Here is a 57,671-nt window from a genome sequence, read left to right as displayed (position 1 = left end):
CGTAAACGTTCATACACTAATTTTCACTCAAGAAGGGGGCGGCATTCTAACAACCGCAACCTCGGTACAAGCTATTTCGCCATACACACTTGTGGTTTTGCCTGCGGAAACACCATTTCGCTTTGAGCTTGATCCTCAATACAACTATTGGAAAATGGCGTGGATGCTGACGCCTGATACCCCGCAATGGCAGCATATTGCGAGTTTAGGTCAGAGCATTGTGCCTTTTGGACAGTGCGAACAAATCTGGTCGTTGATGAACTTGGTTCACTTTGAAATTGGCGGCCGTGCAAGTTACAGAAAACTACTCATGAGCGAGATCATTCGAACCTTAACGGGCTTTGAGCCTAAATCGACCAGCACTACGGCACGTGTTCAGGCGCTATACAACGAAATCGAGAGCAGTCTCCATTTAGCGTGGACAGTCGCGGGGATGGCCGAGCGTGTTTTCATTAGCGAAGAGCAGTTAAATCGAGTCACAAAGTCGTTGTTTAACGTTTCTCCTCGCAGCAAATTGATTCAGCTGAGAATGGACAAAGCGACCAGTTTGTTGAAGCAGCAAGATTGGTCAGTGTCGATGATTGCTAACCGCTTAGGCTACAAAGATCCTTATAACTTTTCACATCGTTTTAAAAAGCACTTTGGTTTATCGCCGAGCCAATATCGCAAAAGCCAACGAGTTTCTAACTAGTTCGACAAGAAATGACAACCACAAACGCTGTTTCAAATGGTGTCAGTGAGTGTGATTGATTATCAAGACTGTTAGTTGGGTGTTGAATGATTTGGTGTGGTTTTTATTCGTTGTCGTAAGATCAAATTTTACAGTAATAATACTGTATTCGGTTAACTTGTGATTTAGTATCTTTACACTATTCGATATTATTGGAAATATATCCAAAAGATAGTGATGATAGATGAGGAACCAATGCAACAATTAGCTAATGATGTAGACGATGTTACATTTCCATCCAAGCTCATTATAAATAATAAAGAGTTTCAATTAACGACAAAAATAGTACGAAAACAGGATTGTGGTTCAATCATTGGCACACTCTCTGAGCCACATAGAAGAGTGCTTTTTTATCTGTATCAAAATAAAGGTAATGTGATCAACAAGCAGCTTCTCAAGCGTGTTGGTTGGGCGGGGAAGGCGGTCACATCGGCTTCGGTGCTTGTCGCAGTGTGTGAAATTCGTAGGATATTAGGATGTAAATGTATACATACCATATCTAACGAAGGTTATTTGTTAAATGTTGACTCACGCTGTTGATAATCTATTCATATAATAATAATAAAAATTTAATCTCTTTACCGTATGTGTTCCTTTGATTATCTTCGAATTTAAGCGTCCATTTATAAGTGACGTTATTAAACACATCTCTTAATAAAGTTGTGTCGTTAGTTGCTCTGTTAGGGAATATTATATGAATACGGACACTTACCCTGTGATCGAAGGTAAACAGAAAGAACAGAATGAGATTTTAGAGGTAAACGGAAAGGTTATTGAGCTAAATACGAAGCTTATACGCAACCTTGAAAATGGTTATATTGTTGGAACCATGCCATTAGCTTATCGAAAGATGATTCTCTCTATGAATCGTCAACGTGGACAACTCTTCAGTGTTCGTCAGCTTAAAAATATTGGCTGGGAAGGTGAGAAGGTGACTAACTCTTCGGTCATCGTTGCTATTTCTGAAATACGCTCAATTTTAGGTGATAGTTTGATCTTAACGATCACAGGTGAAGGCTATGTTTTCCAGCCTTAATTCGCTTGAATCACTTGGTGTCGTTCGAATCAGTAGTGTAGTTTTAATAAATAGCACTATTTCAACGAATTGATCGTTAACCCCAGCCGTATCAAAGACACATCAAAAAGGGCGCTTCCTTCCGGCCAATAGCCTTTAGTGAAGAGCCCCTAGATTACAACTGCGATTCGATCACTCGCCTGCGATCTGCAGAGGAGAGCGTTTTAGACTTGCGATTAACATGTAAATCGTTGTCGCTAGTAGAGACGCAAACAGGTAAGTGAATAGTCCTGCTTGTGAATCCATAAAGCTATCCGCTACCAATGGTCCTGCGACTGAACCTACGCTGTAACACAACAACATAACCTGGGTCACTGACACTAGGTAGCTCGGATCCAAGTTACGACAACCCAAGTTAATCGCAATTGGGTAAAGTGCAAACGTCGCCATGCCTAATACAAACAAGCTCATACCAAGAACGTAAAAATCATGGTTGATAGTGAGCACGCCAATGCTTGCAACCCCTAGCAGGCAGAATAGAGCCATTAATAACACTTGTCCTATGTGGTGAGATAACCATGTCACCATTGGCTGAACAGCCATACCACCCATAATCACTAACGCCATCAAACCACCAATATCTTGATGTGCGATGTTACGTTGAGCCAGTTCTACAGGCATCAAGCCATAAATAGAACCAAGCGTTAGCCCTGAAACAATGCAACCAATCAAAGCGCTGTGACTTAGCTTGCTGATTTGCTTCAGTGATAGAGACTGCGCATCGTGAATTTGTGGTGCTGTTGCTTGTCCGTACATCAATACAATGATTGCCCCAAACAGCAGGGTGAACATTGCGATGAAAGGCACGCCGCCTGTAATTCCAAGGTATCCAATGCCAAGCTGACCAACGGCAGAGCCGCCGTATAGCGAACACATATAAACCCCTAAACGTTTCGCACGCTGAGATTCGTCACCGCTCATTAGCCAAGACTCAACAATCACAAAAATACCAGCGACAGACACACCCGCCACGAAACGAGCCAACAGCCAAACGGATTGATGTGGTGCCAACGGTAATACAAGGATCGTTGCGATAAAAATGGTCAGTGCGATAACGAACGCATCTCTGTGACCAACACGCGCGATTGCACGCTCAATCAATAACGTACCCGCTAAAAGACCTGCATAAAAGGCACTCGCCAACCAACTCGATAGGTTACTGTCTAAGCCATACTCAGACAGCATTAATGGTAATGAACTCATTAAGTAGCCTGAAGCGATCGCGTAAAAAGACAATACAATAACAGGAACAGTTATGCGAGTTGTTGGTTGGATGTTGTCCAATGCAGGAGCCTCTAAATAGTGAAAGAAACGATGAATTTTCCGCGACTATGGGGGAGAAACTGAATTGGGTAAAACGAATAAAAATGGTCGTGAAGATAAAAGAAATTTATCGCCAATCTAAACTAAAATACCATTGCGATATTTTACGATTTGGCAAAATTTTATGCGGTCAAAAAGCCGTTAAACCCTTGTTCATCGGCTATTTAATTGAGAAAGCGATCGGATAGTCATTGGCGTTATCTGATTTTAATTTAGTGCGTGATTTAGTGTTAGACGACCTCTTTACGGTATTGCCTTGGTGAACTGCCACTCCACTTACGAAACGCATGTCGAAAGTTAGCACTGTCAGAAAAACCGACGCGTTCGGATATCTCTTCAATGCTCATTTGAGTTGAAGAAAGATAGTGTCGAGAAAGATGAAAACGAACATGATCAAGAATCTTCTGATAACTCGTATCAACCGCTTTGAGGTGCCGGCGCAGCGTGCGAGAAGACATCCCCAATTCTGAAGAGATAGATTCTATGGAAGGGTAACACCCAGGTCGCTCAATCAACATCTGAGAGACTTTCTCTTTCAGACTGGTGGGCGCACTGACTTTCGCCAGCATGTCATCACACGATTTCAAACACATCTGCAGCGTAATGGTATTGGCGGTCGGAAGAGGCGAATACAAACTTGTCGCGTCGAACTGCCATTCAAGACGATCACTGTTGAATTCGACTGGACAACGGAAAATCTCACTGTACAGATCGCCATATTCTGGCTTGGGATAAGGGAACCGAATGACTTGTGAGGGGAAGGGTTGTTGCAGCACTTCTTCACACAGGCTTTGAATCGCAGTGAACCAGTATTCACAGCAAAAAGGCAGCAGCGAATCCAAATCGATAAGTTGTTCTGCGCGAAAATGCCCCACGTTGTGTTCAACAGACATAGTTTTTCTTAGCACTGGCCCTGCAAGTTGTAGATATTTAAATCCAATCAACAAGGCATCCAATAGTGTTTCACTACTGAACACCGCATACCCTAAAACACCGAAATCACTGAAACGCGCTTGTTGGCCGACTCTGAGCCCAAGACCTTCTTCGTTGGTATTTGCCAGCGCATTACTAAACACCGCCAACTTTTGCGCCAAGGTAATGTGCGTGTCTGGCGTGTTGAGTTGAAGATCATCGATGTTACTGCCTTCAAGCAGTTCTTCGATGCTGAGAGCGGGCGACATGTAACGATGCAGCAATTGAAGGTCAAGAATACCGAATGCTTGCATATCGGGTTCATAGACTGCGGTGTATTCCATAGGATGCCTCTTGTTGAATATCGTCATCTTACCCGAACTTCTAACATTTGTGCGTCAGACCTGTTCTCACTTTCCTAAGCTTGTTCAAACTTTTATCTGCTTCGTTGATGATGTGTCCGAATATCACCGGTTTTTGTCTTTTTGAAACCTGTTCGATATGTTATCAAAATGTTGTAATTTAACAAGTTGCACATTGGGTCGTACCCGTCACTTTGCGAATTAACTCGCTGCATTGTGTTCGCTACACATCAACGTACAAGCTCGTGATTAGAAGAAAGACACTTATAACGATTACAACTATTAGAACGTCTACGGTGACCGTGACTAACAAGTCTAAGCCGAATAAGGAGATCATGGATGCACAATCTTGCTGTTAACTTGGAGCGTAGCGCTTCGCTTTTTCCAACTAAAGCTGCTCTGCGTATGGGATCGGATGAAGTCAGCTTTTCTCAGTTAGAACAACTTTCTGGAAACGTGGCCGCGAATCTAAAAAGGCTCGGGTTAAAGAAAGGAGACAAGGTCGCGTTGTCGTGTCCGAACGTCACGTATTTCCCAATCGCTTATTACGGGATTCTAAAAGCGGGCTGTGTGGTGGTGCCTTTGAATGTGTTATTCAAGGCCAGAGAGATCGCTTATCACCTTAATGATTCAGATGCGAAAGCTTATTTATGCTTTGAGGGTAGTGAAGATCTGCCAATTGGACGCTATGGATTACAAGGCTTCGAACAGGCAAATCAGTGTGAACATTTTATTGAGATGCCAATCCCAATAAACTCAGGAACTCCTTCAGAAGCAAATCAGCAGCATGAATCGATTACCGACTGGATGGCACAACCTTTTACTCGTTTTGAATCCGTGGCTTGCCATGGCGATGATACCGCGGTGATCCTTTATACCTCTGGCACAACAGGTCAGCCAAAAGGCGCTGAGCTTTCTCACACCAACATGCAAACCAATGCGATGGCATCTCAGTATTTAATGAGATTGGAATACAGTGACACGACAATGGCCACACTGCCTCTGTTCCACAGTTTCGGCCAGACAGTGATGATGAACGCGAGTGTGTTAACGGGTTCGACTATGGTGTTGATTCCACGTTTTGAACCGTCACTGGTGATCGAACAGATCATTAGCCACAAAGTTAGCGTGTTTGCGGGTGTTCCAACCATGTATATCGCGCTGCTAAAGGCGGGAGAAGAGTCCTCTAGTAGTTTAGAAAACGTAAGCAAGCGCTCTGAGCAGGTTAAACACAGCTTAAGGCTTGGTGTGTCTGGTGGTGCATCTATGCCTCTTGAGGTTATCCGACAATTTGAATCTCGATTCGAACTTCCGGTATTGGAAGGTTATGGACTGTCTGAAACTGCGCCTGTTGCTACTTTTAACCATATTGATGGTGATCGCTTGTCGGGCAGTGTTGGCCAACCCTTGTGTGGTCATCTTATTAAGATTACAGACATACAAGGTAATTCAGTCGCCATGGGTGAATTGGGCGAAGTCTGCATCAAAAGTCCAAGTGTCATGAAAGGCTACTATCAAAGGCCAGAGGCAACGGCAGAAGCTATAAGAGACGGTTGGTTCCTGACGGGAGATATTGGACGCACCGATGAGCACGGCAACTTGTTCATTGTCGATCGCGTTAAAGACATGATCATCCGTGGTGGTTACAACGTGTATCCGCGTGAAATCGAAGAAGTATTGATGTGTCATCCTGATGTAGAAATGGTCGCGGTTGTGGGTGAACATCATGATCGTCTAGGCGAAGAAATTCATGCGCATGTTGTACTTCATGAACATACACAATGTGATAGCGCAGCGCTGATAGCGTGGTGTCGCGAGCAATTGGCGGATTATAAATACCCTCGTAAGGTGTTTATTCGTAAAGCGTTACCGATGACGGCGACAGGCAAGATTTTGAAGCGAGAGTTACACCCACTAGAAATCGGGGAGACAACCAATGGATAGCTATGATTTTATAATTGTTGGCGGTGGTTCTGCGGGTTGTGTCATGGCTTCACGACTGTCTGAAGACCCGAATATCACCGTTTGTTTATTGGAAGCGGGTGGTAAAGACAGCAGCCCATTTATCCATACTCCGGTTGGCGTGGTGGCTATGATGCCGACCAAACTCAACAACTGGGCCTTTGAAACCGTTGAACAACCGGGTTTGAATGGCCGTAAAGGCTATCAGCCTAGGGGAAAGACACTCGGCGGTTCTAGCTCGATCAATGCCATGATGTATGCTCGTGGGCATCGTTACGACTACGACACATGGGAAAGCTTGGGTAACTCTGGGTGGAATTATGAATCGTGTTTGCCTTACTTTAAGAAAGCGGAAAATAACGAAGTTCACCAAGATGAGTATCATGGCCAAGGTGGTCCATTGAATGTGGCTAACCTTCGATCGCCAAGTCCGATGTTGGAACGTTACTTAACAGCGTGTGAGTCGATAGGGGTTCCTCGTAATGAGGACATCAATGGTGCCGCTCAATTTGGGGCGATGCCGACTCAGGTGACTCAAATTAATGGTGAACGATGCAGTGCTGCCAAGGCTTATTTAACGCCAAACCTTTCGAGGGAAAATCTAACGGTCGTGACCAAGGCAACCACGCATAAGGTCTTGTTTGAAGGCAAGAACGCGGTTGGAGTCGAGTATGGCGCTAACGGCAAGCGTTATCAGATCCGATGCAATAAAGAAGTGATTCTCTCTGCTGGCGCCTTTGGTTCCCCTCAGTTGCTGTTACTGTCTGGTGTCGGTGCTAAAGGTGAATTAGAGATGCATGGCATCGAACAGATTCATGAATTGCCTGGAGTGGGTAAGAACCTTCAAGACCATATCGACTTAGTGCATTCGTACAAATGCAGTGAAAAGCGTGAAACTTTTGGTATTTCGCTGCAAATGGCCTCTGAAATGACCAAAGCTTTACCGCTCTGGCACAAAGAGCGACGCGGCAAGATGAGCAGTAATTTTGCAGAAGGGATAGGCTTTCTCTGCTCAGAAGATCATATCGCAGTGCCGGACTTAGAGTTTGTATTTGTCGTCGCAGTGGTTGATGACCACGCCCGAAAAATACATACCAGTCATGGTTTTACCTCGCATGTCACCTTGCTACGACCTAAAAGCATAGGCACCGTGAGACTGAATAGCTCTGATCCTTACGATCCGCCTAAGATCGACCCTGCGTTTTTCAGTCACCCTGAAGATATGGAGATCATGATTAAAGGATGGAAAAAGCAGTATCAAATGCTAGAAAGCGAAGCGTTCGATGATATCCGTGGTAATGCTTTTTATCCGGTCGATGCCAATTGTGATAAGGCTATCGAGCAAGATATTCGAAATCGTGCAGATACTCAGTATCACCCAGTCGGAACCTGTAAAATGGGACCTATTAGTGATTCATTAGCCGTGGTGGATAACGATCTTAAAGTTTATGGATTGAATAACTTGAGGGTCATTGATGCTTCTGTGATGCCAACATTAGTGGGGGCAAATACCAATGCGCCAACCATTATGATTGCCGAAAAAGTAGCAGTTCAGATCAAAGTTCAATACGGGTTTAGCAAGCAACAAACCAATGAACAGGCAGAAGACGAGATGGTTGTATAATTAAAAGAAACAGATATAACTGATTGTTTTACAGTAGGTTAGAGAGTCTTATTTTGGTAAGGATCTCTAACCTATTTTTTGTACGCTTCTTCAAGCACAAGCTAAATCAAATGCGATATAAAATACGGTCTATTTGGTCAGAGCTTGATTAAGCCATTGATCAAATTGGCCTTTTGGTAACGCACCGTTAATCGTATCGACACGTTTACCATCTTTAAACACCATTACCGTTGGAATACTTCTGATTTGATACATTGCGGCAAGTTGTTGCTGAGCTTCAGTATCAATCTTAACGAATCGAACATCTCCTGAACGCTCTTTAGCAACGTCACTGAACACTGGCGCAAAGCCAACACATGGGTTACACCATGTCGCCCAGAAATCGACAACCACAGGCTGTGAACTGTTCAAGATAGATTGGAAATTAAGTGACGTTCCCTCGATAGGAGCGCCATCGAGCAATGCTGTTTTGCATTTACCGCAGGTTGGGCTTTCTGAAATTCTTTTTGAAGGAACTCGGTTTACGCCATTACAAGAAGGGCAACGTGTGTTGAATGTAGACATAACTTTCTCTTTTTATTGCAACTCCGTGTCTAACGCGATTTACGAATCGCGCACGGAACGCTTATACTGTTTAAAACAAGAATACGATACTTAAATAAAAACAAACAATAAACAGGTAAATGATGACAAAATTTTACGCCGAAATTACTGGCTGGGGAAAGTGTCTACCACCAGCCGTGCTGTCCAATGATGATTTAAGCACTTTCATTGATACGTCTGACGAGTGGATTCGAACTCGAACTGGTATCGAAAACCGTCGTATCAGTCATGTAAATACCTCTGAACTTGCGACTGTCGCAGCAAAACATGCAATGGCGTGTGCTGGCCTAACAGCTGAAGATATCGATCTTATTATCATCGCGACGTGCAGCCCAGATTCACTTATCCCAAATACTGCATCGAAGGTTCAACAGAACCTAGGCATTAAAAGCGCAGCGGCTTTCGACCTAAACGCAGCGTGTACTGGCTTCATTTATGGTGTTGAAACGGCGACTCGACTGATTCAAGCGGGTAACTATCGTAATGCTATCGTGGTAGGTGCGGAGCGTCTGTCATTCTTCATTGATTGGACCAAGCGTGATACTGCGGTTCTGTTCGGTGATGGCGCTGGCGCAGTGGTTCTATCTCGCACAGAAGAACAAGTTGGCTTACAAGAAGCTCAGATCGGTTGTGATGCTGAAGGTCGTGATATTCTAGCAGTACCAAAATTCGGTACTTCTATGGACCGCTTTGCGGCTGATAATGGTTACTGGGACTTTGATTTCGTTGGTAAAGAGATCTTCAAACGTGCAGTGAAAGGTATGGGCGCAGCGGCACACACAGTATTGAGCCGCACAGGTATCTCAACCGACAACATTGACGTTGTGATTCCGCACCAAGCCAACATCCGAATTATTCAAACTCTGTGTGATATGGCGGGTATTGATCGCGAAAAAGCGTTTGTAAATATCCAAAACTACGGCAACACATCCGCAGCGACTGTGCCAATAGCATTGTGTGAATCGCTAGAACAAGGTTTCGTTAAGCCGAACGACAACATTCTTGTTGCGGCATTTGGTGCGGGTTTAACGTGGGGTGCTGGCCACATCAAATGGGGTAGCCGTGTTGAACCGTTAGGTCAATCAGATGCTAAGCTTCCAGAAGCCGACAAATCTGCTTTAGAGCTTCTAGAAAGAGCCATTTTACACTGTAAAACACACCCAAATTCAGCGAGCGAATAACGCTGGTGGGTACAGTAAGCAAAGTACGTCTTATGACGAAAGCCGACCTTGATGGGGCGGCTTTAGTCCACCAAGCTACGTTTGTTCGACAACAGAACTCAAGAGGTTGGTTACAATGTAACTTAAATGCCGCGCCGCGCTTTCTTAACTTTGTTGCAGAGAGTGAAGGTGAGATCGTGGGTTACATCATCTGGGTTCAGAAAAGCGGCTTTAGACCTGAAGCTGTATTGGAGTTAGAACAACTTGCGGTATTACCAAGCGCACAGGGTAAAGGATTGGGCAAAAAGCTGATTCTAGATTCTTTGCCGCAGGTAAAACAGCATTTGGCGGAGCAAGGCTCGACACTAAAGCATGTTTTAGTGACCACCAGAGCGGATAACTTTGCACAGAAACTGTATCAGTCGACATTGGGTGCAGAGGTCGAAACCACGATTTCAAACCTGTACTCTGCGGATGAAGTGCTTATGATAGCTCGCAATGTGGGTGAACGAATCTGATCGCTGAGTTCTTAGAACCAATTATAATCAGCGATAAATATTTGACTAGGGACTTGTAGAGTCCCTTTTGTTATTTCTTAGGAAGTGTTTTGAAGAAAGTTTTAGCAATTGGCTACGTTTGGCCAGAACCGAACTCATCGGCGGCAGGTAGCCATATGATGTCTCTTTTACGCCTGTTCAAGAGACAAGGTTGGTCCGTTGAATTTGCAACGCCAGCTCAAGAAACCGAGCACATGATTGATCTCTCCGAAGAGGGCATCACGAGCCAATCTATACAGTTAAATTGCGATAGCTTTGACCAGTACATTGAAAAGCTTGAACCCGATGTCGTGATGTTTGACCGTTTCATGATGGAAGAGCAGTTTGGTTGGCGTGTTGAGAAGGTATGTCCGAACGCGTTTAAGCTGTTGGATACTGAAGACTTACAGTTTCTGCGTAATGCGCGCCATGAAGCGGTTAAGAAAGAGGCTGAACTGACCAAAGCGCACTTGTACAGTGACTTAGCTAAACGTGAAATTGCCGCTATTCTGCGCTGTGATCTTTCGTTGATCATTTCAAGTTTCGAGATTGAATTACTGCAATCTGAATTCAATATCGATCCCAAACTGCTTCATCATCTGCCTTTCATGGTTGATCTCAATACGCTTCCTGAAAGCACGAAAAGCTTTGAAGAACGTAAGCATTTCATGACGATAGGTAACTTTAGACACGCTCCGAACTGGGATGCAGTGCTTCAGTTACAGAAGATTTGGCCGAAGATCCGCAAGCAGTTGCCTGACACGGAACTTCATATTTATGGATCGTACCCGCCGCCGAAAGCGACGGCTTTGCATAACCCTAAAACTGGCTTTCATATCAAAGGTTGGGCTAAAGACGCTCAAGAAGTGATGGAACAGGCTCGTGTGTGTGTAGCACCTCTACGATTTGGCGCAGGCATTAAAGGTAAGCTGCTAGATGCGATGAAGCTACAGACTCCGAACGTGACCAGTGAAATCGGCAGCGAAGGCATGTTGCCGCAAGGTGAACTGCAATGGCCGGGCGCAGTTACTGATGATATCGATGAGTTTGTCGAAGCTGCGGTTACACTCTATAAAGATGAAGAGAAGTGGCTTAAGGCTAAAAGCCAGTGTCACTCAATCCTTGAAGCGCACTATGAACAGAATCAACTGGGCGACACCTTGATTGAGCGATTAACTACGTTAGAGTCTGAACTTGAATCTCATCGACTGGATAACTTCTTTGGTTCGATGCTCAAGCACCACAGCATGGCAAGCACCAAGTACATGTCGCAGTGGATAGCCGAAAAGAACAAGACTAAGTAACTGACAATACTGCCGAATTAAATCACAAGCCCTTAGGTTAACGCCTAGGGGCTTTTTTCATGTGGGAAGCTTTTCAATTCCAGACTTACAAACCGAAACATAGTGGTATTGTATTAGCATTGACTAATTTACATTTATTAGTAAACTCTAATTTATCTTGTGGCGAGTTAAATTTAAGTTTGTGGATAGGAGAGGTCGGTGATGAGTTTAATACCTTGGGATGCATTGTTCGGTGGCATGTTGTTAGGTGCGTCGGCAATTATTCTTATGTTAGGAATAGGGCGAGTAGCCGGAATCAGCGGTATTGTTAGCCGACTATTGCCATTAGGTTCGCACAATAGTGCAAGCAAGGATTCTCAATCAGGTTTGGACAAGAACATTGAGAAGACCGAAAAATGCTGGCGCATTGCCTTTGTTGTGGGAATGAGCGTAAGCGGTTGGCTATTGATTCCGACGGGTTACCAACTTCCACAGTTAGAAGAGATGAATTTCATTTTAGTCATTATTGCTGGCCTTTTGGTTGGCTTCGGTACTAAAACAGCGAACGGTTGTACTAGCGGCCACGGCATTGTGGGAATGGCTCGTTTATCTAAACGTTCTATTGTTGCGACCTGTGTATTTATGGGTGTGGCAATCGTAACCGTGTTTATCAAGAATCTAATTGGCTTGGGGGCATAATGAAAAACGCTTCATTTACTATCGTTATTGGTTTGGTCGCAGGTATTCTGTTTGGGTCTGGAATGATCATCTCAGGCATGGTTGATCCTGAGAAAGTGCTCGGCTTCTTAGACATTACCGGTAACTGGGACATGAGCTTGGCATTTGTGATGGGCGGTGCGCTACTGGTGTTCGCTCCATTTTATCACCTAGTTATTAAAAAGCGCGCTAAAGCGTTTAATGGTGAGCTGTTAGATAGTCGTAACAATCCGTTAATAGACAGAAAGCTGATTCTTGGTTCTACAGCATTTGGATTAGGTTGGGGGCTGGCAGGCTTTTGTCCGGGACCTGCGGTGACGAGTCTCAGTGGCGGTAACCCGACGGTGTGGGTGTTTATGGTCAGCATGCTGGTGGGAATGTGGCTAGCGGGTCGTACGAATAAAACTTGCTAGCGTTAAACCTCTCGCTTATCGAATAGGCTTTATATGAGCATTTGAGAGGCTGACGCGCTTTAATTTGAAAGCCAGTCAGCCTCTTTTTACATCTGTATTTAATAGTTGATGGTCGTTGACACTGGGCAATGGTCGCTGAGTTTGTAGTCCAACACATCTTGCGTTTCAAATACCTTTTGCTTCGCAGGTGATGCATTCAATGAATTGCTAACGACAATGTGATCAATCACTGAGCGGAATTGGTGTGTACGGTGGTTATTACGATTTGAGCGGACCTTACAATCTGCTCGAGTTTCTCTTGTTGCCAACTGAGCATCGGTATTTTGCGTCATATCTTTCCACATCCAATCTCTTGAATAGGAGAGGTTGTGGTTAAAGTCGCCCAGAATCGCGAAGTCTTCACCTTTGCGTTCTCTTTGTTGTATCCATTTATTCAGTTGTTGAGCTTGTTCTTTGAGCCTTGAACAGTCGCGGTTAGACTTATACGCGCCGCTGCAACCCGCCTTTAAATGCACTGACAACATGTGAATTGGTTTTGTGTCCGTTTCTACAACCATATAGCTGGCAAACCTAAGCTTGCTGTTAGCACTCGTTTCCAGAGGAAAGTCAGCGTAGTCAGTGAGAGCGATTCCTTTACGAACCGCGAAGCCCGTATATTGGTTCACTTCTTTGAATTGTCGGTTACTGTTTTTGGGCAATGCTCGGTCAGACATTAAGATCTCATATTGATCGCCAGCGATGCGTTGAATGGCATTTACGTCATCGACTTCTTGAAAAGCAACCACATCCGCATCTAAGGATTGGAAATACTGTTTGAGTTTATCGAAATCCGCTTGATCACGTTGATCAGAAAACTTATTCACAGCCACATTGGTTGATAACCATTCGATATTCCAACTGGATATGGTCAAAGGTTCAGCAAATGTGTGGCTACTGAGTAAGCAACCTAGCATTACCCACTTTTGAAGTCGTTTCATCCCAAATATCCCTAATTTTGTCATCCAATATAGTTGAGCCGTTATCCTACAACACTTACCAAAAATTCAACTCTTTTTAGCAGTTTTTTTATTGTTACATTGTTTCTTTTCGACTTGAGAACTCACGTAATAATATTGGATTTATCTTGTTCAGCGTGCGCGTTTTATTGATCCAAATCAATACTCAAAGTTGGTGGTTCTCGTTAAATACGCCACAATATCTAGTGTTAGTTAAACGATAAATCGCTCTATATAGTGTGTTTGTGGATAAGTCTGTGAATACCTCAAGAGTAAGGAGAAGTGGTGAAATCAATCGTAATCAAGCGTGATGGCTCAAGAGCTCCATTCAGTAGAGATCGCATCCAAGCTGCAGTGGAAGCAGCATCAGACAAAGCCGATAAGGAAATTGCTATTTATGCTCTGAATGTGGCATTGGCAGTTGAGTTGAAGCTCGAAGACTACGATGAAGTTCATATCTCTGAAATTCAAACTATGGTCGAGAACGAGCTAATGCAGGGACCTTATAAGTCTCTGGCTCGTGCCTACATTGAATATCGTCATGACCGCGACATCGCACGTGAAAAGCAAAGCGCTTTAACGCGTGAAATCGAAGGCCTGATCGAAGAAAGCAATGTTGATCTGATCAATGAGAATGCCAATAAAGATGGCAAAGTTATCCCAACTCAGCGTGATTTGCTGGCGGGTATCGTGGCTAAACACTATGCGAAAACTCACATTTTGCCGCGTGACATCGTACAAGCTCACGAGTGTGGCGACATCCACTACCACGATCTAGACTACGCACCGTTCTTCCCAATGTTTAACTGTATGCTTATCGATCTGAAAGGCATGTTAACGCATGGCTTCAAGATGGGTAACGCGGAAATCGACACACCTAAGTCTATTTCTACGGCAACAGCGGTAACCGCGCAAATCATCGCGCAAGTAGCGAGCCACATTTACGGCGGCACGACGATTAACCGCATCGATGAGGTTCTTGAACCTTACGTTATGGCGAGCTACGAGAAGCACCTATCGCTAGCAAAAGAGTGGGACATTCATAGCCCAGAAGCTTTTGCTATCTCTCGTACTGAGAAAGAGTGTTACGACGCGTTCCAATCTCTGGAATACGAAGTAAACACGCTGCATACAGCTAACGGTCAAACACCATTCGTTACGTTTGGTTTTGGTCTAGGCGAAAGCTGGGGTTCAAAACTTATCCAGCAATCTATCTTGAAGAACCGCATTGCAGGTTTAGGTAAGAATCGCAAAACAGCCGTGTTCCCTAAACTGGTCTTTGCAATCAAAGATGGCTTGAATCACCAGAAGCAAGATCCAAACTACGACATCAAGCAATTGGCGCTTGAGTGTGCATCTAAGCGTATGTACCCAGACATTCTTAACTACGACAAAGTAGTAGAAGTGACAGGGTCATTTAAAACGCCTATGGGTTGCCGTAGCTTCTTGAATACTTACGAAGAAAACGGTGAGCTGATTCATGAAGGACGTAACAACCTAGGTGTTGTTAGCTTGAACTTGCCACGCATTGCAATTAACGCAAAACAAAATATGGCTAAGTTCTACGAACTGCTTGATGAAAAACTCAAGCTAGCTCGTCGTGCGTTAGAAACTCGTATTTCGCGTCTAGAAAACGTGAAAGCGCGTGTTGCTCCAATCCTATACATGGAAGGCGCGTGTGGCGTTCGCTTGAAAGCAGACGACTCTATTGCCGATATCTTCAAGAATGGTCGTGCATCTGTTTCTCTTGGTTACATTGGTATCCACGAAGCAATGACTGCACTTTACGGCACTGACGTTCACCTTTACGACGACGGCGAAATGCGTACAAAAGCGCTTGAGCTGGTGGAATACATGAAGCGTGAAGTGGAATCTTGGACCAAAGAAACTGGTTACGCGTTCAGCCTATACGGCACTCCAAGTGAAAACCTATGTAGCCGTTTTTGCAGCATCGATACCAAAGAGTTCGGTGTGATTGATGGCGTAACAGACCGTGGTTACTACACCAACAGCTTTCACCTAGACGTACAGAAGAAAGTGAACCCATATGACAAGATCGATTTCGAGATGCCTTATCCTGAAATCTCTAGCGGTGGTTTTATCTGTTACGGCGAATTCCCGAACATGCAGAAGAACATCGAAGCACTAGAAAACGTATGGGACTACAGCTACACACGTGTTCCTTACTATGGCACCAACACGCCAATTGATGAGTGCTACGAATGTGGCTACAACGGTGAGTTCGACTGTACAAGTAAAGGCTTTACGTGTCCTAAGTGTGGCAACCATGACTCAACGAAAGTATCGGTAACACGCCGTGTTTGTGGTTACCTTGGTAGCCCTGATGCACGACCATTTAACTTCGGCAAGCAAGAAGAAGTTAAACGTCGCGTGAAGCACCTTTAGTCAGGCCTAAGATCATTAGTTAGTTTACTTAGAAGATCTACGTTTCACGAAACAAGATTGGTATCGGCTCAATGTCGATACCAATTCATTTGTTTTACTTCTCGCTACTTTCAAGTTAAACCATTAAGCAATCACGAGTTTTCAATACTGCCTTATGAATTATCACCAATATCACCCAATCGACGTTGTAAACGGCCCAGGAACACGCTGCACCTTGTTTGTGTCGGGTTGTGTGCACCAGTGCCGTGGGTGTTATAACCAATCGACACAAAGGTTGGACTCTGGGCATCTGTTTACTCAAGAACTACAAGACCAAATTATCGCTGATCTCAATGATCCTCGAATAAAGCGTCGTGGTTTATCGCTTTCTGGTGGTGACCCTCTGCATCCGGCAAACGTGTCTGAAGTGCTTAAGCTTGTTCAGCGTGTAAAAGCGGAGTGCGAAGGTAAAGACATTTGGATGTGGACTGGCTACGAGCTAGATGAGCTGGATGAAAAGCAGAAGCAAGTATTGGAATACGTTGATACCCTGATTGACGGTCGTTTCGAACAAGATAAAGCGGATCCAATGTTAGATTGGCGTGGTAGCTCGAACCAAATCATCCATCGATTTACTGACTTATAAGTCTTGCCTGATTCAGAACTCTCGTAAACAGGAATAGAAATAGAAAAAAGGGCTTCATCTTTAGCGCAATGCCACAAATCAGCCCTTGGGTGTGAGTTCTTTTGAATTTATCGCCCGATCATAAATGTCAGTTAAAGCGTCTGTTTAAATAGGAATGTGCTCAGGTTCTTCTATTAGGTTGTTAATCCACTTCTTAGACTGAATTCGTTGGCTGGTTAAAATTATCTTGGCCAGTTCTTCTAATAGCACAATCATTAATACCCACTCTAAAGACCAACCCAACACCAAAGCGGTAAAATAGGCGAGGGGAATTCCAATTGCCCACTGGCCAAATAGGTCGATGAAGATGCTGTAGTTGATGTCTCCACCGCTTTTCAACACACCACCAATGCCAACCATATTGAAGACTCTTAGTATCATGCCGAGTGCCATTACTAAGGTAACGTTAACTGCTGTGTCTTTAAGCTCTAAGTGAGTAAGACCAATCATGTATATGATCGCGGGTTTAGAAAACCAGCACAACAAGGCTAACAGAGCCGCAAGCCCACAGCTGACCAAGACATACCCCCAAGCGGTGTTTTCAACACGTTGATAGTTCTTCGCGCCGATCTCGTTGCCTAAAATGATCGAAGCCGCGACTGCAAACCCTATGAACGCCGAGATCAAGATGCTTTCTACCGGCGATAATAATGAGATTATCGCAAGCTCGCCAACGCCCATCTGACCAACAATAACGTTATAAATCAGTATTCCACCCGCCCAAGCCGTGTCATGAACCAACATAGGTATGGCTATCGTAAAGTACTTCTTTCTATGCTTCGGTAATATCGCATCTCGCCAATTGCTTAATGTTGGGAATAGATGCGTATAGTGTTTCTTCGCCATGATAAGCAGGGCAATCGTTTGAAAGAATCGAGAAATTGTGGTGCCAATCGCCGCGCCAACAACACCTAGCTCTGGAAAGCCGAATAAGCCGAAGATAAGCAATGCATTGAGAATCGCATTGACGACGATCGCCCAAATACTGATTTTGGTTGGTAGCTTAGCTTCGCCGACCGATCGCAGTGCACTTTCTAGCGGCACAACTACGGCGGTACCAATAAGGCTGGCTCCTGTTATCCAAAGGTAATCCGTTGCCAATCGGACGTAATCAGGGTCTGAGGCCACCACAGACACCACTGATTCAGGAACCAATGTATAGATGAATACAAAGGGGATGATGGCAAAGATCGACAGTGCCCATGATTGCGCTAGTGTGCGTCGAATTCCGTTGAAATCTCCCGCGCCAAAATATTGCGAAGCTAGCACGCTCACGGCTCCACTAATCCCCGACACCATGATCAAGTTGAAGAAGAAGATACGGTTGCCAACGCCAACCGCGGCGGTTGCAGAATCACCAAGCTGATTGACCATAAAAATATCGACCACGCCAAGCAGTGAAAACAACATGGTTTGCAATGAGACTGGTAAACCAATGTGCAATAATTTTTGCCAAAATTCTTTGTCTAAATGACGATATGTCGAGAGCATCGCATTTCCCCTCTAGTGAATATGCGAGAAGTTTATCGGCATTTGTTTTGTCTGTATTGTTCCTGTTCATCACAAACTTTTGCCAAACTATCTACTTTAATGGTCTGGCAACCTGAATGAGCTAACAGTGGAATGGTTGAGAAACAAGAACGGTATGAGATTTCAGACAAGACGCATCAAGAGTTTGTCGATCAAACCCATGTCTTGGCATTTGAAGAGCTCGGTATCGTTCAGTGTGGGACGGCATCGTGTCGAGACTTTTTTTCTGTCTATCGCAAGAACCAACAGAAACACATGCTGTTGTATACCGTGAGAGGCAAGGGTTGGCTCGAAAGCGAAGGATGTCGCTATATTCTAGAACCGGGCTCGTGCATTACCGTTCCAGCAGGTATTGAGAATGGCTTTGGTATTGAAGAAGAAACATGGCAGATCGCGTGGATCTTTCTCTCGCCCGATAAACAATGGGAAAATGTCGTCAGTGATGAAGTGAGTTACACGCTGTCTCCGGCAGCAGAAGTCGTCTCGTCGTGCATTCACACTCTATTGAGAAGCATTGCCTTACCCATCGATTTGGGTGGAGCAATTGCGATTCACAGCGTGGCCCAAATCGAATTCATGATTAATGCGCCGGTCCCGCAGCAGCAGTCACGAAATTTGATTCGCTTAAAACGCGTGTTCGACAACGTACAAAAGCAGCTTCACAAAGAGTGGAACGTTCATGAACTCGCGAACTTATTCCCTTGTTCAGAGCCACACTTCCATCGCTTGTGCCAACGTTATTATTCTCATAGCCCTATGACTCACATTATGCGCATGAGAATGGAGTACGCGGCGCGATTGCTTAGGTCGAGTGATTGGTCGATTCAACATATCGGTGAGATAGTTGGCTACCCCAATGCTGCCAACTTCAGTACTCGGTTTAAGGCGTGGTCAGGAATGACACCAAGACAATTCAAACAAAGTGCCCAATAACAATCTTAATCTGGCACATGGAAGCATAAGAATATGGAAACATAAGACACATAGAAATAAAGCGCTTTAAATTGTGAAATAGGTCATTAGGTGTTTGAAATTTGCACTATTTATCCGTTTGAAACGACCAATCTCTGATTACTTATGGTAACTAAGAGCTTCTATTAAAAAATGTTTCTGATTTTAGTACGAAAATGTTAACGTGAAATCCATTACTTGAATTTCAAAGGGTTGTGACTTTCATGTTTTCACATCTACCAAAACCAACTTTAGATCCAATTTTATCTCTTTCTGTCGCTTACCGTGGCGACCCTCGTACTGACAAAGTCGATTTAGGCATTGGCGTTTACAAAAACGACCAAGGCGAAACACCTATCATGAAAGCCGTTTCTATGGCTCAAGATATTGTTGTCGAGACTCAGAAAACCAAAGCTTACGTTGGCCTAGCAGGCTGTGAAGAGTTTAACCAGAGCATGGTTGATCTGCTGCTTAAAGGGACTTCAGCAATAGGTCGTGTAGCCGCGATTCAAACACCAGGTGCAAGTGGTGCACTTCGTATGTTGGGTGACTTAATGAAAGTTTCTCAACCAGACACCACGGTTTGGATTTCAAACCCAAGCTACGTAAACCATAAACCGGTGATGGAAGCGGCAGGCTTAAAGGTTCGATACTACAATTACTTCAGTCCTGAAACTAAGCAAGTTGATGTTGCAAGAATGATGGAAGACCTATCAACAGCGGGTCCATCAGACGTGGTACTACTTCACGGTTGCTGCCATAACCCAACGGGTGCTGATATCAATTTTGAAGCGTGGCAGGAAATTACTAAGTTATCGCAAAAAAATGGTTTCTTACCGTTCGTTGATATTGCCTACCAAGGCTTTGGCGATGGCCTAGAAGAAGATGCGAAAGGTCTTCAACACATGGCTAACAACGTAGAAGAAATGCTGATCACAACATCTTGCTCGAAGAACTTCGGTTTGTATCGTGAAAGAACGGGTGCTGCGATCGTTATTGGCAAGAATAGCGAACACGTTGGCAACGCAAGAGGTAAGCTTCTTACGCTGGCTCGTTCAACTTACACGATGCCGCCTGATCACGGTGCTGCTCTGGTTAAAACAATTCTTCAGAATCAAGAGCTAACGAAGATTTGGAAGCAAGAGTTGAGTGAAATGCAGCAACGTTTGTTAAATCTGCGCCAAAGTTTATGTGATGAATTGCGAAATACTTATAACACGTCACAATTTGACTTCATTGAAAGCCATAAAGGTATGTTTAGTGTACTAGGCTTTAAAGAAACTCAAATGAATCAATTACGTGAAGAATATGGAGTCTATGGTGTTGGTGATGGACGCATCAATATTGCAGGCCTTTCCGAATCTCATATTCCTTACGTAGCAAAGGCGATAGCCAACGTATCAAAATAAAAGGTGACTGAATGTACAATTGGAAAGCGATTATAACCCTGATGTTAAGTGGTGGCCTGTTTGCTTGTTCGACGACGACTCAAGTTCCTGTCGAGCCAGAGCAAAAGCCTCAAATCGAACAACCTGTTGTTGATGATTCTTCAAAGGGTGAGACTGAAGCAACGGAAGGCGAGAAAGTAACGGAACCTACAGAAAAGCCTGAAGAAGTAAAACCAGTAGAGCCTGCTGAACCTGAGGTAAAACCTGCCCCTGTTGAAAAGCCAGTAGAGAAGGCTAGAAAAACAAGTGATGGCAAATTGATCCTTGGTGAAGAAGAGTGGGTGTTTGTTCCTGGTCTTAAAGAAGCATTTAAAGCTCGTGTCGATACAGGTGCGACGACGTCATCAATCAGTGCAGTCGATATTGTCGATTTCGAACGTGACGGCAAAGATTGGGTCAAATTTAAAATTGAACATGATGGCATCACAACGGAAGAGGTGAGCTTACCTGTAGAACGTTGGGTGAAGATCAAGCAATCAAGTGCTGAAGGCACACAGCGACGTGCTGTTGTTGTCGCTTCAATTCAAATCGGTGATCTAAAAGACAAGACTGAGTTTACGTTAGCAGACCGAACGCATCTTTCTTTCCCACTTCTTTTGGGTAGAAGCTTCTTTAGAGATGTTGCGGTAGTAGATGTAAGCCAAAAGTACGTTCAAAAGAAAATTACTAAATAACGGTTCATCTTGTCATCAAGGCTTTTATTCTTGAAGAGAGATAGTTTTAAAAGCGATTAGTTTCAAGAACAAGACGAGCTTTAAGATCGATTAGATTCAAGAGCAAATAGCTTTAATTGCAATAAGCTTAGAACACTTGTTAGTGTCGATAAACAGAATCCCTGTCAGTTCAACTGGCGGGGATTTTTCTATTTACACGTTAATAACGTATGAAAAGCATCTAAATGGTCTATGTTTACCATTCGTTTACTGTTTAGCCTCGACAACGTGATCGAGATCTCTATATAATCCGCGCTTCGATTTTTGTTTAATCCATACTTTCGTACTTCTTATTTAGGTTATAGAAATAGTCTAATAATTATCTGTCAGTACACGCTTAGGAATTAGTTCTTTGATATCTACCGCGAACATCACAATGCAATTTGGCGCAGAGCCGCTGTTTGAAAACATCTCTGCTAAATTTGGTAACGGCAACCGCTACGGTTTGATCGGCGCCAATGGTTGCGGAAAATCAACGTTCATGAAAATCCTAAGTGGTGCATTAACGCCAAGCTCGGGTAACGTTTCTATCACTCCAGGTGAAAAACTGGGTGTCTTGAGCCAAGATCAGTTCGCATTCGAACAGTACAGCGTTATCGATGTTGTGATCATGGGCGACAGAAAGTTGTGGGAAGTAAAACAAGAACGTGACCGCATTTACTCTTTGCCAGAAATGAGCGAAGACGATGGCATGAAAGTCGCTGAACTTGAAAGCGAATTCGCGGAAATGGATGGCTACACAGCAGAAAGCCGTGCAGGTGACATCCTAATTCAAGCGGGTATCGAAGAAGAGTTTCACTTCGGCCTGATGCAACAAGTTGCTCCGGGTTGGAAGCTGCGTGTGCTATTGGCACAGGCACTGTTCGCAAACCCAGATATCTTGCTTCTTGATGAACCAACCAACAACTTGGACATTCACACGATTAACTGGCTTGCTGAAGAGCTAAACCAGCGTAAATGTACAATGATCATCATTTCGCACGATAGACACTTCCTGAACTCTGTATGTACGCACATGGCGGATATCGACTATGGCGAACTTCGTGTTTACCCAGGTAACTACGAGTACTTCCTAGAAGCATCTGGGTTGATTCGTGACCAACTTTTAGCGAACAATGCTAAGAAAGCGGCTGAGATCAGCGAACTTCAAGACTTCGTAAACCGTTTTGGTGCAAACGCATCTAAAGCGAAACAAGCAAGTTCTCGTGCGAAGAAAATGGACAAAATCACGCTTGATGAAGTGAAGTCATCGAGCCGTATGAGCCCATCAATTGATTTTGGTGAAGGTAAGAAACTACACCGTCAAGCGCTTGAACTTAAAGAGCTTGGTCACGGCTTCGATGGCGAAACACTGTTTGCTGGTGGCAACTTGCTGCTTGAAGCGGGTACACGTCTTGCCGTTATCGGTGAGAACGGTGTGGGTAAAACCACGCTGCTACGTTGTCTAGTTCAAGAGCTAGAGCAAAACGAAGGCATCGTTAAATGGTCTGAAAACGCGTCTGTAGGCTACTGCCCACAAGACAGCACAACAGACTTCGACAATGATTTGAGCATCTTCGATTGGATCTCACAATGGCGTACTGCGAAGCACGATGACCTTATGGTACGTGGCATTTTGGGCCGTCTATTGTTTACTGCTGATGATGCAAACAAGAAAGCACGTAACTGTTCTGGTGGTGAGAAAAACCGTCTGTTATTTGGCAAGCTAATGATGCAAGACATCAACGTACTTGTTATGGACGAACCAACGAACCACATGGACATGGAAGCAATCCAAGCTCTTAATGATGCGTTAAAGGTTTACACTGGCACGCTTATCTTCGTAAGCCATGACCGTGAGTTTGTTTCTTCACTAGCAAATCACATCATTGATGTGAAAGACCAACAGCTAGTAAGCTTCCAAGGTACTTATGAAGAGTACTTAGACCACCAGAAAAAGATGCTGATGGTTAACTTATAGTCGTGTTGATTAGCGGCTAGGTAACTCTGTATACAAACTAAGTCACGTACAGCTAATTTGATACGAACATAAAGAAAGCCCCCGAACACAACAGTGGTCGGGGGCTTTTTGTTTGGGCTACGTTTTATAAGCAACGACAGCTAGAATCTAATCACTACAATTAGTATTTGAACAACTGAACTTGTGTATTCAATTGTTGAGCGATACCGCGCAGCTCTTCAGATAAATGGCGAGAGTTGTCGGCCTCAGTTGACATGTTATCTGACACGTCATTAACCAACTGAATATTCTTACTCACTTCACCGGTTACGGTTCTTTGCTCGGAAGCCGCATTTGAGATTTGTGACGCCATATCGGAGATCTGTTGAATCGACGTCGCAATCTCTTCTAGTGCAGTCGTGGCGTTGTTTGCATCATCAACACTAGACTGCGCCAAGTCTTGACTGCGTTGCATTGACTCCACTGCACTGACGCTGTTTTTCTGAAGAGTCTCAATCATTTCACGAATCTCATCAGTAGAGCTGTGAGTACGTTGAGAAAGAACTCGAACTTCGTCTGCGACAACGGCAAAACCACGACCTTGTTCACCCGCACGTGCCGCTTCAATGGCCGCATTCAGAGCGAGTAGGTTGGTTTGTTCCGCGATATCTGAAATTGTTGCCAGTATCGCATTGATATCCAACGCATTCTTCTCAACTTCTTGAATGATTCCTGAAGCATTTTCTACTTGTTGAGCAAGGTTAGTGATCGAATCTTGGTTACGAATAATCACTTGTTTGCCCTGTTCGCAGTTTTCGGTCGATCCAATCGCTGAATCTGCTGTCATTTGTGCGTTGTTTGCCACTTCTTCTGCCGTTGCCGACATCTCGTGTACTGCTGTGGCAATTTGTGAAATCTCATGAAGTTGAACCGACAGGCCTTCACTCGTCTGACGTGCAACATTGGTACTGACTTCAGATTGCTGATTGAGCTGATGAGAAGAATCAGCAATATCACGCACGATCTCTTGTAGCTTAGCGATAAACGCGTTGACGTGGTGCGCAAGCGTGCCGATCTCGTCTTTGCTATTCACGGTGATACGCTGTGTTAAGTCGCCATCGCCTTTAGACAATGCTTCCATAGCTGAGCTTAACGTCGTTAATGGCGCAAGTGCTTTCTTGATGATGAACATCGCAACAAATGCGATAACGGCAAGCTGTATTAGGCCAAAGATCGCCGATTGGCGCAGTAATGAGCGGTAAGAGGCAAAAGATTTGGTTTTATCGATAACGACCGTGAAATACCAATCGGTGTGTGGGACTTTCTTTGCCGAGAGTAGAGATTCAGCGCCATCAATCGTCAGCTCTTCAAATGCTGGGTCTCGTGCAAGCGATTGGATCTTTTGAGCTGAAAGGTTACTTGAAATGTTAGAAACCGACTTAAGCGTTAGGTTGCGGTCTCTATGGGCAACGATATTACCTTTGCCGTCGACAAGAAATGCATAAACCCCAGGTTGCTCTATGTTCACCACATCTTTGATTAAGGTGGTGAGGTTAAGATCTGCGCCGATGACACCAGAGTAACCGTTGGTGCTAAAAGGGCTCGCGATGGTTACCACAAGGTCATTGGTTGCCACATCAATGTAAGGTTCAGTGACCACAGTTTGCCCTGTCGCCATCGGCTTTTTGTACCAATCACGTGTGCGAGGGTCGTAGCCTTGAGGAACCGGCAAGTCAACGCCTTGTAGAAAGCGGCCATCAGAAAGACCAGCATAAGCAATTTGGAATTGACCTGCGTTGGTGCTTTGCGTGAAGTAACTTGTTGGGTCGTCTGTGTATTTAAACGCGTCTTTGGCTGCGTTTACCACGTTGATGCGTCCTGTAACCCATTTCTCAATACCGGAAACATTGGCATTAGTAAGAGTTGTCGAATACTGCTGGATAGAGCGGTAAGTTTCGTTAAGAAGTTGCTTCCCTGTTATGTATGTCTGAATCATTGTCATCGCGAAAATAACGACAACAAACATCAATGTTAATTTGTTCTTGATTGAAATGTTGCTAACACCCATTTACGGTACTTCACTCTATTTGAATTTTTAGAGAGGGTATCAGTACGACATACTATCGTAAAGTGGTTTTATCAATCGGGATCTATTAAGAAATTTATTATATGGAAAGAGCTCTAAAACAGAGAGTTAGAGAGGTTGTTGATCGCGAAGACCTTTGGTTTTTGTATCAAACAGTGAGGTGCAAAACAGGGCATAACGAAAGGTTTTTCTAAGGCTAACCAGTGTTAGAACCGATTAGCCTAGAGGTATCGCATAGTAAATTAATACCGATCTATCAATTATTTACTGTGCTTTAAGCATCGAACGGTTTATTAGAAACCGAATCGAGCCGACATTAAGATTTGGTGGCCGTAAGTGCCGTTGTTTCGCATATCAAGGCCAACAGAAAGTTGATCCGTAGAGTGGAAACGTGCACCAACACCAACTATTGAATGCGTGTCGTCGTTGTCGATCAGTTGGCCTAGGCGTGCGTTAACTTCAACGTTTGCCATTAACCATGCTCTCAAGCCAATATTGACTTCAGTTTTGATGTGGTTGTCGTCATTACGCTCAATGTTGTGCAGTAGCATTTGACCCGTTACGTCAGCAAATTGACTAATTGGACCATTAAATCCCATACCTACAGCCGCATCCCAATCACTTTCAAATTCAGAATCGATACGTGCAACGAGGTGTGAGTTCTGGGTGAACATTGTCGTGACTTCACCACCGAAAGTACTCGGGCTCGTACCCATGCGCAGCTCGAATGTGTTGTAGTTAAAGTTGTTTGCAGACGCAGAGAATGAACACAGTGCAGCTAACCCCAGAAGGACAGTCTTGTTTGTGCGACCTAGCATGGTGACTCCATATAAATTGTATTTTTCGGCAGTATATACAAAAAAGCATGCAATATGCAGGCCAATTTATTGAAGCTCGTTATTTAAAGCGAGATCTTTGAGTTTTGAAGTTTACAACACTTGGATGTGGTCAACTTCGATCTCTGGTGTTTTACCACCTTCGTACTCGCCGAAGATACGCACTTTAGTCTCTGCCGTTAGTGGTTGTGCTAGGTGAATATCGTCATCCAGTTCAATTTGAATTTCACTCTGTCCGTCAGAGAAGATAAATGTGTCATTCTTAAGCTGGCGAACAATCTTGCCATCTATAATCGCGTCCTGCTCTGAAAACATGCTTGTGTCTGCAAGTAGTGTTGCAACAGAAACGGTCTCAATTGGCCCTGTGTAAGCGATAGGGCTTTCGTGCTTGCTGTTGGCACTATTGTTGTTGTGGTCACCAGCCATTGCGAAAGTAGGAGCAAGAATAATAGTGGTTGCGATAGCTAATACAGTTTTTTTCATGATGAATTCCTTAATGTTGTTTTTAGTAGAAACGTTGTTCTTAATTTGAAACGTTTCTTTTCGTTGATACGCTTATTTTGTTTGTAAGCTTCGTTTCGATGGAGCTATTAAACAACACTAGGGTTGAATCCAGAGTGAGTAAGGTATTCATTTTCCATTCATTTTATTGAGCATCTACTCGGCAATGACGTTAAGATGGAGGCAGAGAAATATTGCCCACAGCTATAAATTGAATATTAAAAATTAAAACATTAAGGATTGAAGTACAGATGCGAGCACCATTAAGCGCCCTTATGGTTCAAGGGACAACGTCAGATGCCGGGAAAAGTGTTTTGGTGGCAGGTTTATGCCGTGTATTGGCCAGAAAAGGCATCAAAGTGGCACCGTTTAAGCCACAAAACATGGCTTTAAACAGTGCTGTGACAAAAGATGGTGGCGAAATTGGTCGCGCGCAAGCGGTTCAGGCGCAAGCTTGTAATATTGAGCCGTCTGTTCACATGAACCCTGTATTGTTGAAACCGAACTCAGACACGGGCGCTCAAGTGATACTTCAAGGCCGAGCGATCAGTAATATGGAAGCGACGGGATACCATGATTATAAGAAAATCGCGATGAATACAGTTATTGATTCATTCGACCGACTTTCTGCAGAATATGAAAGTGTCATGATTGAAGGTGCGGGTAGCCCAGCTGAAATCAACCTACGTGAAAATGACATCGCTAACATGGGATTTGCTGAGAAAGCAGACATCCCTGTGATTATCGTGGCTGATATCGACCGTGGCGGCGTGTTTGCGCACCTCTACGGCACATTGGCACTATTATCTGAGTCTGAACAAGATCGCGTAAAAGGTTTTGTGATTAACCGCTTTAGAGGCGATATCGCGTTGCTCCAATCAGGCCTTGATTGGCTAGAAGAGAAAACCGGTAAGCCAGTGATTGGTGTTCTACCATATCTTCATGGTTTCAACCTTGAAGCGGAAGATGCCATCACTTCAGCCCAAGAGTCTGACGGAGAAGCTAAACTTAAAGTCGTGGTGCCTGTTCTAACCCGAATTAGCAATCACACAGACTTTGATGCGCTGCGACTCAATCCTTCCATTGATTTACGTTACGTAGGCAAAGGTGAGCGTGTAAACAACGCGGATTTGATTATCTTGCCGGGCACAAAATCAGTAAGAGCCGATTTGGATTACCTAAAAGAGCAAGGGTGGGATAAAGATATTCAGCGCCACCTACGTTTAGGTGGCAAGGTGATGGGTATTTGTGGTGGTTACCAGATGCTAGGAAAGATCATCCACGATCCGGATGGTGTTGAGGGTGAACCAGGTAGCAGTGAAGGGTTAGGGTATCTCGATACTGAAACGACCTTAACGCAGCAGAAAACCTTAACTAACGTGCGCGGCACCATGACGCTAGATGGAAAATCAGCACAAGTAAAAGGTTATGAAATTCACGTAGGTAGGACTGATGTCAATGAAACAGCCTTACCGGTTCAGTTAGAATCAGGCAGCCTAGACGGCGCTGTAAATCAAGACAACTCCATTTTTGGTACTTACCTGCATGGCGTATTCGATAACAGTGATGCATTATCGCTTATTTGCGAATGGGCAGGAGCCAATGATGTAACCGCGATTGACCACGAACAACTTAAAGAGTTGGGTATTAACCGAATCGCTGATGCCATCGAAGAGCACTTAAATCTTGATTTGCTGTGGCCAGAATTGAAGGTTTAAGCCTGAATTGAAAATATCAGTTAACAGCTGAAACGAACAACAGATAAGTGAGAACAATGAAAAAGCTAGTCACCCTTGTAACCTTGGCGTTAACGACTTCGTTGAGTTCGACTCATCTTTTGGCGGCAGAAAAGCTACGAGTTTATGCCGCATCGTCTATGACTAACGCGGTTAATTTGTTGATAGAAGAGTTTGAGAAAGAACATTCGGTCGATATTGTTCCCGTTTATGCCAGCACATCGTCATTAGTGAGACAGATTGAAGGAGGGGCGCCAGCAGACATTTTCATCTCGGCAAATGAAAAGTGGATGACGCATTTGGTCGACCGAAAATACGTTTCTAGTGACAATGTCACAAACTTGTGTGAAAACGAACTTGTGTTGATCTCCCCGAAAGAGATGTCGGTATCATTGGATATCTCAAAGGGAGAGCAATGGGCTAAACTAACGACTAATGAACGACTTGCCGTCGGTAACACTATGTCGGTGCCTGCAGGTATCTACGCTAAGGAAGCTTTAGAAGCTCTGGGTGTTTGGGATAGTGTGAGCCCTCGATTGGCACCAAGTAACAATGTTCGTATGGCATTGGCCTTGGTGGAGCGAAGTGAAGCGAAGCTCGGCATTGTCTACAAAACTGATGCGTTATTGTCGAAAGAAGTCGATATCGTTGCCACGTTTCCTTCGAATCTCCACACACCAATACGTTACCCTGTAGCTAAGTTGAACGACAAATTAACCACGAATGACTTCTATACTTTTCTAAACGATGAAAAGGCGAAGGACATTCTGAACAGTTTTGGTTTTGAAGCGCATTAAATGATGTTTTTATCTGAGTACGAATACCAAGCCTTAATGCTGAGCTTAAAAGTTGCTGGATTTGCCATCTTATGGCTTATTCCCATCGGCATTGGCTTAGCATGGCTGCTTGCTAAGAAACAGTTTGTTGGCAAAAGCATAGTCGAGAGCATTGTCCATTTACCTTTGGTGCTTCCCCCTGTGGTCATCGGTTATTTGTTGCTGGTGATGATGGGCAGACAAGGCGTTATTGGCTCATGGCTTAATGACGTGTTTGGTATTGTATTCAGCTTTAGCTGGAAGGGCGCGGCACTTGCTTGTGTTGTTGTCGCGTTGCCATTAATGGTTCGCTCTATTCGCCTGAGCTTAGAAACTGTCGATAGCAAACTTGAAGAGGCCGCAGCCACATTGGGCGCTTCACCTGTTCGTGTGTTTTTCACTATTACATTACCTCTTATGATCCCTGGGATCATTACCGGCACCATGCTTTCATTCGCAAGAAGCTTGGGTGAATTTGGTGCGACAATTAGCTTCGTTTCAAATATTCCCGGTGAAACTCAAACCATCCCATTGGCCATGTATACTTTTATTGAAACCCCTGGCGCTGAAATGGAAGCGGCACGTTTGTGTGTCATTTCTATTGTGATAGCGCTTGGTTCATTAATGCTATCTGAATGGCTCAATAAGAAGTCTGCACAACGACTAGGAGGCAATGTATGAGTACTTTGATCCTCCAATACCAGCAACAGTTGGGTGAAACCTTCTTTGATATCGACTTAGAACTCCCAAGTAGCGGCATTACTGCGATTTTTGGCCGTTCTGGCGCGGGTAAAACATCACTTATCAATGCAATTAGTGGCCTTAAAAAGCCAGATAAGGGCTTGATCAGCGTGTCGGGAACCCCCTTGTTCGACAGTGAGAAGGGCATTAACTTGCCGACTCACAAACGCAATGTCGGCTATGTGTTTCAAGAGTCACGATTGTTTCCACACATGAAGGTGTCAGGCAATCTTAAATATGGCATCAAAGACTTTGATAAAACGCATTTCGATCAGATTGTCTCCTTGTTGTCTCTCGGTTTATTGCTAGACCGTTACCCAGCACGTTTGTCGGGTGGTGAGAAGCAACGTGTGGCAATTGGACGTGCTTTGTTGTCTAAGCCGAGCATTTTGTTGATGGATGAGCCTTTAGCGTCTCTCGACTTGCCTCGTAAGCGCGAAGTGATGCCATTTTTGGAAAACCTCTCTGAAACTGTCCAGATTCCAATCATTTATGTGACGCACAGCCTTAACGAGATTTTACGCTTGGCCAATCACCTTGTGATCATTGAGCAAGGCAAAGTCATTTCGTCGGGCGTGACAGAAGAGGTGTGGGCTTCAAGAGCGATGCAACCATGGCAATCATTCTCAGAACAAAGCTCATTGTTTGAAGGAACGCTAGCTGAGCACAATGACGATTATGCGTTATCTCGTTTGAAGCTTGGAAAATCGACATCGTTGTGGGTTCAGAAGGTATCGAGCGACATTGGGGCTGCAGTAAGGTTACAAGTTAGGGCAAATGATGTCTCTATCACGCTAGAACAGCCGCAAGGCACTTCGATACGTAATATCCTTCCTGTTACTATTAAAAGCGTAGAGACGCACCAGCAAGGCTCAAATAAGCAGAGTGTTGCGGTAGAACTGGAGCTAGAGCTTGGTTGTTACTTGTGGGCCACGATAACCTTGTGGGCGTTGGACGAGTTGAGTTTAGAAATCGGTCAGCAAGTTTACGCTCAAATTAAAGGTGTGAGTGTCGCTCAGCGAGATATTGCCGTTACGCACTGATTCAGATGAGGCCTTTGAGGCAATGAGTGAGATAAGTTCGCCCATTGTCTTTTCTATGTTTACAGCTTGTCAGCGATGTTTAATGTTTGTAAGCGATATGAATGTTGATCTTGATTCCATGAATGGATACATGCGTCATTTTTATACGGTATAACTGCCAGTTTTGCGCCACACTGTATGAGTGCTAAGGCATATTGCTTGCTCTTGCTCTAACAATAACAAGTGCTGCATTGGCACAAGAACATTACGAACAACGAAATTAAGCAACGAACAGAAAAAGCAACAGGCACAAAAAAGCCGCATGTTTGAAGTAACACACGGCTTAATCATTAAGTTTTCGTTAAGCACTCAACCTAAATCTAGGTGAGATGAATGGCTTATCGGATGAAAACTTCTTTAAAATCACGCTTCAAGATAGCATCACGGCGTGCTTTCTTGATTTGCTTAGCCATATCTTTTACACAGTTATGTAAAATTTGGTCAAGCAATTGAGCTCGGTACTCTTCTTTTTCTTCATCAGACATGCCTTCTGGAAGTTTAAGAGTAGGGAACTCTTCCATCATGTTTACGCCAGCGAAAGCTTGGCTAACAGAGATTAGAGCGTGGAATTGCTCAAAGTTGTCCAAAACATTTTGTGCGCTTGCTGGAAGGCTACTCCAAGTTTCACGCACTGCTTCTTCAGACACCTCATGAATAGAAGTAACCATGTTGTGCATCTCTTTAGGCACTTCATCAAATTCGATAACTTGGCGAAGCTCTGGTGAGATAGTGGTTAAATCGATTTCTTGTACTTCGTTATTTGTAGCGTCTGACATAGTATTTCTCTTTAAAAAGAAACAATGCTAAAAAGATCTGTAAAAAAGTCAATATAATATAGACGTTAGGGCATGAATTAAGCCCAAAATTGAGCTACTTTCAATATTCAACGCTAGATAAAGGTGATGTGATGATAGAAAAGGGATCTTCGATGCGCATATTGCTGGTTGATGATGTTCAACTAGACAGGATGCAACTGGCGATTCGTCTAAAGCAATTAGGACATATTGTGGAAGCGGTGGGTAGCGGTAAAGAAGCTCTAAACATCTATTCTGATTTTGATCCTGAACTCGTATTACTTGATATCAGCATGCCAGGCATGGATGGTTTTGAGGTCGCTAACGAGGTTCGTAGACAATTCCCCGAATGGGTTCCTATCATATTTCTGAGTGGCCATGAAGAACCTGAAATGATCGCGAAAGCGATTGATGCGGGTGGTGATGATTATCTAATCAAACCGGTTAACAAAGTGGTACTGAATTCAAAACTTATCGCGATGCAGCGTATTGCGCACATGAGGCGAGAGTTAAAACAAAGCACGGCTAAACTTGAAGAATTGAACATACTTCTGCAACAGCAAGCCAATGAAGATGGCTTAACAAAATTGTATAACCGTCGATATATGGATACTAAGCTTGAAGAGAGCATTGCGTGGCACGGAAGACGTAATATCCCCATGACAGTGATACTTCTAGATGTAGACTTTTTTAAGCCTTACAACGATAATTACGGACATATTCAAGGGGATAAGTGCTTACAAGGGCTTGCCAGGACCTTGAAACAGCTGTTTGTTCGGGCTGGAGAGTTTGTCGGCCGTTATGGCGGTGAAGAGTTTGTTTTGGTTTTAAGTGACACGGACAGCACCGCTGCTAAATTACATGCGACTCGAATAAAAGAAGCATTGCATGAAATGAACTATGCCCATGACCACTCAAGCGTATCAGATAGAGTGACAGCGTCACAAGGTGTACTCTCATTCGTGCCTGCAGGCGGAGAATCGATCGCTTCAATTTATGAAAAAGTCGACCAAGCGCTTTATCAAGCAAAACAAAGTGGTAGAAATACCTTTATACAGCGTAGTATTTTGGAGCTTGCAGGCTAGTTGGCAAGCTCTTCTGGATATTTGAATTTATACTTCTATTAGCGTTTCAGCTTGGAAGTGCTTTAAGTGATAAAAGAAATGCCACATTCAAAGTCATTTTCTATGGCTAATACATGTTGGACACTGGTTGTCCCTGTATTCTGTTTATCTGTTCCTACCGTTGCTTCTGCAAACACGATATCTGATCTTGTTCGTAAGGAGATAGAGCGAAACTTTGCAACCAGCGTGCTTCTTAACGATACTGACGTATTCACTTTTGGTATCAATAACTTTGACCCAAACGAAGTATTTCGTCTGGACAATGAAGACATCGGTTCGAGTGACTCGGTAAGCCGAAGACAAAACATGGCCTCTCTCAGTCTTCCTTACACTTTCAAATTACCTGCCACTATAGAAGATAACCATCAAGAGGTGACGCTGCGTCTGTCTGCATTACGCACTGAGAATGAAGTCAATTATTCATCAACGTCTGTGTCTGACGTTCAAAAAGAGACCGTCATTTCGGGGTATGTTGAGTTTTCGAATGTCGCCCAATTAGATGAATACTGGAGCTTTCATTCAGGTATCGGCAATCACATCTCATATTATCGCAATGACTATGATTATCGAGGCAATGTACCCCAGCCTCTGGTAGACGCACTTGATGGGGTTTATCTCAATACTGACGCTTGGGCTTACATCATAGAACCCAAAATTAAATTGATTTATGAAGACAAGAATAATTGGGGTAAATACAAACTCAGTACCAGTTGGCATTATTTTAATGGTGTGGGTTGGGGAGAAGCCAATAACGGTAACATCGGCCACCCAGAAGGTTGGTATATCGCCAATGAAGCGAAGATCTTTTATGACTTAGTTCGTTGGGATAAGAACATCACTTCCATGTATTCGAGCATCAAGAGGATTGATATTGGTGGTGATACTGTCGTGCCTATGGGCACAACATCATATTATGAGGGCAGCGTAGGTTGGTTGCTGAACCCAAACCTATTTAACGACTGGGTTGATAATGTGGGGATTGGGTTTACGATCAATTACGGTAGCAGCTTGAAAGGCGGGAGCTTGGTTATCTTCTTCAACCAAGATTAACCTTCTAGCAGGATATAAGCTCTCTTCCAAAGGCTCGTTTGTCGCTATAGCGATTAAGTTCCTAACTATAGCGCTTAAGGCTTCTAGCCATAGCGTCTAACTGTTAACGCACAGTTTATTTCGCCCAGTTTCCTTCGCTTTGTAAAGTGCATTATCGGCAAGCTTCAACACTTCTTCGGGTTGTTTGGTGGTTGTACTGTCAGACAGTCCAATACTCACCGTAACATTCACAACCTTGGTCGGATTGGTGTTTTGGCCACGTTTTTTGATACCAACTTCATGATCATCTGGACGATCTTGAGTGTTACGAATGGTCATATCATAGTTCTGAATCTCAGAAATCAACGCTTGAAGGTGCTCTTTCACTTGATCAGAGTGTTTGCCCTTAAAGATGATCGTAAATTCTTCGCCACCATAACGGTATGCTCGAGCGCCACCGGTTGTCTCTTTCAGAAGGCGAGCCACCAGCTTTAACACGTCATCGCCAATATCATGTCCATAAGTATCATTAAACTGTTTGAAGTGATCGATATCGACCATGGCCATAGAGTAATGACGTCCTAAGTGCTTCATATCGACTTCTAAGGCGTGTCGCCCAGGAATATTGGTCAGTTGGTCGTTAAAGGCCATATCGTGGCTGGCTGACATCACATAGACGATAATCAGTGTGCCTGACAAAGAAAACATGGTGCTTGAGATGTATTGGATATCAAAGAATATGAAGGTACTCGAAGCCAACAAAATCGCACTGTAAACAACGACATCGATAGAGCGGTTGTAGACCAAAACCAAAATCGACGTTAGGCCAAGCAAGCAAAGGCTATAAAGCACCAGTACAAAAGGTAGTTTAGAAAAGTCTCTAACGGTAAAGAGAACCCCTTCGCTCCATGATTCAAAACCTCCGGCATGGAAGTGAGACACAATTAATTGCGCCCAAACCATGAACAGCACCACCACTAAGGTGTAGAGGAACATGGATTTCGAATTGACACCGGTGTCAGGAAACGCATAGACCAACAGACAGCTTACCGGAACTAAAGCGGCCAGAAGAGACAGCTCCAATAATGTGGTTCCAGTGTTTAACGGGGTTTGTAAGCGGACTTGGATGACCAAATAGGCAACGAGCATGGTGATAGACACCATAGCCATACGACCTTGCCTGAATGTGTGGCACAGCAAAACGGCAACGCTCAATAAAATATACGGGAGGTTGCTAGCAAACCCTAAGTTTGAATCCGTCACGAGAATGACGTTGTTCATACCTACGAGTAACATTGCTAATAGAAGTAAGGGAAAGCAAAATCGAAACATGCTCGACGTTACAAAAGAAGATGCCATTTATGTGGTGAGCCTAAGTGTACTGATGATCTTGTAATTTAATTTTATACGTAGGATACGGTTAAACAAGCGATTGCCAAGCTTTTTGCGTAAATCAGAGCAAAAACATAGTCATAGGTCGCCATTGATGCAACTCTTTTTATATGTATTTGAGTTGCTATTAACCATAGAACGAACTACACAGTATATATGAGAAATTAATTAGTCGTTATAGTTAGTTAACATGCAGTTAGTAAATCTGTAGTAATAAGTAGGGTATAGTAAGGTAACAATATGCAGGTCGTTGCCAATCAGGCTAGAACGCGACCTGTCGTGATAGCTACAAATGGAGGCGTAGTATGCAAATCAGTGTGGATGTACACAATTATATGGAAACGCTTGTCGGTCATGTACTGGCTACCGAGGAGTATGTGTCGAGTTATACAAGCGAGCAGCTTGCCGATCTCGCTTGCCTTGCGTTGGGGCAACTGAAACCTATCTATATCCGTTTTGATATTGATTTTCTTTCGGCATTACCGGAAGACAAGTTAGTGCTCTATAAAAGAAATAGTGAGATCGCAGTCAAAAATGCGGAAAGCATGATTATAGAGGATCGAAGACGAGATCGAACGGACAATGTGCCCGTTATATTTAGTCAACACAATTTTGACGATGACGTAGAATTGCAATGGTATGAAAAGCCATTGTTGAACACTAAACAGTCGTGATAGTTTAGTGTCAGAACGGTCATTTAAGGAGTAAAAAACGTGGGATTCTTTTCTAGATTATTTGGTGGCAAAGAAAAAACCGAACAAAAAGTAGAAATTGAGCCAGTGGAATACAAAGGCTTCAATATCTATCAAAACGCCATTGCAGAATCTGGTCAGTACCGTGTGGCTGGTCGTATCGAGAAAGAAATCGACGGTGAAATTAAAACTCATCGTTTTATTCGTTCTGATGTTGTTTCAAACAAACAAGACGCCGATGAATTGATGCTTAAAAAATCGCAAATGTTCATTGACCAAATGGGCGACAATATATTTAGCTAACCAATTAGGGTTAGAATTGATGTTGGTCATAATTTAGAGAGCTTTCAGTGTATATGCTGAAAGCTCTTTTTAGTTTTAGGGATAAAGAACAGCTAGTAGGTTGTTATTAAAAGGATTATTGGCATGTGGTTTGACCTCTTTATTCGAGAGGGCCGTCATTTATCTAAATTAAGTGCTCAAAATCCATCCAAATCGTTATAAGTAATAACTTTTCCTGTTCTTTGAACAAAACGCTTGAAGTATTAGTTGTCGTTAGATACAAACGAATAAGTCATTGTGCCAATAGTCAAGGAATAGCTATGCAAATTGGTGTACCAAGAGAAACACTCGCAGGTGAAACGCGAGTCGCTGCATCGCCGAAATCGGTAGAACAGCTTCTAAAATTAGGATTTGAAGTTTGTGTTGAATCACAAGCAGGTGCGTTAGCAAGTTTTGATGATACAGCTTATGAACAAGCTGGAGCAAAAGTTGTAACCGCAGATGAAGCTTGGAAATCCGATATTATCTTTAAAGTTAACGCTCCCATCGTTGATGAGTCTAAAAATGAAATCGAGTTACTTAAAGATGGCGCAACACTGGTCAGCTTTATTTGGCCTGCCCAAAACCCAGAATTAATGGAACAGCTTTCTAGCCGTAATATTAATGTGATGGCAATGGACTCGGTACCGCGTATTTCTAGAGCTCAAGCTTTGGATGCACTGAGCTCTATGGCAAACATTGCGGGTTACCGTGCTGTTGTTGAAGCCGCCCATGAGTTTGGTCGTTTCTTTACGGGGCAAATTACGGCTGCAGGTAAGGTTCCACCAGCGAAAGTATTGGTTGCTGGTGCGGGTGTTGCTGGCCTTGCGGCTATCGGTGCTGCGGGTAGCTTAGGTGCGATTGTTCGTTCATTCGATGTTCGTCCTGAAGTAAAAGAGCAAGTCGAGTCTATGGGCGCTGAATTCTTGGAAGTTGATTTCAAGGAAGATACAAGCGCTGGTGATGGCTACGCAAAAGAGATGTCTGACGCGTTCAACAAGAAAGCAGAAGAGCTTTACGCGGCTCAAGCGAAAGACGTTGATATCATCATTACGACGGCACTGATCCCTGGGCGTCCTGCGCCTAAGCTGATAACAAAAGAAATGGTTGATAGCATGAGCGCGGGTAGCGTGATTGTCGACCTTGCAGCGGCCAATGGTGGTAACTGTGAATATACCGTTGCTGATAAAGTGATCACGACCGCGAATGGCGTCAAAGTTGTGGGTTACACCGATATGGTAGGTCGCTTGCCGACTCAGTCGTCTCAACTGTACGCAACTAACTTGGTTAACTTGCTAAAACTGCTTTGCAAAGAGAAAGACGGCAATATCGATATCGACTTTGAAGATGTTGTGATTCGTGGTGTTACCGTAGTTAAAGAGGGCGAGGTCACTTGGCCAGCTCCACCAATTCAAGTTTCAGCCCAACCTCAACAAGCGAAGCCTCAAGCTGTTAAGCCACAACCAAAAGTTCAAGAGCCTGTTTCTCCGATAAAGAAAGCGGCGGGTATGGCAGTGGCGGTTGGTGCCTTTGCTTGGATAGCCTCGGTTGCGCCTGCTGCGTTCTTATCTCACTTTACCGTTTTTGTTCTCGCTTGTGTGGTGGGTTATTACGTAGTTTGGAATGTGAGTCATTCTCTGCATACGCCTTTGATGTCAGTAACAAACGCAATCTCAGGGATCATTGTTGTGGGCGCGTTGTTGCAAATAGGTCAAGGAAGTGGCGTTGTCACCTTCTTATCATTTATTGCCGTATTAATTGCAAGTATCAATATCTTTGGTGGCTTTACCGTGACCAAACGTATGCTTGAAATGTTCCGTAAAGACTAAGGAGTAGCAGATGTCTGAAGGATTAGTACAAGCAGCTTATATCATTGCTGCTGTATTCTTTATAATGAGCTTAGCCGGACTATCGAAACAGGAATCTGCTCGCGCAGGTAACTATTACGGTATCACTGGTATGGCAATCGCATTGATCGCAACGATCTTTGGCCCTCACTCTGCAGGTATTGTGTGGATCATCATTGCTATGGTGATCGGTGGTGGTATTGGTATCCACTACGCGAAGAAAGTAGAAATGACAGAAATGCCTGAGCTGGTGGCAATTTTGCACAGCTTCGTAGGTATGGCTGCCGTACTTGTTGGTTACAACAGCTACATTGACGCACCAGAAGCGGCAACGCACGCAGAACACGTAATCCATCTTGTTGAAGTTTTCCTTGGCGTGTTTATCGGTGCGGTTACTTTCACGGGTTCTATTGTTGCCTTTGGTAAGCTTCGTGGCACGATTTCATCATCTGCATTGAACATCCCTCATAAGCACAAATGGAACCTAGCGGCTATCGTTGCTTCTACATTGCTAATGATTATGTTCGTTAAAGCTGATGGCAGCATGTTCGCTCTTATGCTGATGACGCTTATCGCATTCGCTTTCGGTTACCACTTGGTGGCATCGATTGGTGGTGCAGATATGCCAGTGGTTGTATCGATGCTGAACTCGTACTCTGGTTGGGCAGCTGCGGCAGCAGGTTTCATGCTTGCAAACGACTTGTTGATCGTAACCGGTGCATTGGTAGGTTCGTCTGGTGCGATTCTGTCTTACATTATGTGTAAGGCGATGAACCGTTCGTTCATTAGCGTTATTGCTGGTGGATTTGGCCAAGAAGTGGTTGTGTCTGATGGTGATGAAGAGCAGGGTGAACACCGTGAAACATCAGCAGAAGATGTGGCTGACATGTTGAAAAACTCTAAGTCAGTCATCATCACTCCAGGATACGGCATGGCAGTAGCTCAAGCTCAATATCCAGTGCATGAGATCACTGAAAAGCTAAGAGCTCAAGGCATTAATGTTCGATTTGGCATCCACCCAGTTGCGGGTAGGTTACCGGGTCACATGAACGTACTGCTTGCTGAAGCGAAAGTACCTTATGATGTCGTTCTTGAAATGGACGAAATCAATGATGACTTCAATGAGACAGATACTGTATTGGTTATTGGTGCGAACGACACCGTAAACCCTGCAGCATTGGAAGATCCAAACAGCCCAATCGCTGGTATGCCAGTGCTTGAAGTTTGGAACGCTCAAAATGTTATCGTGTTCAAACGCTCTATGAATACAGGTTATGCCGGTGTGCAAAACCCGTTGTTCTTTAAAGACAATACTCAGATGTTGTTCGGTGATGCGAAGAAAAGCTGCTTAAGCATTTTAGAACATCTATAAACAGCAATCATTCTACAATAAAACTAAGGAGCTCATATGAGCTCCTTTTTTGATTCTAGCGAACTAAGCTGTTCAAAATTGGAGATCTTATTACGCACATAGATGCAGTCTTTGTGTTGGCAATAAGGGCTGGGTATTCACGGGTAATTTGATTATTGAAGCCGCCGGTTAAGGCTCGGAATCGTTTTCTCTTTAAATACACACCACTTTTCATGCGGTTAAAAATTTATCTTTGATAGCTAATGGTATATATTTGATTGATCTGTATGAATTTACGCTTGGTTTGTGATCATCAAAAGAATATATACTCTGTTCATCGCTTCGTTAGTCGTTTCAGCAAATGCGTTTGCTGATTCTTTGCCTGAGCGTATTGATCACTTTACTAAGTTGTTTGATCATCAAACGGCCATCGAGTCTTATGATATTCGATTGCTTCAAGCGGATTATCCAACTCGCTTGATCATGCCGTCTTCTATGCTGCCACAAACAGCAGAGTACCCATTAAAAGATATTCAACGCCTCTACCAGCTGTCCAAAACGTGTAGCGGGAAATTACCACTTAGTCCGTTAATTACTGAGCCTTTGGTGTTTACTCGCGCAATGTGTAAAGGAACCAAGCTTTCTGATCGTTGGTTTAGTCGTAGCGGCCTTATCCACCCGGGTGGTGGTTCTTATGCCGCGCGTTACGTTGAAAAGTACCCTGATAAGTTCGATTCCTTGAAGCGCTTTATGCATATTCAAGAACGCCCAAACGTCGAACATGATGAACTATTATCTCGCTTGCAGGATATGGACAGCGAAGCAATTACGGCACTGCTGGCTGGTGCGAGCATGTTTGTTGAACTTGATGAAATGTGGGTTAAACGCGGCGACAGATACTATTTATACAAAGAACCGATTTGGTCTGAAAACGCAACACTAGCGGGTTTATCGCTCAGTTTATCTTCGGAAGGCAACAGCTGTTTCGTTCAACGCGGTAACGTGTGTTGGGAGATAGAAGATCACTCAGAACTTCTGCAAGTCGCGATGTTCATACTGGTGTTTGCCAATATCATGCTTGTGGTGGGTTGGGCGATATATCGTTGGAATAGTAAGAAGCAAGAGATGAAAAGTCGAATGCTTGTCCTTCAGATCTTGACTCACGAACTAAGAACACCAATCGCGAGTTTATCTTTAACAGTTGAAGGCTTTAGGCGTGAATTCGAACACTTACCAGAAACGGTATATGATGAATTCCGTCGACTTTGTGAAGACACACGTCGTTTAAGGCAGTTAGCTGAAGCGAGTAAAGATTACCTACAGTCGGATAATCAACCACTGGCCACTGAGTGGGTGCCGAGTGTACAAGAATGGCTTGAGTATAAAGTCGAAGAAGATTTTGCTCCGGGTATTGAACTCCGAGTAAACAAAGACATTGCTGCAAAGTTGAACGTATATTGGTTAGGTACGTGTATCGATAACCTGATCAGAAACGCCGTGAAATACGGTGTGGCTCCAGTGATACTAGAACTGAATACTTCTGACAAGAAGCTGACATTCAAAGTTATAGATAATGGAGACTTGTCCCGTAAAGATTGGGGGCAACTACGAAAGCCATTTGTAAGTAAAAGTGGACTAGGTTTAGGTCTGACGATAGTGGAATCTATGGTCGGAAAAATGGGCGGTCACATGACACTGATAGGCCCCCCAACAACATTTATTTTGGAGATACCTTGTGAAACAGACATTGCTTCTCGTTGAAGATGATAAAAATTTAGCTGACGGTTTATTAGTTAGCCTTGAGCAAGCTGGATATGAATGTTTGCATGCAGAGTTAATCTCTGAAGTTGAAGGCTACTGGGAGCAAGCGGATCTAGTGATTCTAGATCGCCAACTGCCAGACGGTGACTCAGTAGATTCACTACCAGCTTGGAAGAAGAAGAAAGACATTCCTGTCATTTTGTTGACGGCACTTGTGACAGTAAAAGACAAAGTCGCAGGCCTAGATTCAGGTGCAAACGACTACTTAACTAAGCCTTTCGCAGAAGCTGAACTGTTTACTCGAATCCGTGCGCAGTTACGCCTGCCAGATGCTGAAGAGCAAGATTCATCAAAAGTGATGGCTCAGAACCTTGTTATCGACAAAGCGACTCGCGAAGTGTTTTTTAACGAACTAGAAGTCACGCTAACACGTACCGAATTTGATCTACTCTTGTTCTTGGCAAGCAACTTGGGTCGTGTATTCACACGTGATGAATTGCTTGACCACGTATGGGGTTACAACCATTTCCCAACAACACGTACCGTAGATACGCACGTTCTTCAACTAAGACAGAAATTACCAGGTCTTGAGATCGAAACGCTTCGTGGCGTTGGTTATAAGATGAAAGCGTAATGAAAAAAGCCTTACTTCCACTGTTAGCGTTAGCAAGTATCGTTAGCCCGGCACAAGCGGCCGATTGGTTTAAGAATAGTGATACTCTGACGCAAGTGCACAAACATCTGCTGGATAACGATTTATCCCAGATGTTTGATTCATTAGTGGAAGTTTGGCAAATTAATTCCTCTCAAGTAAGAGAAGATCACCTCAATGAATTATTTGACCAAGCGTTAAATAAGGATTGTGGAAAAACCCTCACCAAAAAGACCTTACCGGAATGGATTAATTCGGTGGTCGTCAAAAGACACACCATTCAAAGCCCTGGGCGAGATACGTTTAGAGTTGTGATCGAAGTTGAGTCCGAAGAGAATATCCAAGACATCACCTTCGAGAAATGGGTCGATAAAGTTGTATCATCAGACAGTGAACTCACTAAAGACAACGAAGTCGTGAATAACGCATCAGTCAGTCTTTATAAGCAACGCTACAACTTACCTTCTCAATTGGACTCTGGCTTATACCGATTAAATGTGAAAGCCGAAGGGGGCGTAGCTTGGAGTACTTGGATCATTCTTGGTGAAATTACGATGCGACAGCAAGTACGTTGGGCATCTAAAGACACCTGGAGAATCGACAAAAAAGAGCTTCTTAACCCATATTGCCCATTACCAAAGTTAGACGTTGGTTTGTACGATTACATCGACGAGCACTATGAACAGGTGTGGGGCAAAAGCTATGAGTCAGATTATCCGATTAGTTTAAGTGCTGAAGAAGTTCCTAATGATCGCTACGTATTGGCAGTTTCGATGATCCATTCGCGCTGGCAAGGTGACATAGCGATAGAACAAGCACAAACTATCAGTAAAACTTATGATATTTCTAGCGAAGAAGAGTTAAAGTAATTTAAAATTGTGCCGTTAACTATGTAAGGGATCTAACAAAGATAAACGGCATGAAAAAAACTACTAAACTACTCGCAACGTCAATTGCATTCGCCAGTCTTCCTCTTTCAGCAGCAAACTACGCCATTGAAGCGCGTGGTGATGCGATGGGTGGTGTTGGTGTTGTTTCTGCAAACTTCTTAACCGCTCCATTCTATAACCCAGCATTGGTTGCTATCTATCGTCGTAACGATGATATGGGCATGATTACGCCAAGTTTTGGTGGTAGCTATAACGACCCTAACGACATGAAGTCGAACATCGATAGTGTCGTTGATGCATCAAACACTGCAGACTTAGACGCCGCACTGAATAAACTGGATGGCAATCAAGCCAACGTTGAACTGGGTGGTGTTGTTGCGTTCGCACTTCCTAACCAGTTTGTTGCTGCAAACCTTTTCGCGAAAGCCTACACAGAATCATTTGCGACACCTAACGTTTACACAACAGGTTCCGATGAAGACAAAGTTGAACTGTCTACCGTTGAAGCTGTTTCTATTGGTGTCGCAGAAGTCGGCATTTCTTTAGCAAAATACCAAACTTTTATGGGCCAACACATCTCATTTGGTATTACACCTAAGATCCAACGTATTTACACATACAACTATGTCGCGTCGGTTAATGATTACGATCTGTCTGACGTTAGAGAAAACAGTGATGGCGACACTGCATTTAACATGGATGCTGGTGCGCTTTGGTTCTTCGGCCCGTTCCGAGTCGGTGTTGCAGCAACCAACTTGATCTCACGAGACATCGAAACCAAAGATACGACGAGAACGTTAACCAGCAGCACAAGTAGTGCGACACACCAAGTTGGCGGTAAATACACTTACCAACTTGAACCGGTTTACACCGTTGGTGCAGGTATCGTGTCTGACTACTTTACGTTGAGTGTCGATTACGATTTGAATGAGACTGAAAAGTTTACTTCGTTTGAAGACAACGAACAGATGATTCGTGTTGGTACCGAAGTCGATCTTCTACGTCAGCTTAAGTTAAGGGGAGGGTACTATAAGAACCTGGCTTACTCTGATTCAGAAGGAACAGTCACAGCCGGTATTGGTATCTCGCCACTCAACTTGTTCCAGTTAGATCTAAGTGCGAACTACACAAACGAAAATGCAATGGGTGCTTCAATCAATTTCCTTGCTAGTTACTAACAGTCCTTATATAGTTCTGCTCCTAAATAAAGGAGCAGAGCATGCTAAACGACTTACCAACCCTTTCTCACGAAGAACAACAGAAAGCTGTTGAACGAATTCAAGAAATGATGACTCAGGGCATCAGCACAGCACAAGCTATCAAAATCGTTGCTGAGCAAATTCGTGAAGAAATGAGTAATAAAGAAGAGTAGGGCATCAGCCCTTCTTTTTTAACACCTTAATGCACTATAACTAAATATATTACCCTCTAGTATATTATCTCGTACATACCCACTCTTTAGTTACCCTAAATTCTGACCTAACCAAAACCCTTAAATTTAGCTTATTCAGTAAGTTACAGCCGAGTAATCCACTTTATAAGCTTTTCTCGGTTTCTATTTGTAATTAAATTACAGCAAGAACTGAAAGTAAAACAATTGCCATTTTGGGTGTCAGTATTTATGTCACCATGTCTAAGTGGTTCAATATAAGGCGTTTTTAAGACTGGTGACGTTGTGACTTCTGTTTTTAGCGGATACGAGTGTATGAATGTTCACAAGCAGACAAATGAGGATTTCATCTAAAAACAGTGCGAGATAAGTAGCGACGGTAATGTTCTAAACCGATACTGCGAGTTACTGACCACTGGTTAGAGCAAGCTTTACTCGCCAAATATGTGAACTTAAGAACAAGTGCTTAGGAGAAGCTTAGAGGTGTGAGAAAGAGCTGTTTATAGAGCATTCAGGAACGATACGTATCAACCGGAGAATGCCATTGATGACGTTATTACAGATGGTGTTATCACAGATGATAAGAGCGTACTTAGACGTGTCGAATCGATTAGAATTCTGATGAGGCAACAAAGCTTATTGATTTGTTTAGTCAGCAGTTAAAAATCTAATGGGTGCTTAAGTGGAGAGTATATATCGACAGGGTATTAACTGCGTGTTGAATGTGTAGCTGCAGTCCAGTCTAGCGAGCCTTAATAAAACGTAGCGACTTGGTTTCGTCCGTTGTCTTTAGCTTGGTAGAGCGCTTTGTCTGCACGTTTGATGGCAGTACGTATAGATTCATGCTCCTTAAGCTGCGTTACTCCGGTCGAAGCCGTGACTTTAAGCGCTTTAGGCCAAGGGCTTTTCTCCATTGCTAGGTAAAAATTATCGATTGATTCGTTACACTGTAGCGCAGTTTGTTCCAGGCAAACGAGTAGAAACTCCTCACCACCCCAGCGATAAAGCAAGTACTGCTCATCAAGGCTCTCGTTCGCAGTTGCGACAAACTGAATAAGTACTTTGTCACCCACTTCATGGCCATGTTGATCATTGATCTGCTTAAAATGGTCTAAATCAAACAGCGCGATGTGAATCGTTTTTCCTTGTTGCGCCAACCATTCGAAATCATAGAAGGTATCTAACGCTTCGGTTCGGTTTCTACATCCGGTCAACGGATCGGTTGTGGCCTTTACCTTTAGCTCTTCAATTTCTTGGGTTAAATGGCGTTGTTGCTGTACTGAACGCGTTTTGCTTCGCTGTGCGATATGTAATGCGGCATACGTCACCCATAGTCCAACCAATAGCTCACCTAGCAAAGCCTTGCTGATGATTTTACCGTGGAACACAATACTCGAGATGTTAAGTGAATGATGCCCAGCAAGCGTGCTGGCACCAAGCCCGAGTTCAACAGATACCGCGTTCGTAATGTCTACAGCGCTATCAGAAACAGGGCGGTTATAATGATCAATCCACCAGAAAGGAACATTGAAGTAGTTTAAGTCGATGTGGTTTTTATCTGGTAATGAGAAATCTAAGCGATTGAACTTGTTCGACATAGCATCGCCTTTCACGCTGTAATTCTTGTCGTAATTACGAATGTAGAAGCGAAACCTTGGGTCTTCTTGGCCTTGGTAATCCATATTAATGGTGACCGAATCGAACGTAGAGAGATCGAGCCCTTAACCTTGTGTCGATATAACGAACTCAATTTCACAGAATGGCAAGCTATATGTTCGTTCAAAGTCACACTGTAACTCGATTCCATCTTTCGACTTGTATAACGAACCTAGGGTGCCTCCATCATGGTCTCTGTCGGTGTTAACAAGTGTAGGGTATCTGTCTGGTGTCATGATGTAGCTCTTATCCATAATCGTACGGTAAGAGATAAGCGATAGCAGGGTGATTGCCAGGCAAAAAACAGAAAGGAATATGTTGAGTTGTCTGAAAGCTTTGACGCTCATATTATTAATCCGAATGTGCAACCATATAATTATGAGCGATGCCTTATATTGACGTAACCCAAGATTTGTTTTGAATAGTGTCTGAGGGAATCGCTGCCGCCTAAAACTGAAAGCAGTTGATGGTTATACAGGAACGAGACGCATTAAACTCATAATGAGATCAAACTGTCCTCGTATTTTGTTGACTTTGTGCAATATTCAATCAATAAGTGAGGTTTTTACGGGGGTTGTAATGCAACTGTGTATTTATACAGTTATGTTGATGTGGCTGGATGAATGCAAAAGAAGAGCGAAGTGCACGTGTTTATAGCTGTTAGATTTTTAGAACTAATTTTTTGTTGCAGTGTCACTTTTGCTAAGTGGTTATATAAAATGACACCTATATTTTAATTGAACTTCAAACCTTGGCACTTTTGTGGCTCTGAAAGCAAACACAAACTGGATAAAGCAAGTGCAGCAAGACCAACAGGTACGAAAGCTGGAGGATCCCAATGGCTAAAAAGGATGGCCTAACAAAGGTTAACTAATGAAGGGTTATACGCTTTGCGATGAGCGAGTGGTAAGGGTTAACATCACAAGAAAAGGCTACAACAAAAGCCGATAGATCCTACTAATCAATACGAAAAACTAAGCAATTGTTTCGGATTAAACTCGCGTCGTTCCGGCGTGATCAAGGTCGTACGGTCAAAGTGAACCCTAAATCCATTCCAACGATGATCTAAGGGCAAGTAACTGCGAACGTAAATGTTCATGAGCTCAAATAAACAGCATGCTGATTTAGACAGACGGTGTCAGTAAGAGCAACTAAGGTATAAACAAAGCAGCTCGATAGTTTAACCAACTAGTAAAAACATTAAAGCGAACGATCGATAAACTTGAAGATTCTTTTTGAGGAAACTTGCTGACGATTGTACGTGGAAAAATTTGACGGGATGATAGAAGCTCAAAACAGAATTCAGCGTGTGGAGTTAACAATAACACGGTCGCGTGTGTGAAATCTGAAAAGCAAACAGCAGCAACGCCAACAAGATTTACGCACAGCGCTGCTAAGAGTTAGCACAAACAGATACACATACGTTGTAAGTCGGACGAGGCGGAACAAAATTTTCTCGCTGTAAAGTTTGTAGCATGATGAGTGAATCATGAATGATGTAGTCGATGTCCACATATATAATGATTAGGCTAAAAAGCTTTAAGAGAATATTGGTGAACTCATTAAGTTCGAGATGCCAGATTTAATAAGGGTTTAAGGAGAAGTAATGAAAACACTACCTTTGGAATTGATCATGCATGACTGCGTATTATGGGTATGAATTATGTTGAGGGTTTGCCAGCGGCCTAGAACGCTAGGGAATGTGGCTAATGAGGTCGCTATAGCCGTTTACGTGGTGCGTCCGAATTAGATCATTCCCTAAGGGCTAGCCCGTAACATAATTCGCACAATACGCACTTACATCGATACAGTTAATTCTTAACTTACTGAAAAGCCTAGTATTTCCACTAGGCTTTTTTTACTTTTCCTTTTAGTTTGCCGACCTGACAACAAGTGAGAACGACGAAGACTGAGGAGGCCGAACGCGGCGGAGGGGAGCGAAACCCCCGTCTAGTATTACGGGGGTTAATTCCACGGAACTGTCAGCCTTCACCGTGTATTCGCAAGTGTAACGCGCCAGTGTTTGAGCGTTAGCGAGTTATCTATAGTGTTTTTGATAACTCGATGTTTTGTCTTCTGTATATCAGACCGTCAATTATTAGCATTATTGATTTTTTTTCCTCATCCTCCAGTTTATCTATTAACTCCATTCTTGAGTTTAACTGCTCGTTTAAGGATGGTTTTTCTCCTCCTACTAGCTCTGAGACTGAGACCCCATATAGCCTTGCTATTTTTTCCACCACTTCTAATTGCGGGGATTGGGTGCCTTTTTCATACTTTATGTATGTTGATTTTGTAATGCCGATAGCTTTTGCAACATCTTCTTGTCGCATTTTTCTACCCTCTCTAAGCCACTTTATTTTATCTTCAAACATAAAAAGCCCCTTAATTGGTTAATTTATTTAATTATAAGGAGTGTTTTTTTATCCAGTGACTTGAAAATGTAAATTTTTATATCTAGTATGGATGAAAAGTTACACTTGACAGGTTTTTGGGATTTAATGAAAAAGAATATTTTTACAGTAGAAGAGCTACAAATCGACACTGAGGCTACGCCTTTCGTTTTTGTTGATTACTTGTCTTTTTCATTTCCGTACTCATCACTCCGTCATGCTCACAAGTCTGATTTGTCTAATCCTTGTTGGGCACCATTACCAAAACCAACGTATCAGCGTGTTCGTTGTCCTAAGCGAAAAGCAAAACTAGAGGATCTTTATCGTTCTAAATGGCGCGTTGCCATGCTTGACCGTTTGGAAGTTTTTTGTCTTCACGTTTTAGGTTTGAGAATGTCTCCGTGGCGTGAAAAGGGGCTTAATGGTTATGAGGATTCCTGTCATTTGACTCCTAAACATTCTCGTCAGCACGTTGGTTTTGTGGCTCTCGGTGGTAACCGTGATACCTGTTATATACAGCTTGAAGGGCTAGGGTGTCGTTCTCTTGTTGAGCATACATCTTTGTTTCGTTTGCATTGGTGGTTACAGCTTCTCGATTGCTCGAAGCTTTCTCGTATTGATTTGGCTGTCGATGATTTTCACGGTCTTTTTGGTCGTGATTATGCAAAGAAAGCCTATTCAGATGATGCGTTTAGAACTAGTTCAAGAGGTAGAACGCCAGTTGCTGGCGAACGTGTTTTTAAAGAGGCTAATGGTCGTGTTGTTAATGAATCGTTTGAAGTGGGTAGTCGTCAATCTAGGGTTTACTGGCGTATTTATAACAAGGCTGCTCAATTAGGGCTTGATATGTATTGGTTTCGCAATGAGGTGGAATTGAAGGACTTTCCTATTGATGTTCTGCTCGATATTAGCGGTTATTTTGCCGGAATTTGCGATTTCTCGGCTTCAATCGTGGCTTCTTGCCCTGTAAAGGTGATCACAAAAAAGTCTTCAATCGCTCTCGATATTCACGGGAGAGCAAAGTGGGCGCGTCGTCAGGTTGGTCGAACGCTTGCGGATTTAGCTAAATATTTTGATGGGGATATTGAAAAGGTTTTCGGTCTCCTCGTGTCCAGTGAACATCAGGATTCGGAGTTTAGTCTTCCTGATATTCATCAAAAATTACTTAAAGAAATAACGGGGTAGCATATTATGAATTCTTCTTTTTACCGTGATTATAGAGAAACTCAACATAAGGCTTTATTGGTTCGTGGTTGTAAAATTTGGACGGATGAGGAGCGTCATGAGATTAAAGAACTCTATGCTTCAGGGCGTTCTTATCGTGATATAGCTGAGCATTTTGGTGTTAGCTATCCCTCTGTTTCAAAGCAAATTTTGATGCTAGGTCTTTCTTCTAGGCGTAAGCCGTATTCACCTCGAGATAAGGATTACATCAGGAAGCATCATGCGACTAAGTCCTATAAACAGATTGCAAAGGATTTAGGTCGTAGCTATGGGGGTGTTAGGCGTTTTGCTGCTAAGATGGGGCTTGAACACAATTGTGGGGAGTCACATCGTCTTTGTAAGTTTTCAGATAATGATATTGAGCTCATGCGACAGCTTCACGATGATGGTTGTAGCGTTATTGATATCGCTTTGAAGATGGAAGCTCATTATGATTATGTTTCATCAGTTGTTAACTACAAGTCTCGCGCTTACATTTCTGTTCAATAATCAAATTCTATTTTTGAATGCTCAAAATTCAATATTGATTCGGTCTAACCCCGTAGGGATAAGGGCACTCTTCATACTTTTGGGGAGTGCCTTTTTTATTGCCCGAAAATCAGGGAGCTTGCGACCGTAGCATAGCTAAAGACGCAAACGAAAACCTTCATCTTGCTAAGCGCTCTTAAAGCTTGGTTAGGCTTTGTTGGGTGTTTTTGGGTGGTTATAGTTTTACTGGCTCTCTGATAGCTCTCTGTGCGTATTATGGTTTCTATGCACTAAATAGCTGTGGTCACTGGTGACTCTTAAATCTGTCTAAGTGCGTATTATGATTTTTATGTTTGCTATCAAAACACGCACCGGTTCCTGGACTCGAGTTGTTATTTTGCTACCATAATCAAACCAGGTAATTTGTGCAGAAAGGAAAAATGATGGCAATTACAATTCGAGACACAACAGAGCATGAGAAAATGCTTTCAGACCTAAAAGACCAAACCAACACGTCTACAATGAGTAAGGCACTAATCAAGGGCGGTTATGAGGCTTTGAAGTATCGAGAGCTTTACTTATCAGAGGTTCGCAAGAATGAGCAGCTTAGAGATAAGCTGTATCGTAATGGTAAGGCCGTTTCTGGTTATCTGGACGCCTTAGACGGTCTTAAACAAATTAGCTCTTAGTGCGTATTATGTACGTTATGTTAAATTGTATTTGGTGTTTATAAGGCAGGTATCATTGTGTGATGCCCTGCCTTTATTCGGTGTCGATATTCTCAGATTTATACTGTGTATTTAACCATAATGGCTATTTACCATAAAATACCTAATAACCAGTGGTAATAATCTTCGATTTTAACCCTGGTATTAGTAGAGATTAACCGCCAGCGAATTTAACTTTGTAGCCTTTCTTTTCAAGGTGCGCTTTGATCTTGTCACGCGCGTCGCCTTGAATCTCGATGTTGCCATCTTTAACCGAGCCGCCACAGCCGCACACTTTTTTAAGTTCTGCAGCCATTAGTTTTAATGGAGCGTCATCTAGGTCTAAGCCAGTTACGACAGAAACGCCTTTGCCTTTACGGCCTTTGGTTTCTTTTTGGATTCGAACAATACCATCGCCTTTAGGACGTTGGACTTTCTCTTCTTCAGGTGTGATGCGACCTGTTTCTGTTGAATATACTAGGCTCATAATTTACTTCTTTTGTTGCTCTGCTTTTTGTTTTGCGAGTAAGTAAGCTTCTATATGACGCTGGATTGCAATTTTGCCACCTTTAATTAAGCGTCCGTTAAACATGCAATACCACGCATTAGGCTCACCGGTGTCGTTCTTGATTTGGTAGCCGTTGAAGTTTTCAGTCGAGCCACCAGTACCTCTCGACTTGTTTAAGGTAGTGAATTCTTTAGGATCAATAATAGATGCGGTTTCAATCCACCAATCAATACTCTTCTTAACGGCAGCTAAATTGCCCTGAATAACATTATTTTTTAACTTCGCACGCCAAACCGTGTTTGTAGCATCCGTCGATTGCAGATGGACGCTTCGATAAATTGAATTAGCCATATCTATTGATCATCTTTTTGTTTTCACTGCATTAATCATAAGTATACTTTTAATGATATCAAGCATAATATGGCAAAAACACCTGTTAAGGTACGGTAATTTGAGAAAAAAAGTCCCTATTTTATCTGACTCTGTGATAATCAATTCATTTGTCGAAAATTTGAACAGCAATGCGTCAGTTGAAATTATAGACGAGTTAACAGGATACCAATATTCTCGCAATTCACTGTTGGGCATCTACAGTGATTGGAATCGCTACCACGCGTTCTGTGCTAAAAAACGCATTAACACTCTTCCTGCCTCTGTGACGGCAATTCGTCGTTTCCTAGAGACTGAATCCAATGACAGAAAATACGCATCGTTAAAACGTTACACTGCAACGCTTAGTTTGTTGCACACTGTGCTCGGCTTCGCTAACCCTATCAAACATCGGCAAGTTCGCTTTACCCTACTCCACTTACAAGCTCAAATGGCCGGTGATGCTAAGCAAACCAACGCCATGACGTCTGCGCACCTCACTGAATTGAACACGCTGCTTTCGCATGACAAAGCCAACTTAAGGGAAATTCGCGATATTGCTATTTATAATGTGATGTTCGAGTGTGCTTTAAAGCGTTCAGAACTCAAGTTGTTATCAACCAGTGATGTTGAGAGTACCGACAGTGATTATCAGATAACGATTAAAGATTCTGTGTACCAGCTTTCACAAGTCGCGAGTGTTGCACTTGAGCGTTGGCTTGCATTTACTGGAACACAAGTTGATCTACCTGTATTTCGTGCGATAGACAAGCATGAAAACATCGGGCTTCAAACTTTGGATGATTCTTCTATCTATCGAATCTTGCGCAGAGCGAGTGACTTACTACAGCTTTCAGAAAATCATCACTTCTCAGGAAATTCAATTCGCGTTGGCGCAGCACAAGAACTGTCGAAACAAGGTCTTAAGGTGAGAGAGATTCAGGATTTTGGTCGTTGGCTCAGTCCTGCTATGCCAGCTCAATACGTTGGCAATTTTGATAATGCAGAGCGTGAAAAAATGAAGTTTAAAGCGATTCTTCCCTGGCAGTAACTACAAGTTTTTTAAGCACCTGTTTTTAAAAATAGGTTTTTAAAACTGCTAGGTTAAAAACAATAATGCCTTGGCAGAAAGCGCAAGGCATTAATTTGTCATTGTCTCGTTGTTGGGGTCAGCTTTACAACAAGTGATTAGATGAACTAAGCAAGGCTCGTTCTAACGCAGTTCTCTAAGAACTGACTAAATTTAGGTCCATCATGTTCGACCATTTTAGGGAACATAGAAATCGGCGTCATACCCGGGAACGTATTCACTTCGTTCAGGTAGATCTCATTATCTTGTGTTAAGAAGAAGTCGATACGCGATAAATGACGAAGCTTCATTTGAGTGAAGACTTTGCGCGCGCTGTCTGCAATCAATTCACGTTGTTCATCAGTTAGGTTATTTGCTTCCACTTCAGTAATTGAGTGGCTGTCTGCACTGTATTTCTCTTCGTAAGAATAGAATGCGCCATTCGGTGCAATCACCTCGCCCGGCTTGCTGATGTAAAGCTTACCGTCAAGTTCATAAGCAGCAACTTCCAGTTCTCTTGGAACGACTGACTTTTCGACAAGTACTTGATCTGAGAAAGTAAACGCCTTATTGATTGCTTCGCTTAGATCTTCTACTTGGTTTACTTGATAACAGCCAACTGAAGAACCTTGACGAGCCGCTTTCACAAATACCTTACCCCAATTTTCAAAGGCTTGAGTTGCTTGTGAGTGAGTTTGCTCTGTGTTGTCTGATAGGAACAGATATGGTGTGTTTGGAATGCCCAGTGCGTCATACCAAAGCTTCGACGTGATCTTGTTGAAGCTGTTGTTACTTGCTTCAGAACCACAACCTAGATACGGAATTTTCGCCAGTTCAAACAGTGACTGGATGTCGCCCGTTTCACCTGGGAAGCCGTGAATACATGGCACAATGAAATCTACTTTTGAATCGAGTTCATCACCACGTAAAGTTTGATTGTTGATATCGAGATAAACCAATTCACCTGAATCAAGACACCAGCCTTCGTTTTTGATCTCAACTCTTATAACGTTAAAATCTGCAACGCTATTGAGTTGTTCAAAAAGGTAATTGGCTGAAACTAAAGATACTTCATGCTCTGAAGATCCACCGCCGCAAAGTAGAAGGATGTTTGTGGTGTTCATGGGTAAATTCGGTCCTTGAAACTAGGAATACTGACTTCAATGATAAACAAAAGTCGAAATAGGTACAGTGTTTTGAACGTTAAATTTGTGTCCGAAAGAACGAGCGATTAACTATTAAACAAAACTGTTCGTCTTAAAACAAAAGAAGGAGCATTTGCTCCCTCTTTATGAATTAAAACTTAGTTCAACTTGTTAAGCGTTGGGTATTCAGAGTTTTTGATGTCATCAATGCTCTTAACGAACGGCTTCAAGTTTTGGAAAGTGGTTGGCAGAGTCGAAATTGCCTTTTTAGCTTCTAAGCGTGTCGCGTAATCACCGTAAAGGACGGTGAACCACTTAGTGCCGTTAACCATTTTGTAGTTTTCCCAAACTGGTTGAGAAGTCGTTGGTAGCATTTTCACGAAAGAATCGACTTTAGTCTGGCTGCCAACAGCAACAACTTGAACTGTGTAACCAAAACGCTGGTTCATGTCTTGCTGTTTCTTGGTTGGGCCTGTTACTACTGCAACGGGTTTAGCCCTAGTCGTTTGAGTTACTTTCTGTTCAACAGGTTGGGTCTTGATAACGTTGACGACATTTTCTTCAACAACGCCTGTTTGCTCAGATTGAGATACAACTGGAGCTTCAACTTTGGCAGTTTTGTACTCTTCTTGATAGCTATCTGAAGTTACATTAGTCACGTAGTCGTCAGATACACATGCAGCCAAGAGCAGTGGCAAAGTCGCAATTGCAAATTTTTTCATGGAAAGCTCTATATCCTTAATAATAATTACTATAAATCATGCCGATACGTCGGTTTAGAATCAAGTTAACTTTGAGATTATACACCATTAGTGGGTGACCTATTTCACAAACTTTATGCAGTGTTTGCTTATTCATCTGAATTCGGTGAATTTGCCATCAACCTGTGAATCAAAAGTAAGTTACGATGAACTTACGTGCATTGCTAGGATATGTCTATGAATCATCTTGATCCCCTCCTTAAACCCCGCTCAATCGCAGTTGTTGGCGCTTCTCAACGAGAAACCCGAGCGGGATATATCGTTATGAACAATTTGTTGCACGGGGATTTTAAAGGTGCGGTGATGCCAGTTACTCCGAAATACGATTCTGTGGCCGGTGTACTTTCTTACAAGAACATTTTGTCGTTACCTATTGTTCCAGATCTCGCGATTTTGTGTACCAACGCGACACGCAATGTCGGCATCTTTGAAGAGTTGGCCGAGAAAGGTATTGCGTCCGTGATTGTGCTCTCTTCCGACATGCACCAACACAGTGAAAACGGCGAAACGTTTGATTCAAGATGCCTAGCGATAGCGAAAAAACATAACATTCGAGTGTTAGGCTCGAATAGCTTGGGGATTATTGTCCCTTGGCTCAATTTGAACGCCTCTTTCTCTCCAGTGACTGCGCTACCCGGTAAAATCGCGTTTGTTTCTCAGTCTGCGGCTGTTTGTACCACAATTCTTGATTGGGCGAACGACAAAGAGATTGGCTTCTCTGCATTCATCTCGATTGGTAATGGCAGTGATATTGAGTTTTCAGAGCTATTGGATTATTTGAGTACCGATTCGCATACCGAAGCGATTTTGCTTTATGTCGATAGCATTAGTGATGCGAGGCGCTTTATATCTGCAGCACGTGCGGCTTCACGTAACAGACGAATTTTGGTGTTAAAAGGCGGTCGAACCGCCAAAGGCAGAGCGGCAGCCATGGCACACACAGGTGGAGCCGACACATTAGACATCATTTATGACTCAGCCATTCGACGCAGCGGCATGCTCCGTGTTAAGAACTTGCATGAACTGTTTGCCGCAGTAGAAACGCTGACTCATTCGGTGCCATTGCGTGGTGAACGTCTCGCTATCGTCACCAATGGCGGTGGCCCTGCAATTATGGCCGTGGATACCCTATTCGACCGTGGTGGTAAGCTTGCTGAACTATCCGAGCAAACTCTAGATAAACTGAGTAATGTATTGCCATCGAGTTGGTCGCATAGCAATCCTATCGACATTGTCGGTGATGCTGGTGATCAGCGTTATATAGATACGATTAACACACTGCTTGATGGCGATGAAGCCGATGCCATTCTTATCATGCACAGCCCTTCTGCTATCGCACATTCTGCCAAAACCGCTGAGCGAATTATTGAAGCGATTAAGAAGCACCCTCGTCATAAGCGATTCAATATATTAACCAATTGGTCTGGTGAACTGACAGCAAGGCCTGCAAGAAAACTGTTCACAGAAGCGGGTATTCCAACCTATCGAACGCCAGAAAGTTCTGTGGTCGCCTTCATGCACTTGGTCGAGTACAGACGTAACCAACGCCAGCTAATGGAAACGCCAACGACAGCTGAAAAAGTTCACATTGAAGACTTGGCCGATGCGAAAAACTGGATAGAACGCCAACTACTGGATAAAGACACAGTTAGCCTTGATACCCATCAAAACAGTCAGTTTTTCAAGCACTTCAACTTAGATGTTCTACCAACTTGGATCGCCTCTGACCCAAGTGAAGCGGTACATATTGCTGAAACGATTGGTTATCCCGTTGCGGTAAAACTGCGTTCGCCAGACATCGCGCATAAATCAGATGTACAAGGCGTGATGCTCAATTTACGAAACAGCAGTGAAGTGGCGAATGCAGCTCAAGCGATTCTCGATCGATCTCAATTGTCGTTCCCTACCGCGCATATTCATGGTTTATTGGTTCAAGGAATGGCTAAGCTTGCGGGCGGGCAAGAGTTACGCGTGAAAGTAACAACCGATGAAACCTTTGGCCCTATCATTTTGCTTGGCCAAGGTGGGTCAGAGTGGGATGAATCGATTGATGCCGCTGCTGCTTTCCCACCGCTGAATATGACGCTGGCTCGTTATTTGATTATTCGAGCGATAAAAAGCGGCAAGATTCGCCTACAGAAATTACCTAACCCGATCGACATTGAAGGGCTCTCTGAGTTGCTGGTTCGTATCTCTCAAATGGTGGTTGATTGCCCTGAAATACATGATTTGGATATCCATCCCGTACTGGCCAATGGTGACAAGTTCACGATATTGGATGCAGATATCATTTTGAAAGCTTATGAGGGAGACCCGCAAGAAAGGCTCGCGATTCGCCCATACCCAGTCGAACTGGAAGAAACAATACAGTTAAAAGATGGTACTGAGGTGCTGCTGCGCCCTATTCTTCCAGAAGATGAACCGCTTCACGCTGACTTTATTAACCGAGTCTCTAAAGAGGACCTGTATAAGCGTTTCTTTAGTGATGTTGGTGAATTCAATCATGAGGCATTAGCTAACTTTACTCAGATCGATTTCGATAGAGAGATTGCTTTTGTGGTCGTTCGTAAGGAACAAGGTGTGCCTGCAATTATCGGTGTTTCAAGAGCACTGATTAACCCTGAGAACACGGATGCAGAGTTTGCGATACTGATACGGTCTGATCTGAAAGGTGTAGGCTTAGGTCGCATACTGATGACTAAGGTTATCGATTACTGTCGCGCTAAACAGACTAAGCAAATGTCGGGAATGACGATGCCAACGAATAGAGGGATGCTGACGCTAGCTCAAAAGCTTGGTTTTAAGCTAGATATCAGTTTTGAAGATGGTACGGCAGATATGGTGTTACCGTTACTTTAACGCCCATGTCTTTTTAAGATGTTGGATACACCAAGATTTGGCGTCGCCCATTTTGTTGCGTCGCCAAGCCATCACGATATCGATAGGTTGCGGCTCTGTTCCCGAAATCTGCTGTAGAACGCCAGA

General features: G+C 43.4%; 53 protein-coding genes and 1 pseudogene (2 of these 54 cut by a window edge). 36 read left to right on the top strand and 18 right to left on the bottom strand.

Annotation, left to right across the window (positions count from 1 at the left end):
- The 3 genes from IHV80_RS21385 to IHV80_RS21375 all read left to right on the top strand — a co-directional run.
- A protein-coding gene (locus IHV80_RS21385; protein ID WP_192890883.1) for a helix-turn-helix transcriptional regulator crosses the window boundary here: on the top strand, window positions 1-691 show its 3' portion. Its footprint begins 203 nt before the window's first position; 691 of the gene's 894 nt are visible here — the last part of the coding sequence; its start codon lies off the left edge, out of view; it ends in the stop codon at window positions 689-691.
- Between the two features lie 234 nt (window positions 692-925).
- A complete protein-coding gene (locus IHV80_RS21380; RefSeq protein WP_192890882.1) occupies window positions 926-1,270 on the top strand; it encodes a winged helix-turn-helix domain-containing protein in 345 nt (114 codons plus the stop codon).
- Between the two features lie 154 nt (window positions 1,271-1,424).
- Window positions 1,425-1,766 carry a helix-turn-helix domain-containing protein gene (locus IHV80_RS21375; protein WP_192890881.1) on the top strand — a complete coding sequence of 114 codons (342 nt, stop codon included), beginning with the start codon at window positions 1,425-1,427 and terminating at the stop codon, window positions 1,764-1,766.
- A gap of 171 nt (window positions 1,767-1,937) precedes the next feature.
- Here IHV80_RS21375 and IHV80_RS21370 read toward each other — a convergent pair whose 3' ends face one another.
- Window positions 1,938-3,089, bottom strand: coding sequence for an MFS transporter (locus tag IHV80_RS21370; RefSeq protein ID WP_192890880.1), 1,152 nt, complete (start codon window positions 3,087-3,089; stop codon window positions 1,938-1,940).
- 269 nt (window positions 3,090-3,358) lie between these two features.
- Window positions 3,359-4,384, bottom strand: coding sequence for an AraC family transcriptional regulator (locus IHV80_RS21360; protein WP_192890878.1), 1,026 nt, complete (start codon window positions 4,382-4,384; stop codon window positions 3,359-3,361).
- 357 nt (window positions 4,385-4,741) lie between these two features.
- Here IHV80_RS21360 and IHV80_RS21355 point away from each other — a divergent pair, with 357 nt between their 5' ends.
- A complete protein-coding gene (locus IHV80_RS21355) occupies window positions 4,742-6,346 on the top strand; it encodes a long-chain-fatty-acid--CoA ligase (protein WP_192890877.1) in 1,605 nt (534 codons plus the stop codon).
- On the top strand, window positions 6,339-7,988 hold the full coding sequence (locus tag IHV80_RS21350; protein ID WP_192890876.1) for a GMC family oxidoreductase: 1,650 nt from the start codon (window positions 6,339-6,341) through the stop codon (window positions 7,986-7,988). The genes IHV80_RS21355 and IHV80_RS21350 overlap by 8 nt, the downstream gene beginning before the upstream one ends.
- A 129-nt stretch (window positions 7,989-8,117) precedes the next feature.
- On the opposite strand, the gene trxC is transcribed toward IHV80_RS21350, so the two are convergent.
- A complete protein-coding gene (gene trxC / locus IHV80_RS21345; protein WP_192890875.1) occupies window positions 8,118-8,552 on the bottom strand; it encodes a thioredoxin TrxC in 435 nt (144 codons plus the stop codon).
- Between the two features lie 122 nt (window positions 8,553-8,674).
- Here trxC and IHV80_RS21340 point away from each other — a divergent pair, with 122 nt between their 5' ends.
- The 5 genes from IHV80_RS21340 to IHV80_RS21320 all read left to right on the top strand — a co-directional run bounded on the left by IHV80_RS21340 (window position 8,675) and on the right by IHV80_RS21320 (window position 12,700).
- Window positions 8,675-9,772: a ketoacyl-ACP synthase III gene (locus tag IHV80_RS21340; protein ID WP_192892193.1), complete on the top strand. Its 1,098-nt coding sequence runs from the start codon at window positions 8,675-8,677 to the stop codon at window positions 9,770-9,772.
- 32 nt (window positions 9,773-9,804) lie between these two features.
- The gene (locus IHV80_RS21335; RefSeq protein ID WP_192890874.1) at window positions 9,805-10,269 is read left to right on the top strand and encodes a GNAT family N-acetyltransferase; all 465 of its coding nucleotides are present in this window, start codon (window positions 9,805-9,807) and stop codon (window positions 10,267-10,269) included.
- 89 nt (window positions 10,270-10,358) lie between these two features.
- Window positions 10,359-11,591 (top strand): glycosyltransferase, encoded by a 1,233-nt coding sequence (locus IHV80_RS21330; protein WP_192890873.1) that lies wholly within the window; start codon window positions 10,359-10,361, stop codon window positions 11,589-11,591.
- 201 nt (window positions 11,592-11,792) lie between these two features.
- Window positions 11,793-12,269 carry a YeeE/YedE family protein gene (locus IHV80_RS21325; RefSeq protein WP_192890872.1) on the top strand — a complete coding sequence of 159 codons (477 nt, stop codon included), beginning with the start codon at window positions 11,793-11,795 and terminating at the stop codon, window positions 12,267-12,269.
- Window positions 12,269-12,700, top strand: a complete 432-nt coding sequence (locus IHV80_RS21320; RefSeq protein ID WP_192890871.1) for a YeeE/YedE family protein — start codon at window positions 12,269-12,271, stop codon at window positions 12,698-12,700. Before IHV80_RS21325 ends, IHV80_RS21320 begins: the two co-directional genes overlap by 1 nt.
- A gap of 98 nt (window positions 12,701-12,798) precedes the next feature.
- Here IHV80_RS21320 and IHV80_RS21315 read toward each other — a convergent pair whose 3' ends face one another.
- Window positions 12,799-13,677 carry an endonuclease/exonuclease/phosphatase family protein gene (locus IHV80_RS21315; RefSeq protein WP_192890870.1) on the bottom strand — a complete coding sequence of 293 codons (879 nt, stop codon included), beginning with the start codon at window positions 13,675-13,677 and terminating at the stop codon, window positions 12,799-12,801.
- Between the two features lie 303 nt (window positions 13,678-13,980).
- On the opposite strand from IHV80_RS21315, the gene nrdD reads away from it, so the two are divergent.
- Both nrdD and nrdG read left to right on the top strand, forming a co-directional pair.
- On the top strand, window positions 13,981-16,101 hold the full coding sequence (nrdD, locus tag IHV80_RS21310) for an anaerobic ribonucleoside-triphosphate reductase (RefSeq protein WP_192890869.1): 2,121 nt from the start codon (window positions 13,981-13,983) through the stop codon (window positions 16,099-16,101).
- 154 nt (window positions 16,102-16,255) lie between these two features.
- The gene (gene nrdG / locus IHV80_RS21305; RefSeq protein ID WP_102555045.1) at window positions 16,256-16,726 is read left to right on the top strand and encodes an anaerobic ribonucleoside-triphosphate reductase-activating protein; all 471 of its coding nucleotides are present in this window, start codon (window positions 16,256-16,258) and stop codon (window positions 16,724-16,726) included.
- Between the two features lie 144 nt (window positions 16,727-16,870).
- Here nrdG and IHV80_RS21300 read toward each other — a convergent pair whose 3' ends face one another.
- Window positions 16,871-18,256 carry an MATE family efflux transporter gene (locus IHV80_RS21300; protein WP_192890868.1) on the bottom strand — a complete coding sequence of 462 codons (1,386 nt, stop codon included), beginning with the start codon at window positions 18,254-18,256 and terminating at the stop codon, window positions 16,871-16,873.
- Between the two features lie 132 nt (window positions 18,257-18,388).
- Between IHV80_RS21300 and IHV80_RS21295 the strand changes: the two genes are divergently transcribed.
- The 4 genes from IHV80_RS21295 (at window position 18,389) to IHV80_RS21280 (ending at window position 23,367) form a co-directional block, all read left to right on the top strand.
- Complete coding sequence (locus IHV80_RS21295; protein ID WP_192890867.1) at window positions 18,389-19,228, top strand: AraC family transcriptional regulator; 840 nt, start codon at window positions 18,389-18,391, stop codon at window positions 19,226-19,228.
- A 242-nt stretch (window positions 19,229-19,470) separates the two neighbouring features.
- Window positions 19,471-20,655, top strand: coding sequence for an amino acid aminotransferase (locus IHV80_RS21290; protein ID WP_192890866.1), 1,185 nt, complete (start codon window positions 19,471-19,473; stop codon window positions 20,653-20,655).
- Between the two features lie 11 nt (window positions 20,656-20,666).
- On the top strand, window positions 20,667-21,368 hold the full coding sequence (locus IHV80_RS21285) for a putative ATP-dependent zinc protease (RefSeq protein ID WP_102435167.1): 702 nt from the start codon (window positions 20,667-20,669) through the stop codon (window positions 21,366-21,368).
- 391 nt (window positions 21,369-21,759) lie between these two features.
- On the top strand, window positions 21,760-23,367 hold the full coding sequence (locus IHV80_RS21280; RefSeq protein ID WP_192890865.1) for an ABC-F family ATPase: 1,608 nt from the start codon (window positions 21,760-21,762) through the stop codon (window positions 23,365-23,367).
- A gap of 160 nt (window positions 23,368-23,527) precedes the next feature.
- Here the strand turns inward: IHV80_RS21280 and IHV80_RS21275 are convergent, their stop codons facing one another.
- The 3 genes from IHV80_RS21275 to IHV80_RS21265 all read right to left on the bottom strand — a co-directional run bounded on the left by IHV80_RS21275 (window position 23,528) and on the right by IHV80_RS21265 (window position 26,751).
- Window positions 23,528-25,414 carry a methyl-accepting chemotaxis protein gene (locus IHV80_RS21275; protein ID WP_192890864.1) on the bottom strand — a complete coding sequence of 629 codons (1,887 nt, stop codon included), beginning with the start codon at window positions 25,412-25,414 and terminating at the stop codon, window positions 23,528-23,530.
- Window positions 25,415-25,725: 311 nt separating this feature from the next.
- Window positions 25,726-26,250 (bottom strand): hypothetical protein, encoded by a 525-nt coding sequence (locus IHV80_RS21270; protein ID WP_192890863.1) that lies wholly within the window; start codon window positions 26,248-26,250, stop codon window positions 25,726-25,728.
- Window positions 26,251-26,361: 111 nt separating this feature from the next.
- Entirely contained in the window at window positions 26,362-26,751 is a 390-nt protein-coding gene (locus IHV80_RS21265) for a YgiW/YdeI family stress tolerance OB fold protein (RefSeq protein ID WP_192890862.1), read from the bottom strand.
- Between the two features lie 269 nt (window positions 26,752-27,020).
- On the opposite strand from IHV80_RS21265, the gene IHV80_RS21260 reads away from it, so the two are divergent.
- From IHV80_RS21260 to modC, 4 genes are read left to right on the top strand one after another with little or no spacing between them, the layout of a single operon-like run.
- Window positions 27,021-28,487 carry a cobyric acid synthase gene (locus tag IHV80_RS21260; protein WP_192890861.1) on the top strand — a complete coding sequence of 489 codons (1,467 nt, stop codon included), beginning with the start codon at window positions 27,021-27,023 and terminating at the stop codon, window positions 28,485-28,487.
- 56 nt (window positions 28,488-28,543) lie between these two features.
- Window positions 28,544-29,302, top strand: coding sequence for a molybdate ABC transporter substrate-binding protein (gene modA / locus IHV80_RS21255; RefSeq protein ID WP_192890860.1), 759 nt, complete (start codon window positions 28,544-28,546; stop codon window positions 29,300-29,302).
- Complete coding sequence (gene modB / locus IHV80_RS21250) at window positions 29,303-30,001, top strand: molybdate ABC transporter permease subunit (protein WP_192890859.1); 699 nt, start codon at window positions 29,303-29,305, stop codon at window positions 29,999-30,001.
- On the top strand, window positions 29,998-31,104 hold the full coding sequence (modC, locus tag IHV80_RS21245; protein WP_192890858.1) for a molybdenum ABC transporter ATP-binding protein ModC: 1,107 nt from the start codon (window positions 29,998-30,000) through the stop codon (window positions 31,102-31,104). Before modB ends, modC begins: the two co-directional genes overlap by 4 nt.
- Window positions 31,105-31,481: 377 nt before the next feature.
- Here modC and IHV80_RS21240 read toward each other — a convergent pair whose 3' ends face one another.
- Window positions 31,482-31,919, bottom strand: coding sequence for a DUF3069 domain-containing protein (locus IHV80_RS21240; protein WP_004731036.1), 438 nt, complete (start codon window positions 31,917-31,919; stop codon window positions 31,482-31,484).
- A 131-nt stretch (window positions 31,920-32,050) separates the two neighbouring features.
- On the opposite strand from IHV80_RS21240, the gene IHV80_RS21235 reads away from it, so the two are divergent.
- On the top strand, window positions 32,051-33,022 hold the full coding sequence (locus tag IHV80_RS21235; RefSeq protein WP_192890857.1) for a GGDEF domain-containing response regulator: 972 nt from the start codon (window positions 32,051-32,053) through the stop codon (window positions 33,020-33,022).
- A 78-nt stretch (window positions 33,023-33,100) separates the two neighbouring features.
- Window positions 33,101-34,111 (top strand): Solitary outer membrane autotransporter beta-barrel domain, encoded by a 1,011-nt coding sequence (locus IHV80_RS21230; RefSeq protein WP_192890856.1) that lies wholly within the window; start codon window positions 33,101-33,103, stop codon window positions 34,109-34,111.
- A gap of 96 nt (window positions 34,112-34,207) precedes the next feature.
- On the opposite strand, the gene IHV80_RS21225 is transcribed toward IHV80_RS21230, so the two are convergent.
- On the bottom strand, window positions 34,208-35,449 hold the full coding sequence (locus IHV80_RS21225; protein WP_192890855.1) for a GGDEF domain-containing protein: 1,242 nt from the start codon (window positions 35,447-35,449) through the stop codon (window positions 34,208-34,210).
- A gap of 338 nt (window positions 35,450-35,787) precedes the next feature.
- Here IHV80_RS21225 and IHV80_RS21220 point away from each other — a divergent pair, with 338 nt between their 5' ends.
- The 9 genes from IHV80_RS21220 to IHV80_RS21180 all read left to right on the top strand — a co-directional run bounded on the left by IHV80_RS21220 (window position 35,788) and on the right by IHV80_RS21180 (window position 44,368).
- On the top strand, window positions 35,788-36,156 hold the full coding sequence (locus IHV80_RS21220; RefSeq protein WP_065105775.1) for a late competence development ComFB family protein: 369 nt from the start codon (window positions 35,788-35,790) through the stop codon (window positions 36,154-36,156).
- A gap of 39 nt (window positions 36,157-36,195) precedes the next feature.
- The gene (locus IHV80_RS21215) at window positions 36,196-36,477 is read left to right on the top strand and encodes an HlyU family transcriptional regulator (RefSeq protein WP_192890854.1); all 282 of its coding nucleotides are present in this window, start codon (window positions 36,196-36,198) and stop codon (window positions 36,475-36,477) included.
- Between the two features lie 299 nt (window positions 36,478-36,776).
- On the top strand, window positions 36,777-38,324 hold the full coding sequence (pntA, locus tag IHV80_RS21210; RefSeq protein ID WP_192890853.1) for a Re/Si-specific NAD(P)(+) transhydrogenase subunit alpha: 1,548 nt from the start codon (window positions 36,777-36,779) through the stop codon (window positions 38,322-38,324).
- Window positions 38,325-38,334: 10 nt separating this feature from the next.
- A complete protein-coding gene (gene pntB / locus IHV80_RS21205; protein WP_102435155.1) occupies window positions 38,335-39,714 on the top strand; it encodes a Re/Si-specific NAD(P)(+) transhydrogenase subunit beta in 1,380 nt (459 codons plus the stop codon).
- Between the two features lie 288 nt (window positions 39,715-40,002).
- The gene (gene vxrA / locus IHV80_RS21200) at window positions 40,003-41,454 is read left to right on the top strand and encodes a sensor histidine kinase VxrA (RefSeq protein WP_192892192.1); all 1,452 of its coding nucleotides are present in this window, start codon (window positions 40,003-40,005) and stop codon (window positions 41,452-41,454) included.
- Window positions 41,429-42,088: a response regulator transcription factor VxrB gene (vxrB, locus tag IHV80_RS21195; RefSeq protein WP_192890852.1), complete on the top strand. Its 660-nt coding sequence runs from the start codon at window positions 41,429-41,431 to the stop codon at window positions 42,086-42,088. The genes vxrA and vxrB overlap by 26 nt, the downstream gene beginning before the upstream one ends.
- The gene (locus IHV80_RS21190) at window positions 42,088-42,975 is read left to right on the top strand and encodes a DUF2861 family protein (protein ID WP_192890851.1); all 888 of its coding nucleotides are present in this window, start codon (window positions 42,088-42,090) and stop codon (window positions 42,973-42,975) included. The genes vxrB and IHV80_RS21190 overlap by 1 nt, the downstream gene beginning before the upstream one ends.
- A gap of 50 nt (window positions 42,976-43,025) precedes the next feature.
- Window positions 43,026-44,174, top strand: coding sequence for a conjugal transfer protein TraF (locus IHV80_RS21185; RefSeq protein WP_192890850.1), 1,149 nt, complete (start codon window positions 43,026-43,028; stop codon window positions 44,172-44,174).
- 41 nt (window positions 44,175-44,215) lie between these two features.
- Complete coding sequence (locus IHV80_RS21180; RefSeq protein ID WP_004731009.1) at window positions 44,216-44,368, top strand: YoaH family protein; 153 nt, start codon at window positions 44,216-44,218, stop codon at window positions 44,366-44,368.
- A gap of 770 nt (window positions 44,369-45,138) precedes the next feature.
- Here IHV80_RS21180 and IHV80_RS21175 read toward each other — a convergent pair.
- The 3 genes and pseudogenes from IHV80_RS21175 to IHV80_RS21165 form a co-directional block, all read right to left on the bottom strand.
- Window positions 45,139-46,389: pseudogene (locus IHV80_RS21175) on the bottom strand (GGDEF domain-containing protein).
- Between the two features lie 614 nt (window positions 46,390-47,003).
- The gene (locus tag IHV80_RS21170) at window positions 47,004-47,141 is read right to left on the bottom strand and encodes a DUF3653 domain-containing protein (RefSeq protein WP_192890849.1); all 138 of its coding nucleotides are present in this window, start codon (window positions 47,139-47,141) and stop codon (window positions 47,004-47,006) included.
- 943 nt (window positions 47,142-48,084) lie between these two features.
- Entirely contained in the window at window positions 48,085-48,417 is a 333-nt protein-coding gene (locus IHV80_RS21165; RefSeq protein ID WP_192890848.1) for a helix-turn-helix domain-containing protein, read from the bottom strand.
- Window positions 48,418-48,543: 126 nt separating this feature from the next.
- On the opposite strand from IHV80_RS21165, the gene IHV80_RS21160 reads away from it, so the two are divergent.
- The 3 genes from IHV80_RS21160 (at window position 48,544) to IHV80_RS21150 (ending at window position 50,816) form a co-directional block, all read left to right on the top strand.
- Entirely contained in the window at window positions 48,544-49,620 is a 1,077-nt protein-coding gene (locus IHV80_RS21160) for a replication initiation factor domain-containing protein (RefSeq protein ID WP_192890847.1), read from the top strand.
- A 6-nt stretch (window positions 49,621-49,626) separates the two neighbouring features.
- Window positions 49,627-50,148 (top strand): helix-turn-helix domain-containing protein, encoded by a 522-nt coding sequence (locus tag IHV80_RS21155; protein WP_192890642.1) that lies wholly within the window; start codon window positions 49,627-49,629, stop codon window positions 50,146-50,148.
- 422 nt (window positions 50,149-50,570) lie between these two features.
- The gene (locus IHV80_RS21150) at window positions 50,571-50,816 is read left to right on the top strand and encodes a hypothetical protein (protein ID WP_019824186.1); all 246 of its coding nucleotides are present in this window, start codon (window positions 50,571-50,573) and stop codon (window positions 50,814-50,816) included.
- Window positions 50,817-51,009: 193 nt separating this feature from the next.
- Here the strand turns inward: IHV80_RS21150 and yciH are convergent, their stop codons facing one another.
- Both yciH and IHV80_RS21140 read right to left on the bottom strand, forming a co-directional pair.
- A complete protein-coding gene (yciH, locus tag IHV80_RS21145) occupies window positions 51,010-51,321 on the bottom strand; it encodes a stress response translation initiation inhibitor YciH (protein WP_102436931.1) in 312 nt (103 codons plus the stop codon).
- A 3-nt stretch (window positions 51,322-51,324) separates the two neighbouring features.
- A complete protein-coding gene (locus tag IHV80_RS21140; RefSeq protein WP_065105743.1) occupies window positions 51,325-51,693 on the bottom strand; it encodes a DUF3319 domain-containing protein in 369 nt (122 codons plus the stop codon).
- Between the two features lie 100 nt (window positions 51,694-51,793).
- Between IHV80_RS21140 and IHV80_RS21135 the strand changes: the two genes are divergently transcribed.
- Window positions 51,794-52,762 carry a tyrosine-type recombinase/integrase gene (locus IHV80_RS21135; RefSeq protein WP_192890846.1) on the top strand — a complete coding sequence of 323 codons (969 nt, stop codon included), beginning with the start codon at window positions 51,794-51,796 and terminating at the stop codon, window positions 52,760-52,762.
- A gap of 146 nt (window positions 52,763-52,908) precedes the next feature.
- Here the strand turns inward: IHV80_RS21135 and IHV80_RS21130 are convergent, their stop codons facing one another.
- Window positions 52,909-53,904, bottom strand: a complete 996-nt coding sequence (locus IHV80_RS21130) for a D-alanine--D-alanine ligase (RefSeq protein WP_192890845.1) — start codon at window positions 53,902-53,904, stop codon at window positions 52,909-52,911.
- A 179-nt stretch (window positions 53,905-54,083) separates the two neighbouring features.
- Entirely contained in the window at window positions 54,084-54,647 is a 564-nt protein-coding gene (locus tag IHV80_RS21125) for an SPOR domain-containing protein (RefSeq protein ID WP_017108031.1), read from the bottom strand.
- A 216-nt stretch (window positions 54,648-54,863) separates the two neighbouring features.
- Here IHV80_RS21125 and IHV80_RS21120 point away from each other — a divergent pair, with 216 nt between their 5' ends.
- The gene (locus tag IHV80_RS21120) at window positions 54,864-57,545 is read left to right on the top strand and encodes a bifunctional acetate--CoA ligase family protein/GNAT family N-acetyltransferase (RefSeq protein ID WP_192890844.1); all 2,682 of its coding nucleotides are present in this window, start codon (window positions 54,864-54,866) and stop codon (window positions 57,543-57,545) included.
- Here IHV80_RS21120 and IHV80_RS21115 read toward each other — a convergent pair.
- Window positions 57,537-57,671, bottom strand: partial view of a LysR family transcriptional regulator gene (locus tag IHV80_RS21115; RefSeq protein ID WP_192892191.1) — the 3' end only. Its footprint extends 753 nt past the window's final position; only the last 135 of its 888 coding nucleotides appear in the window; the start codon falls outside the window, past its right edge; the stop codon is at window positions 57,537-57,539. The two genes, IHV80_RS21120 and IHV80_RS21115, sit on opposite strands and share 9 nt — an antisense overlap.

Origin of the sequence: Vibrio bathopelagicus (assembly GCF_014879975.1) — a bacterium.
In the GTDB taxonomy this organism is placed as follows: domain Bacteria; phylum Pseudomonadota; class Gammaproteobacteria; order Enterobacterales; family Vibrionaceae; genus Vibrio; species Vibrio bathopelagicus.
This window is presented reverse-complemented; position numbering and strand designations above follow the sequence as displayed.

Bases quoted from the DNA above. Each gene is read 5' to 3' on its own strand.
- IHV80_RS21185 (WP_192890850.1), top strand. From the start codon at position 43,026: ATGAAAAAAACTACTAAACTACTCGCAACGTCAATTGCATTCGCCAGT.
- modC (WP_192890858.1), top strand. From the start codon at position 29,998: ATGAGTACTTTGATCCTCCAATACCAGCAACAGTTGGGTGAAACCTTC.
- IHV80_RS21140 (WP_065105743.1), bottom strand. From the start codon at position 51,693: ATGGCTAATTCAATTTATCGAAGCGTCCATCTGCAATCGACGGATGCT.
- IHV80_RS21190 (WP_192890851.1), top strand. From the start codon at position 42,088: ATGAAAAAAGCCTTACTTCCACTGTTAGCGTTAGCAAGTATCGTTAGC.
- IHV80_RS21290 (WP_192890866.1), top strand. From the start codon at position 19,471: ATGTTTTCACATCTACCAAAACCAACTTTAGATCCAATTTTATCTCTT.
- IHV80_RS21335 (WP_192890874.1), top strand. From the start codon at position 9,805: ATGACGAAAGCCGACCTTGATGGGGCGGCTTTAGTCCACCAAGCTACG.
- IHV80_RS21225 (WP_192890855.1), bottom strand. From the start codon at position 35,449: ATGGCATCTTCTTTTGTAACGTCGAGCATGTTTCGATTTTGCTTTCCC.
- IHV80_RS21340 (WP_192892193.1), top strand. From the start codon at position 8,675: ATGACAAAATTTTACGCCGAAATTACTGGCTGGGGAAAGTGTCTACCA.
- IHV80_RS21125 (WP_017108031.1), bottom strand. From the start codon at position 54,647: ATGAAAAAATTTGCAATTGCGACTTTGCCACTGCTCTTGGCTGCATGT.
- IHV80_RS21180 (WP_004731009.1), top strand. From the start codon at position 44,216: ATGCTAAACGACTTACCAACCCTTTCTCACGAAGAACAACAGAAAGCT.
- modB (WP_192890859.1), top strand. From the start codon at position 29,303: ATGATGTTTTTATCTGAGTACGAATACCAAGCCTTAATGCTGAGCTTA.
- pntB (WP_102435155.1), top strand. From the start codon at position 38,335: ATGTCTGAAGGATTAGTACAAGCAGCTTATATCATTGCTGCTGTATTC.
- IHV80_RS21155 (WP_192890642.1), top strand. From the start codon at position 49,627: ATGAATTCTTCTTTTTACCGTGATTATAGAGAAACTCAACATAAGGCT.
- IHV80_RS21360 (WP_192890878.1), bottom strand. From the start codon at position 4,384: ATGGAATACACCGCAGTCTATGAACCCGATATGCAAGCATTCGGTATT.
- IHV80_RS21275 (WP_192890864.1), bottom strand. From the start codon at position 25,414: ATGGGTGTTAGCAACATTTCAATCAAGAACAAATTAACATTGATGTTT.
- IHV80_RS21160 (WP_192890847.1), top strand. From the start codon at position 48,544: ATGAAAAAGAATATTTTTACAGTAGAAGAGCTACAAATCGACACTGAG.
- pntA (WP_192890853.1), top strand. From the start codon at position 36,777: ATGCAAATTGGTGTACCAAGAGAAACACTCGCAGGTGAAACGCGAGTC.
- IHV80_RS21270 (WP_192890863.1), bottom strand. From the start codon at position 26,250: ATGCTAGGTCGCACAAACAAGACTGTCCTTCTGGGGTTAGCTGCACTG.
- IHV80_RS21120 (WP_192890844.1), top strand. From the start codon at position 54,864: ATGAATCATCTTGATCCCCTCCTTAAACCCCGCTCAATCGCAGTTGTT.
- IHV80_RS21235 (WP_192890857.1), top strand. From the start codon at position 32,051: ATGATAGAAAAGGGATCTTCGATGCGCATATTGCTGGTTGATGATGTT.
- yciH (WP_102436931.1), bottom strand. From the start codon at position 51,321: ATGAGCCTAGTATATTCAACAGAAACAGGTCGCATCACACCTGAAGAA.
- IHV80_RS21380 (WP_192890882.1), top strand. From the start codon at position 926: ATGCAACAATTAGCTAATGATGTAGACGATGTTACATTTCCATCCAAG.
- IHV80_RS21230 (WP_192890856.1), top strand. From the start codon at position 33,101: ATGCCACATTCAAAGTCATTTTCTATGGCTAATACATGTTGGACACTG.
- IHV80_RS21295 (WP_192890867.1), top strand. From the start codon at position 18,389: ATGGTTGAGAAACAAGAACGGTATGAGATTTCAGACAAGACGCATCAA.
- IHV80_RS21355 (WP_192890877.1), top strand. From the start codon at position 4,742: ATGCACAATCTTGCTGTTAACTTGGAGCGTAGCGCTTCGCTTTTTCCA.
- IHV80_RS21130 (WP_192890845.1), bottom strand. From the start codon at position 53,904: ATGAACACCACAAACATCCTTCTACTTTGCGGCGGTGGATCTTCAGAG.
- IHV80_RS21150 (WP_019824186.1), top strand. From the start codon at position 50,571: ATGGCAATTACAATTCGAGACACAACAGAGCATGAGAAAATGCTTTCA.
- trxC (WP_192890875.1), bottom strand. From the start codon at position 8,552: ATGTCTACATTCAACACACGTTGCCCTTCTTGTAATGGCGTAAACCGA.
- IHV80_RS21240 (WP_004731036.1), bottom strand. From the start codon at position 31,919: ATGTCAGACGCTACAAATAACGAAGTACAAGAAATCGATTTAACCACT.
- IHV80_RS21285 (WP_102435167.1), top strand. From the start codon at position 20,667: ATGTACAATTGGAAAGCGATTATAACCCTGATGTTAAGTGGTGGCCTG.
- IHV80_RS21320 (WP_192890871.1), top strand. From the start codon at position 12,269: ATGAAAAACGCTTCATTTACTATCGTTATTGGTTTGGTCGCAGGTATT.
- IHV80_RS21265 (WP_192890862.1), bottom strand. From the start codon at position 26,751: ATGAAAAAAACTGTATTAGCTATCGCAACCACTATTATTCTTGCTCCT.
- IHV80_RS21375 (WP_192890881.1), top strand. From the start codon at position 1,425: ATGAATACGGACACTTACCCTGTGATCGAAGGTAAACAGAAAGAACAG.
- IHV80_RS21165 (WP_192890848.1), bottom strand. From the start codon at position 48,417: ATGTTTGAAGATAAAATAAAGTGGCTTAGAGAGGGTAGAAAAATGCGA.
- IHV80_RS21220 (WP_065105775.1), top strand. From the start codon at position 35,788: ATGCAAATCAGTGTGGATGTACACAATTATATGGAAACGCTTGTCGGT.
- IHV80_RS21350 (WP_192890876.1), top strand. From the start codon at position 6,339: ATGGATAGCTATGATTTTATAATTGTTGGCGGTGGTTCTGCGGGTTGT.
- nrdG (WP_102555045.1), top strand. From the start codon at position 16,256: ATGAATTATCACCAATATCACCCAATCGACGTTGTAAACGGCCCAGGA.
- modA (WP_192890860.1), top strand. From the start codon at position 28,544: ATGAAAAAGCTAGTCACCCTTGTAACCTTGGCGTTAACGACTTCGTTG.
- IHV80_RS21315 (WP_192890870.1), bottom strand. From the start codon at position 13,677: ATGAAACGACTTCAAAAGTGGGTAATGCTAGGTTGCTTACTCAGTAGC.
- IHV80_RS21325 (WP_192890872.1), top strand. From the start codon at position 11,793: ATGAGTTTAATACCTTGGGATGCATTGTTCGGTGGCATGTTGTTAGGT.
- IHV80_RS21300 (WP_192890868.1), bottom strand. From the start codon at position 18,256: ATGCTCTCGACATATCGTCATTTAGACAAAGAATTTTGGCAAAAATTA.
- IHV80_RS21170 (WP_192890849.1), bottom strand. From the start codon at position 47,141: ATGAACATTTACGTTCGCAGTTACTTGCCCTTAGATCATCGTTGGAAT.
- IHV80_RS21260 (WP_192890861.1), top strand. From the start codon at position 27,021: ATGCGAGCACCATTAAGCGCCCTTATGGTTCAAGGGACAACGTCAGAT.